The organism is Amycolatopsis sp. cmx-4-61, assembly GCF_046548775.1.
Lineage (GTDB): Bacteria > Actinomycetota > Actinomycetes > Mycobacteriales > Pseudonocardiaceae > Amycolatopsis.
Window position 1 is genome coordinate 222980 of record NZ_JAEBEI010000013.1, and the last position, 57671, is coordinate 280650.

The 57671-nt window shown below is 71.2% G+C and carries 45 protein-coding genes, 1 tRNA gene and 3 pseudogenes (1 of these 49 cut by a window edge); 33 read left to right on the forward strand and 16 right to left on the reverse strand.

Annotated elements, in window-relative coordinates; genetic code table 11:
- Nucleotides 1–25 precede the first annotated feature (25 nt).
- A complete protein-coding gene (locus tag ACLJOU_RS31335; RefSeq protein WP_410572379.1) occupies nt 26–814 on the forward strand; it encodes an SDR family oxidoreductase in 789 nt (262 codons plus the stop codon).
- Nucleotides 815–827: 13 nt separating this feature from the next.
- Nucleotides 828–1844, forward strand: a complete 1017-nt coding sequence (locus ACLJOU_RS31340) for an alpha/beta hydrolase (RefSeq protein WP_410572381.1) — start codon at nt 828–830, stop codon at nt 1842–1844.
- 31 nt (nt 1845–1875) lie between these two features.
- Here the strand turns inward: ACLJOU_RS31340 and ACLJOU_RS31345 are convergent, their stop codons facing one another.
- The 6 genes from ACLJOU_RS31345 to ACLJOU_RS31370 all read right to left on the reverse strand — a co-directional run bounded on the left by ACLJOU_RS31345 (nt 1876) and on the right by ACLJOU_RS31370 (nt 10093).
- Entirely contained in the window at nt 1876–2007 is a 132-nt protein-coding gene (locus ACLJOU_RS31345; protein ID WP_410572383.1) for a hypothetical protein, read from the reverse strand.
- The gene (locus ACLJOU_RS31350; RefSeq protein ID WP_410572385.1) at nt 2004–6134 is read right to left on the reverse strand and encodes a hypothetical protein; all 4131 of its coding nucleotides are present in this window, start codon (nt 6132–6134) and stop codon (nt 2004–2006) included. Before ACLJOU_RS31350 ends, ACLJOU_RS31345 begins: the two co-directional genes overlap by 4 nt.
- 135 nt (nt 6135–6269) lie before the next feature.
- Complete coding sequence (locus ACLJOU_RS31355) at nt 6270–7613, reverse strand: sensor histidine kinase (protein WP_410572387.1); 1344 nt, start codon at nt 7611–7613, stop codon at nt 6270–6272.
- Nucleotides 7610–8281: a response regulator transcription factor gene (locus tag ACLJOU_RS31360; RefSeq protein ID WP_410572389.1), complete on the reverse strand. Its 672-nt coding sequence runs from the start codon at nt 8279–8281 to the stop codon at nt 7610–7612. Before ACLJOU_RS31360 ends, ACLJOU_RS31355 begins: the two co-directional genes overlap by 4 nt.
- Nucleotides 8282–8352: 71 nt before the next feature.
- A complete protein-coding gene (locus ACLJOU_RS31365; RefSeq protein ID WP_410572391.1) occupies nt 8353–9024 on the reverse strand; it encodes a hypothetical protein in 672 nt (223 codons plus the stop codon).
- A 184-nt stretch (nt 9025–9208) separates the two neighbouring features.
- A complete protein-coding gene (locus tag ACLJOU_RS31370; RefSeq protein WP_410572393.1) occupies nt 9209–10093 on the reverse strand; it encodes an aldo/keto reductase in 885 nt (294 codons plus the stop codon).
- 87 nt (nt 10094–10180) lie between these two features.
- On the opposite strand from ACLJOU_RS31370, the gene ACLJOU_RS31375 reads away from it, so the two are divergent.
- Nucleotides 10181–10882 (forward strand): TetR/AcrR family transcriptional regulator, encoded by a 702-nt coding sequence (locus ACLJOU_RS31375; protein WP_410572395.1) that lies wholly within the window; start codon nt 10181–10183, stop codon nt 10880–10882.
- A 94-nt stretch (nt 10883–10976) separates the two neighbouring features.
- Here the strand turns inward: ACLJOU_RS31375 and ACLJOU_RS31380 are convergent, their stop codons facing one another.
- A complete protein-coding gene (locus ACLJOU_RS31380; RefSeq protein WP_410572397.1) occupies nt 10977–11411 on the reverse strand; it encodes a hypothetical protein in 435 nt (144 codons plus the stop codon).
- A 269-nt stretch (nt 11412–11680) separates the two neighbouring features.
- Between ACLJOU_RS31380 and ACLJOU_RS31385 the strand changes: the two genes are divergently transcribed.
- Both ACLJOU_RS31385 and ACLJOU_RS31390 read left to right on the forward strand, forming a co-directional pair.
- Nucleotides 11681–13231: a sensor histidine kinase gene (locus tag ACLJOU_RS31385; protein WP_410572399.1), complete on the forward strand. Its 1551-nt coding sequence runs from the start codon at nt 11681–11683 to the stop codon at nt 13229–13231.
- On the forward strand, nt 13228–13893 hold the full coding sequence (locus tag ACLJOU_RS31390) for a response regulator transcription factor (protein ID WP_410572401.1): 666 nt from the start codon (nt 13228–13230) through the stop codon (nt 13891–13893). The genes ACLJOU_RS31385 and ACLJOU_RS31390 overlap by 4 nt, the downstream gene beginning before the upstream one ends.
- 608 nt (nt 13894–14501) lie before the next feature.
- Here ACLJOU_RS31390 and ACLJOU_RS31395 read toward each other — a convergent pair.
- A tRNA-Ala gene (locus ACLJOU_RS31395) sits at nt 14502–14574 on the reverse strand.
- Nucleotides 14575–14844: 270 nt separating this feature from the next.
- Here ACLJOU_RS31395 and ACLJOU_RS31400 point away from each other — a divergent pair.
- The 6 genes from ACLJOU_RS31400 to ACLJOU_RS31425 all read left to right on the forward strand — a co-directional run bounded on the left by ACLJOU_RS31400 (nt 14845) and on the right by ACLJOU_RS31425 (nt 23269).
- Entirely contained in the window at nt 14845–17022 is a 2178-nt protein-coding gene (locus ACLJOU_RS31400) for an RICIN domain-containing protein (protein ID WP_410572402.1), read from the forward strand.
- A 133-nt stretch (nt 17023–17155) separates the two neighbouring features.
- Nucleotides 17156–17725, forward strand: a complete 570-nt coding sequence (locus tag ACLJOU_RS31405) for an HdeD family acid-resistance protein (protein WP_410572404.1) — start codon at nt 17156–17158, stop codon at nt 17723–17725.
- A gap of 13 nt (nt 17726–17738) precedes the next feature.
- A complete protein-coding gene (locus ACLJOU_RS31410) occupies nt 17739–18665 on the forward strand; it encodes a ribonuclease Z (RefSeq protein ID WP_410572406.1) in 927 nt (308 codons plus the stop codon).
- Between the two features lie 10 nt (nt 18666–18675).
- Complete coding sequence (locus ACLJOU_RS31415; protein ID WP_410572408.1) at nt 18676–20328, forward strand: FAD-dependent oxidoreductase; 1653 nt, start codon at nt 18676–18678, stop codon at nt 20326–20328.
- Nucleotides 20325–21743, forward strand: coding sequence for an ATP-binding protein (locus tag ACLJOU_RS31420; protein WP_410572410.1), 1419 nt, complete (start codon nt 20325–20327; stop codon nt 21741–21743). The genes ACLJOU_RS31415 and ACLJOU_RS31420 overlap by 4 nt, the downstream gene beginning before the upstream one ends.
- Nucleotides 21743–23269, forward strand: coding sequence for a carboxylesterase/lipase family protein (locus ACLJOU_RS31425; RefSeq protein ID WP_410572412.1), 1527 nt, complete (start codon nt 21743–21745; stop codon nt 23267–23269). The genes ACLJOU_RS31420 and ACLJOU_RS31425 overlap by 1 nt, the downstream gene beginning before the upstream one ends.
- 74 nt (nt 23270–23343) lie before the next feature.
- Here ACLJOU_RS31425 and ACLJOU_RS31430 read toward each other — a convergent pair whose 3' ends face one another.
- From ACLJOU_RS31430 to ACLJOU_RS31440, 3 genes and pseudogenes are all read right to left on the reverse strand, one after another.
- The gene (locus tag ACLJOU_RS31430; RefSeq protein ID WP_410572414.1) at nt 23344–24159 is read right to left on the reverse strand and encodes a hypothetical protein; all 816 of its coding nucleotides are present in this window, start codon (nt 24157–24159) and stop codon (nt 23344–23346) included.
- A 76-nt stretch (nt 24160–24235) separates the two neighbouring features.
- On the reverse strand, nt 24236–24490 hold the full coding sequence (locus ACLJOU_RS31435) for a hypothetical protein (RefSeq protein WP_410572416.1): 255 nt from the start codon (nt 24488–24490) through the stop codon (nt 24236–24238).
- Nucleotides 24491–25443: 953 nt separating this feature from the next.
- A pseudogene (locus tag ACLJOU_RS31440) lies at nt 25444–26348 on the reverse strand (ornithine cyclodeaminase family protein).
- Nucleotides 26349–26390: 42 nt separating this feature from the next.
- On the opposite strand from ACLJOU_RS31440, the gene ACLJOU_RS31445 reads away from it, so the two are divergent.
- The 4 genes from ACLJOU_RS31445 to ACLJOU_RS31460 all read left to right on the forward strand — a co-directional run bounded on the left by ACLJOU_RS31445 (nt 26391) and on the right by ACLJOU_RS31460 (nt 31080).
- Nucleotides 26391–26990 carry a pentapeptide repeat-containing protein gene (locus tag ACLJOU_RS31445; protein WP_410572418.1) on the forward strand — a complete coding sequence of 200 codons (600 nt, stop codon included), beginning with the start codon at nt 26391–26393 and terminating at the stop codon, nt 26988–26990.
- Nucleotides 26991–27019: 29 nt separating this feature from the next.
- Nucleotides 27020–27619 (forward strand): sulfite oxidase-like oxidoreductase, encoded by a 600-nt coding sequence (locus ACLJOU_RS31450; protein WP_410572420.1) that lies wholly within the window; start codon nt 27020–27022, stop codon nt 27617–27619.
- On the forward strand, nt 27589–28332 hold the full coding sequence (locus tag ACLJOU_RS31455) for a ferredoxin reductase (protein ID WP_410572422.1): 744 nt from the start codon (nt 27589–27591) through the stop codon (nt 28330–28332). Before ACLJOU_RS31450 ends, ACLJOU_RS31455 begins: the two co-directional genes overlap by 31 nt.
- 129 nt (nt 28333–28461) lie before the next feature.
- Entirely contained in the window at nt 28462–31080 is a 2619-nt protein-coding gene (locus ACLJOU_RS31460; protein ID WP_410572424.1) for a fibronectin type III domain-containing protein, read from the forward strand.
- Between the two features lie 730 nt (nt 31081–31810).
- On the opposite strand, the gene ACLJOU_RS31465 is transcribed toward ACLJOU_RS31460, so the two are convergent.
- Nucleotides 31811–34186: a LuxR C-terminal-related transcriptional regulator gene (locus ACLJOU_RS31465; protein WP_410572426.1), complete on the reverse strand. Its 2376-nt coding sequence runs from the start codon at nt 34184–34186 to the stop codon at nt 31811–31813.
- A complete protein-coding gene (locus ACLJOU_RS31470; protein WP_410572428.1) occupies nt 34183–35295 on the reverse strand; it encodes a molecular chaperone DnaK in 1113 nt (370 codons plus the stop codon). The genes ACLJOU_RS31465 and ACLJOU_RS31470 overlap by 4 nt, the downstream gene beginning before the upstream one ends.
- Nucleotides 35296–35598: 303 nt before the next feature.
- Here ACLJOU_RS31470 and ACLJOU_RS31475 point away from each other — a divergent pair, with 303 nt between their 5' ends.
- From ACLJOU_RS31475 to ACLJOU_RS31495, 5 genes are all read left to right on the forward strand, one after another.
- A complete protein-coding gene (locus ACLJOU_RS31475) occupies nt 35599–36585 on the forward strand; it encodes an IniB N-terminal domain-containing protein (protein WP_410572430.1) in 987 nt (328 codons plus the stop codon).
- Between the two features lie 101 nt (nt 36586–36686).
- Nucleotides 36687–38468: an isoniazid inducible protein IniA gene (locus ACLJOU_RS31480; RefSeq protein ID WP_410572432.1), complete on the forward strand. Its 1782-nt coding sequence runs from the start codon at nt 36687–36689 to the stop codon at nt 38466–38468.
- Nucleotides 38465–39667 (forward strand): GTPase, encoded by a 1203-nt coding sequence (locus ACLJOU_RS31485; protein WP_410572434.1) that lies wholly within the window; start codon nt 38465–38467, stop codon nt 39665–39667. The genes ACLJOU_RS31480 and ACLJOU_RS31485 overlap by 4 nt, the downstream gene beginning before the upstream one ends.
- Before the next feature lie 190 nt (nt 39668–39857).
- Nucleotides 39858–41414, forward strand: coding sequence for an acyl-CoA synthetase (locus ACLJOU_RS31490; RefSeq protein ID WP_410572436.1), 1557 nt, complete (start codon nt 39858–39860; stop codon nt 41412–41414).
- Nucleotides 41414–41956, forward strand: a complete 543-nt coding sequence (locus tag ACLJOU_RS31495; protein ID WP_410572438.1) for a TetR/AcrR family transcriptional regulator — start codon at nt 41414–41416, stop codon at nt 41954–41956. The genes ACLJOU_RS31490 and ACLJOU_RS31495 overlap by 1 nt, the downstream gene beginning before the upstream one ends.
- Here the strand turns inward: ACLJOU_RS31495 and ACLJOU_RS31500 are convergent.
- The gene (locus tag ACLJOU_RS31500; protein ID WP_410572440.1) at nt 41953–42345 is read right to left on the reverse strand and encodes a TIGR03618 family F420-dependent PPOX class oxidoreductase; all 393 of its coding nucleotides are present in this window, start codon (nt 42343–42345) and stop codon (nt 41953–41955) included. The genes ACLJOU_RS31495 and ACLJOU_RS31500 overlap by 4 nt on opposite strands.
- Before the next feature lie 155 nt (nt 42346–42500).
- Here ACLJOU_RS31500 and ACLJOU_RS31505 point away from each other — a divergent pair, with 155 nt between their 5' ends.
- Both ACLJOU_RS31505 and ACLJOU_RS31510 read left to right on the forward strand, forming a co-directional pair.
- Entirely contained in the window at nt 42501–43706 is a 1206-nt protein-coding gene (locus ACLJOU_RS31505; protein WP_410572442.1) for a glycosyl hydrolase family 8, read from the forward strand.
- A gap of 71 nt (nt 43707–43777) precedes the next feature.
- Nucleotides 43778–44470, forward strand: coding sequence for an NADAR family protein (locus ACLJOU_RS31510; protein WP_410572444.1), 693 nt, complete (start codon nt 43778–43780; stop codon nt 44468–44470).
- 85 nt (nt 44471–44555) lie between these two features.
- Here the strand turns inward: ACLJOU_RS31510 and ACLJOU_RS31515 are convergent, their stop codons facing one another.
- Nucleotides 44556–45539, reverse strand: a complete 984-nt coding sequence (locus ACLJOU_RS31515) for a Gfo/Idh/MocA family protein (RefSeq protein ID WP_410572446.1) — start codon at nt 45537–45539, stop codon at nt 44556–44558.
- A gap of 97 nt (nt 45540–45636) precedes the next feature.
- On the opposite strand from ACLJOU_RS31515, the gene ACLJOU_RS31520 reads away from it, so the two are divergent.
- The 6 genes and pseudogenes from ACLJOU_RS31520 to ACLJOU_RS31545 all read left to right on the forward strand — a co-directional run.
- A complete protein-coding gene (locus ACLJOU_RS31520) occupies nt 45637–46584 on the forward strand; it encodes an ABC transporter substrate-binding protein (protein WP_410572448.1) in 948 nt (315 codons plus the stop codon).
- Nucleotides 46571–47473: an amino acid ABC transporter permease gene (locus ACLJOU_RS31525; protein WP_410572450.1), complete on the forward strand. Its 903-nt coding sequence runs from the start codon at nt 46571–46573 to the stop codon at nt 47471–47473. The genes ACLJOU_RS31520 and ACLJOU_RS31525 overlap by 14 nt, the downstream gene beginning before the upstream one ends.
- Entirely contained in the window at nt 47466–48233 is a 768-nt protein-coding gene (locus ACLJOU_RS31530) for an amino acid ABC transporter ATP-binding protein (protein ID WP_410572452.1), read from the forward strand. The genes ACLJOU_RS31525 and ACLJOU_RS31530 overlap by 8 nt, the downstream gene beginning before the upstream one ends.
- Complete coding sequence (locus ACLJOU_RS31535; protein ID WP_410572454.1) at nt 48230–49948, forward strand: aminotransferase class V-fold PLP-dependent enzyme; 1719 nt, start codon at nt 48230–48232, stop codon at nt 49946–49948. The genes ACLJOU_RS31530 and ACLJOU_RS31535 overlap by 4 nt, the downstream gene beginning before the upstream one ends.
- Before the next feature lie 63 nt (nt 49949–50011).
- Nucleotides 50012–50392, forward strand: coding sequence for an effector-associated constant component EACC1 (locus ACLJOU_RS31540; RefSeq protein ID WP_410572456.1), 381 nt, complete (start codon nt 50012–50014; stop codon nt 50390–50392).
- A pseudogene (locus ACLJOU_RS31545) lies at nt 50385–51071 on the forward strand (caspase domain-containing protein); the annotation flags it as partial. The gene ACLJOU_RS31540 and the pseudogene ACLJOU_RS31545, both read left to right, overlap by 8 nt.
- Nucleotides 51072–51793: 722 nt before the next feature.
- Here the strand turns inward: ACLJOU_RS31545 and ACLJOU_RS31550 are convergent.
- A pseudogene (locus tag ACLJOU_RS31550) lies at nt 51794–52956 on the reverse strand (macrolide family glycosyltransferase).
- A 270-nt stretch (nt 52957–53226) separates the two neighbouring features.
- On the opposite strand from ACLJOU_RS31550, the gene ACLJOU_RS31555 reads away from it, so the two are divergent.
- From ACLJOU_RS31555 to ACLJOU_RS31575, 5 genes are all read left to right on the forward strand, one after another.
- Nucleotides 53227–54801: an alpha/beta hydrolase gene (locus ACLJOU_RS31555; protein ID WP_410572458.1), complete on the forward strand. Its 1575-nt coding sequence runs from the start codon at nt 53227–53229 to the stop codon at nt 54799–54801.
- A 200-nt stretch (nt 54802–55001) separates the two neighbouring features.
- Nucleotides 55002–55901, forward strand: a complete 900-nt coding sequence (locus ACLJOU_RS31560; RefSeq protein ID WP_410572460.1) for an ABC transporter ATP-binding protein — start codon at nt 55002–55004, stop codon at nt 55899–55901.
- Nucleotides 55898–56629, forward strand: coding sequence for an ABC transporter permease (locus ACLJOU_RS31565; protein WP_410572462.1), 732 nt, complete (start codon nt 55898–55900; stop codon nt 56627–56629). Before ACLJOU_RS31560 ends, ACLJOU_RS31565 begins: the two co-directional genes overlap by 4 nt.
- Nucleotides 56630–56788: 159 nt before the next feature.
- Entirely contained in the window at nt 56789–57412 is a 624-nt protein-coding gene (locus ACLJOU_RS31570; RefSeq protein ID WP_410572464.1) for a hypothetical protein, read from the forward strand.
- Nucleotides 57409–57671, forward strand: the 5' portion of a protein-coding gene (locus tag ACLJOU_RS31575) for a transcriptional regulator (RefSeq protein WP_410572466.1). The gene runs 49 nt beyond the window's last position; only the first 263 of its 312 coding nucleotides appear in the window; the start codon lies at nt 57409–57411; its stop codon lies beyond the right edge, outside the window. The genes ACLJOU_RS31570 and ACLJOU_RS31575 overlap by 4 nt, the downstream gene beginning before the upstream one ends.

Sequence of the window (57671 nt, forward strand, 5' to 3'; positions counted from 1 at the left end):
CTACGCCGATCTTCCATGGAGAGCAATGTCCAGTTCGAATCGTGATCGTCTCGACGGTCGCCGGGCGCTGGTCACCGGCGGTTCGAAGGGCTCCGGCAAGGCCGTCGCCGAGCGGCTGCGAGAGCTGGGTGCCGACGTGTACGTGACGGCACGAACGATGCCCGACGGGTACGAGCACCCCGGCCGGTTCATCGAAGCGGACATCACGACGGCCGAAGGCACCAACACGGTGGCCGCTCGAATCGCCGAGGCCGGCGGCGCACTCGACATCCTGGTGCACGTCGTCGGAGGTGCGTCGACGCCGGCCGGTGGATTCGCGGTCGTCACCGATGACCAGTGGCTCACCGAGCTGAACCTCAACTTCCTGGGCGCGGTGCGGCTCGATCGGGCTCTTCTCCCGGCGATGATCGAGTCCGGGGCGGGGGTGGTGCTGCACTTCACCTCGATCCAGCGTGAGCTGCCCCTGTACGACGCGTCGCTGGCGTACGCCGCAGCGAAGGCCGCTTTGCGCACGTACAGCAAGGGACTCGCCAACGAGCTCGCGCCGCGCGGCGTACGGGTCAACGCGATCAGTCCCGGTGGGATCGAGACCGAAGCCTACGAACGATTCGTGGACCGGATTGCCGAAGGCAGGGGAATCACGCGGGAGGCAGCCAAGCAGACGATCTACGACTCCCTCGGGGGAGTGCCCCTGGGACGATTCGCGAACACCGGGGAAATCGCCGACCTGGTCGGGTTCCTGGTCTCGGACCGCGCCTCGGCGATCGTGGGTGCCGAGTACGTGATCGACGGTGGAACCGTTCCGACGGTCTGAGCCAGGAGAACCCATGACTACGCAAGCCGTTGCCCGGTCCTCCGCACAGCCGGTCGGACCACCACCACCCTTCGATCCGGAGCTCGCTTCCGTCGTTGAAATGCTGACCAGCCTGCGGCCACCCGACGCGTACCGTTCGGACAACATCGTCGAGATGCGCCAGCCCGTCCCCGGAGTGGAGTCCCCGACCGACGAGACCCTCGCGCGCGGTGGTGCCTACAGCGTCCAGGAGCGGACGGTGCCAGGACCGGCCGGGGAACCGGATATCTCGCTGCTGATCTGTCTCCCGAAGCACGCGACGACCCCGGCCCCGGCGATCTACCACATCCACGGAGGCGGCATGATCGTCGGAGACAACCGGTTCGGCCTGGCCGAGATGATGAACCTGGCGGAACCGTTGGGCATGGCCGTGGTCTCGGTCGAGTACCGGCTCGCCCCCGAGACACCCCACCCGGGTCCCGTCGAGGATTGCTACGCGGGCCTGGTGTGGGTGTCGGAGCACGCCCACGAACTCGACATCGACCCCGAGCGCATCGTCATCGGCGGTGCGAGCGCCGGCGGCGGCCTCGCGGCAGGCGTCACCCTGATGGCACGCGACCGCACCGGCCCGGCCGTCCTGGCCCAGCTGCTCCTGTCGCCGATGCTCGATGACCGCAACGACTCGCCCTCCGCCCGGCAGATGCGCGGCGTCGGTGTCTGGGACAGCTCCTCGAACGAGACCGGATGGAACGCGCTCCTCGGCGACGGCGTTCGCGGAGGACCGGACGTGTCTCCGTACGCGGCACCTTCCCGCGCCGCAGACCTTTCCGGCCTGCCGCCCACGTTCGTCGACGTCGGGTCGGCCGAAACGTTCCGGGACGAGGACGTCGCCTACGCAGGCCGGATGTGGCAGGCGGGCGGCCACGTCGAGCTGCACGTCTGGCCCGGCGGGTTCCACGGGTTCGACGTCGTGGTTCCTCAGGCCGTGCTCTCGCAGGACGCCATCGCGGCTCGAGTGGCATGGCTACGCCGCCAGGTGACCACGGCATGAAAGACGACCGCTGACATCGCGGCCGCGGTAGTCAAACGGCCGAACGCCGGCGGTCGGCCGCCGCGGTGGAGACCAACGCGATGGCCACGATCCGAGCCGTCTCCTCGTCGTCGCCGGTGGTCTCGACGCTGATGGCGCGCCGCGGGCAGGCTTCCCCGGTCATCGGGACAACTCGTCCGTGGGGGTGGCCGGGGAGCCGTCGGTGTCGAGGCCGTAGCGGGCCACCTGCCGGGCCTCCTCGTGGCGACCCAGCCAGACCAGCAGTTCGGGGAGCCACCGAGCGGCGCGGTGATCTCCTCTCTGCGTCTGTGTGAGCAGGATTCGATGGGCCTCGGCGAGTTCACCCTGGGCCACCAACAGCCGTACCAGCCGTTCGGGAGCTTGGAAGTCGTCCGGGCGCTCGCGCACTCTGGCGCGGAGCTCGGTCATCGCGCGACGATCCGCCAGGACGTCGGCGAGCGTCGCTTCGGCAGCGGAGTCGCCGACGTCGGCGCGGGCTCGCAACTCCTCGAGCTCGCCGCGGTCGGCCAGCAGCGCAGCCAGCCGGTAAGCCGCCTGAGTGTCGTGGTTGCCGGCGCGGGCTCGCAACTCGTCGAGTTCGCCGCGGTCGACGAGGATGTCCACCAGCTTGCCCGCGGCTACGTAGTAGTTGCTGGTCCGGGCCCGCAGCCGGTCGGAGTAGGAGTCCACCAGGTCCCGCAGCACGTCGAGGTCGGCCCGGTCGGCAGTCATCTCGTTCCACCGGGTGACCGCACCGGGATCACCGGCGTTCGCGCGGCGGCGCAGCGCCTCCAGGTCACCCCGGTGGACGAGGAAGTCGAGCAGCCGCTCGGTGGCTCGCTCGTCGCCCCTGTCGGCCCGGATGGTCAGCTCGTCGATCCGACCGCGACAGACGAGCACCTCGGCGAGCTTCTCGGCCGCCCTGTGGTGCCCCGCGTCGGCGAGTATGCGCAACTCGTCGATCTCGTTGCGGTTGACGAAGGCCTCCGCGAGCTTGCTCGCGGCTGAGGCGTCGCCAAGGTTGGCCCGGGCCCACAACCGGTCGATGTCGCCGCGACGGATCAGCGCGCTGGCCAGCCGAGCGGCAGCGACTCCGTCGCCCTCGTCGGCCCGGGACCGGAGCTCGTCCAGATCGACGACCAACTCGTCGTGAAGGGAAGCCACCCGCCCATGGCGGTCCTGGCCCGCCTCACGCAGAACCCGCCAGGCACCGTCCGCGTCACCGCGGTCGCCGAGCACGTGCGCCAGTTGACGGGCGGCGTCCGGCACTCCTTGCCGTGCCCTGGCAGCCAGCTCGTCGAGGTCACCGCGGTGGACGAACAGCGTGTTCAACGCCTGGTTCACCAGCTGTGCGTCGAAGCCGGACAGCTTCGACTCGAACTCACGCAGCGCGCCCACATCTCCTTGGCAGGCCAGCACGTCCACGAGGTGGCCGGCACCCCACACGTGGTGGGTGGCGAGCTGGGTGAGCCGGGCCAGCTCGCCCTGGTCGGCGAGAGCGGCTGCGAGCCGGTCGGCGGCCGGCCAGTGGTACTCGGTGAGGGCCTCGAGCTCGTGGAGGGCGCCACGGTGCAGGAACACCATCGAGATCCGGTCGAGCAGCATTTCGCCAGCCCGCTCGGCCAGCGAGAGCAGCTCCTGAAGGTCGCCTCGGTGCGCGAGCACCTGGACCAGGTCCGTCTCGATGTCACCGCCCCGCAGGTCAGCGAGCCGTCGCATCCCGGCCACGTCGCCGCGATGCCGGAGCAGGGTGAACAGGCGCCGGGTGGCCGGAGCGTCCGTGCGGGCGGCCAGTGCCGGCACGTCGCCTCGGCGGGCCAGGTAGTCCGCGAGTCGCTCGCGGGCGGCCGTTTGCTCGCGATTCTCGTAGCGCGACCGGAACCGGTCGGTGTCCGAGGCAGGCAAGACGACGCTGGTCTCGAACTGGGCGCGCTCCCGCAGCTCGCCGGCGTCACCGCGCATGGCGAGGAAGTCGGCCAGCTGTTCGGCGGCGGCCAGGTCGCCACGGTCGGCAAGAGCGCGTAGCTCGTCGGCAGCCCCGCGGTCGGCGAGCACCTGAGCCAGTTCCTGATTGGTGCGCCGACTCGGACCCCATCGGTCCGCGGTAGGCCGGAACCGGGCGCGCAACTCGTCCAGCTCGCCGAGTCGGACGAGCGCTCGGCCGAGGCTTTTCGCCGCGTCCTCCGCGGCGTCGTCACCGATACGGGTGCTGGTGTCGTGGTCGGTGGCCCGGGCTTTCAGGTCGGCGAGACCGGCCGGATCACCGGTGAGGATCGTCCACTGGTCGGCCGCCGCGCGAACGCCGGCGTCGGCGGCGCGCCGGTAGAGCGGCACGGCGTACCGGTACAGCAACCGCGCGCTCGCGCTTTCCGCGACCTGAACCAGGTCGTCGGGATCGGTGAGGTGATCGAGGACCGCCTCCCACACGCTCGCCGGGATGGGCTCGGCGGCCCGGACCCGGCCAACGTGCTGCAGCAGGTAGTCGGCGATCTCGAAACCGAGTAGCTGTCCCATGCCCGGCCCGCCCACCGCGCCGAGAGCCGCGGTGGCGCCGTGCAGCTTTTGTGTCGCATAGGCGATACCGCGCTCGAACCAGTCGGCGGGCGCCTCCGCTCGCTGCCTGTCGGTGCAGTAACCCGGCGCCGCACTGCGCAGCAACGTCCCCGGCAGCGGATGTTCGGCCCCCAACATGGTGACGTCGGCCGCGGCCAGCAACACCGCCCAGGCATACGGATGCACGGTCTTGGCGATCTCCCACTGGCTGACCAACTGCGGAGCCGCGGCCAGCGTCTGGGTCAACCCGTAGCCAACGGAGTCCAACGCGGTGGCCAGCAGCCGGTCCGTCGCCGCGACGGCCTTGGCCCGGCTCTGCTCGGCAGCGCTGAACGTTTCCGGGACGATCAGCACGTCGGCCAGTTCCACGACCTCACGTTCACGACCGTGCAGGTCGGCGCCGTCGTAGGCGGGCGTCTCGGTGTAACGGAGATAGCGGTCCGGCCACAGCGTGCCGACGATCACCACGGGCGACGCGGCGGTCAGCAACCGGCGTACCACCCCGCCCGTCAATCCGCGCTCGCCGCCGAAGCAACGCTGCAGCTCATCCAGCCACAGCACTGTCCGTTGCGGAGGATTCGCGGCCAGCGCGGCGATGTCATCCGGACCCGATGGGTGGATCAGCCACCAGTCCGGCAACACCGCCTGGACGGCCTCGAAGGCGCAGCGGGTCTTCCCGACCGAGGAACCGCCGACGAGCAACACGAACCCACCGCGGTCAGCCGCCCTCGTCAGCAGTGCCCGGACTCCCCGCTTACCGCCGTCCACATCCCGTTGGACGTAAGACGGCAGGTCGCGCTCCACGCCCTCTACCCGGATCGACGCATGCACGCCGAGCCGGCGCGGATCCGCCTCGGAGACGCGAACCGCGGCCGTTGTCTGTCGAACGTTCCCGACGGTTATCGGTGGATCCAGGTTGAGATCGAAACGCGCACCCAGGTCGCGTCGCAGGAGGTCCCGGTCAACCGTCGCCGCAGCCTGCGCGTATCCGGCGGACAACTCCAGCAGGTGCCGCCACAGATCAGTGGCCTGCGCCACCCCACCGACCAACGACGTCAGCTCACCGACCGTGCGGGACCGATCGGCCGGATCGTCGCCTTCCAGGGCAAGGTGGATGAGCCGCAGCGCCCGGAGCAGATCCCAGGACAACTCTTCCCGATCGCCGTCGACACCGACCTGCCCGGCAGCCGCGTCGACGGCCGCATCGAAGGTACGCAAGCGCGCCCGAAGCCGTGCCCGCGTCGCCTGGGGAGCGTTCAGCGCGGCCCGGAACCGGCCGTGAGAACGGTGCTTCCGCGCGTGCCAAGCAAGCGTGGCCACCTCCGCCGAGGCGGTGTGCGGCGCCGCGACGGCCAGGGCCAGCCGCCAGCGGCCGGCATCGAACTCCGCTCGATGATCGACCACCATGCGCACGTAGTCGGCCAGCAGACCAACGAACGACGCGCTGCTCGGCCCGATCGTGGGATTCCGCCGGACCCCCACGAACATCCGCCGCTCCCCGGTGGGGCATGAGCCGACCACCACCAAGTCATCCACCGGGTGGGACGCGCCCTGCTGGAACCGCACCTCGACCGGCATGACCTCGGCGCCAAGCCCGTTGACCGGGGTCTGCCGCAACAAGGCCGCCAACAGGACCGCACCGTACGCGTGCTCGAGAACCACCCCGCCGCCACCCGTGGCGTACGCACTCGCAGCCCGCTTGGCAGCTCCGTCCTTGCGATCGTTGCGGCGAGGCACGCGCCCTATCATGCTCTACCACCCCGAGGCCGATGTTCTGCCACGCTGCACACGGAACGCACGACTCAGTCAACTGTTTGCCGACACCGCGCGTGAGTGGGGGCGTCCGGGTGTTGTGCCGTGGGACCTGGCCGTTCAGTCGGGCACGACCGGTAGGTGGAACCGCATGCGCAGGCCGTGGTCCAGCGGTTCGGCGGCGACCTGCCCGCCGTGGGTCTCCACCACCTGGCGCACGATCGCCAGACCCAGCCCGGAACCGGGCATCGACCGGGCCCGGGTGGAGCGGTAGAACCGGTCGAACACGAACGGCAGGTCGGCCGCGGGGATACCGGGGCCTTCATCGGTGACCGAGAACTCGCCATCGGCCACGGTGATCGTGATCTCGCCGCCGGGTGGGCTCCACTTCACCGCGTTGTCCACGAGATTTCCGATGGCCCGTTCGATCGCGTCCGGGTCGACGTGCACGAGGCACGGGGTCAGGGTGGACGTGAACCGAGGGGCCGAGGTTCGCGCGGCGGCCTTGGCGATCACGGTCTTCGCCACCAGGTCGAGCCGGGTGTCCTCGGTGTGGGCGGTGTTCTTGCCGTACCGGGCGAGGTCGACCAGGTTGTTGATCAACGACCGCAGTTCCCGTGCCTGGCCGATCGCGTCCTGCACGAGCACCGGGGCCTCGGGCGCGCGCAGGCCGGCGCCGTCGGCGAGCAGTTCGAGGTTGGTGGTGAGGCTGGTCAACGGGGTGCGCAGCTCGTGTGAGGCGTCGGCGACCAGTTGCCGCTGTGCCCGCATGGACGCGTCCAAAGCAGTTGTCATGGCGGCGAAAGCCTGACCGAGGTGGCCGATCTCGTCACGTCCGGTCAGGTGGTCGAGGGGCGCGGTCAGGTCGTGGGTCGCGGTGATGTGCTCGACGGTCCGGGTGAGCTGCCGGACCGGCCGCAGCACGCGGCGCGCCGCCAGCCGCGCGGTCACCGCGGCCACCAGACCGCCGCCGATTGTCAGCGCGACCAGCAACGCGGCCAGCGAGGCGAGGATGGCGGCCTGGTCGTCCTGCCGTTGGGCGACCCGCATCAGTCCACCCGGCGGTTTGCCCATCCCGGAGGTGAGGAGGCGGTACTCGACGCCGTTGTAGGTCGTGTCCTGGAAGTACGCCGGCTGCGTGCCGTTGGCGACGTCCGCGTCCCGTTGGGTGATCTCGACGAAGGCCTGCTTCGAGCCGGGGTACACCGGGCCGCCGACGAACTGGACCAGCATGCTGCCCAGTTCGACCGGCTCGTCGATGGGGATCTTGTCGCCGGACTCGGCGACCTTCTGCTTGAGCTGGCGGGCGAGGGAATCACCCTCGCCGATGCTCTGCTTCAGCGACGCGTCGACCTGTTGACGCATGATCGACCGCACGGCCGGGTAGACCACCAACGACGCCACGGCGAGCGCCAGCAGCACGACGACTCCACCCGCGAGGCCAACCCTGGTGCGCAAGGTCATGGTTCTTCCCGTAACACGTATCCCAGGCCGCGCACGGTCTGGATCAGCCGCGGCTCACCGGCGGATTCCAGTTTCCCGCGCAGGTAGGAGATGTAGACCCACAACTGGTTGGATGCGGGCCCGAAGTCGTAGCCCCACACCGATTCGAAGATCAGCTCGCGGCTCAGCACGCGCTGTGGGTTGCGCAGGAACAACTCCAGCAGCGAGTACTCGGTGCGAGTCAGCTCGATCGCCCGACCGCTGCGCTGCACCCGGCAGGTGGTGGTGTCCATCTCGATGCCGGCGAAGCCCAGCACCTCCTGGACCGCGCCGCTGCGCCGCAGCAGGGCTCGCAGCCGGGCCCGCAGCTCGTCCAGCGCGAACGGCTTGACCAGGTAGTCGTCGGCGCCCGCGTCCAGCCCGGCGACGCGGTCCTCGACCAGGTCGCGCGCGGTGAGCATGAGAATCGGCGTCTGGTCGCCACGGCGGCGCAGCCGTCGGCAGATCTCCAGGCCGTTCGGTTCGGGAACCAGCACGTCCAGCACGATCACCTCGGGGCGCGCCCGGCCGAGCTCGTCCAGCGCCTGCACGCCGTCGGCCGCGAGGGACACCTGATAGCCGTCCCGGCGCAGCGCATGCGCCAGCGAGCGGCGGACGGCCTCGTCGTCATCGACCACCAATACCCGCACGCGCCCAGTATGGAGCACCCCACGGTGTCCGGACCGGCCGTCGGCCGGCCCGGACACACCAGCGGAAACGATCACTTCCCGCTCGGCGCCCCGTCCTTGGGCTTGTCCCCCTCCTTCTTGGCGAACTCCTCCTTCACCTTGCGCAGCCCGTCCAGCAGCCGCTGCGGGGTGGTCCCCAGGCCCTTGGCGATGGCGATGAACACCGGATCCTTGGTGACGTCGTCGCCCTTGCCGCCGACCCTGTCGAGGTCCTTGAACACCTGCCGGGCCCGGTCCTCGCCGATCTTCAGCTCGGCGGCCAGCAGCTTGACCACCTCGGCCGGAACGCCCGCCTCCTTACCGGGAACGGGTTTGCCGGGTCCGGGTTTACCGGACAGTGCCGCCAGCACCTTCTCCGCACGGGCAACCGTGATCCCCAGTTCCTTGGCGAACGCGGCGATGGCCGTGGCCTTGTCGCTTCCGTTGACCAGAGCGCGTTTCAGGTTGTCCAAGGCGGTGGTCAGCTGCTTGACCGTCACGTGCAGGCTCGCGGCGACTTCGGCGAGCTGCTCGTCGTTCTTCCTGCCTTCGTCCTTCTTTCCACCGTCCTTCTTTCCACTGTCCTTCTTGCCGTCGTCCTTCTTGCCGTCGGACTGCGCCGACGACGGAGCCGCCGGAGCCGCTGCCGACGCGGCGGCCGCGCCGGTCACTGCCGTCAGGCCGGCCACGATGGCAGCGGCGGCAAGTCTGGTCCGAATTCCCATGTGTCCTCACTCGATGCAGGGCACCGGCCCATCCGGTGCCGCCCCCACCACACCAACTGCACTTCAGCGGGACTTTCACCCGACTTTGGAATCACCTAAGGAACATCGCCGCAGGTTCCGACCGCCACGAGCTTTGCGGCAGAAGAGTGGGTTTCGATCATGGCCGGCCGCCGGGGCTCGACAGTCAACGGCCGAGCGCGTCGAGCGTGGACTGGTGCGGCTGGTCGAGGACGGCTTTCGTCTCGTCGACGAGGTCGGTCAGCCGGGCCACCTCGGCGTCGGTCAGGTCGGCCGCGATGTCGGAGGCGGCGACGTTGGCGCGCAGATGGTCAGGGTTCTTCGTGCCGGGGATGACCACGATGGCGGGGGACCGGCGCAGCAGCCAGGCCAGCGCGACCTGGGCAGGTGTGGCGCCGAGGCGCCGGGCCGGGCCGGTCAGCTCGGCGTAGCCGGCGAGCCGTCCGGAAGCCAGCGGGAAGTACGGGACGAACATGATCTCCTGCTCCTCACAGTCGGCGAGGACCTGCACGCCGCTGCGGTCGAGCACGTTGAACCGGTTCTGCACAGCCGCGATCGGCGTCATCCGCTGTGCACGGGCCAGCATCTGTGGTGACGCGCCGGACAGACCGATCCGGCGGATGAGGCCTTGCTCGCGCAGCTCCACGAGCACACCGAGCGAATCCTCCAGCGGCACATCGCTCGGCGGCGCCGGACCGTCGCCACCGAGCCGCAGGTACGTCAGCTCGCTGACATCCGCCCCGAAGTCCTCCAGCGCCTCGTGGACCTGCCGACGGACGGTGTCGGGATGGTCTGTGATCAGCCACGATCCGTCCGGACCCCGCCCCGCGCCGACCTTGTTGCCGACGATCACCCCATCCGGGAGGGACCGGAGTGCTTCCCCGATCAGCTGGTTGACCGTGCGCGGACCGTAAGCGTTCGCGGTGTCGAAGAACGTCACTCCCAGCTCGACGGCCAGGCGTAGCACCTGCCGCGCAGCCTCCGGGTCCTCGGGTGGCCCCCACACGTTGGGTCCGGCCAGCTGCATGGCGCCGTATCCGACTCGATTCACTGACTGCTCCTGCTCGTATCGACGATACGCCCAGACGCGTATCAGTGTACGTCTCAGTGATACGCGTGATGCCGTAGCATTGCAACCGTGCAGGATGCGAAGACCCGAGCCCGACAGCGGATCATCGAGGTAGCGGCGGAAATTCTCGAGCGCGAGGGCGCCCAGGCGGTGTCGACCCGGTCGGTCGCCTCGGCCGCCGGTATCCGCGCCGCCTCCCTCTACCCGCACTTCGGCGACAAGGACGGCCTGCTCGCAGCCCTGGCCATCCACGGCTTCGACCTCTACCTGACCGACAAGCAAGCGCTGGCCCACACCGACGATCCGGTCGCCGACATGCGCCGCGGCTGGGACGCCCACGTCGAGTTCGGATTGCGCCACCCCGCCCTCTACCTGCTGATGTACGGCACCAACCGCCCCGAGCGCCGGGCACCCGCCGCCGAGAAGGCCAACGCCCTTCTGATGAGGTTCCTCGACCGCACCGCTGCCGCCGGACGCCTCCGCGTCCCGCCCGCCCTCGCAGCTCAGCTCTGCCTGGCCGCGGTCACCGGAGTCACCCTCTCACTGATCGGAACCCCGGCGCCGGAACGCGATCTGGGGACTTCCTCGAGGATGCGGGACACCCTCATCGACTCTCTGATCACCGACCCGGCCCCCGCCCAGGACGGCGACCTCGCTTCACGTGCCCTGGCCCTCGACGCCGCCCTCACCGCCGCGACAGAGAAGGCCATCCCCCTTCGTCCGGCCGAAACGACTCTCCTGCGCGACTGGCTCGACCAACTCGCCCGCTGATCCGCACCGCCACAGCCAGACCGGCCTTGCCCGTGCGCCCCGACGAACGGGGTGGCGTCGTCCGTCACGACGACGCCACCCGTCAGCCCGCCTGTCAGTTGTCCCGGCAGACCGTCACCGGCGGAGTCCACGAGCTCGACCCACCGGTCGGGTAGATCAGGGCTGCGACCGTGACGCACGCGAAGCTCGGCAGGTCCGCCCAGCTGTCGCCGGGGCCGTTTTCGCCGGTGCTCAAGTGGTAGGACCGGTCGGGTGCCGGGAACCAGCCCGACTGACCGCGGGTGGACGTCCACCGCAGCTGGACGTCCACCCACCCGCCCGACCAGTCGTTGCGGTGGTACCGGCTGCTGAAGCCGGTCCACCAGCCGAGGACCTGGTTGAGGTGCAGGCAGAGCTGGTCTCCGTCGCCGGTGACCGTCAGGCAGTGCTCCTGGTCCGGTGGGATCGGCGCCGCGTCCGCGGTGGGACTCAGGCCCACCAGCGTTCCGAGGGCCACCAGCGCGGCTGTCACGATACGTGTTTTCCCCATGGTCTCCCGCTCCTGTCCGGGGTTGGTTTGCCCCATCACGGTGCACGCCGCTGTTACTGTTCGACATCACGGGAAACCGCGCGCGGAAGGTCGGAAACCTGGGTGGTGCCGGAACGGCAGCCAAGGATGATCATGGCTATGGCAGGACGCGTCGGGTGGACAGCGGCCGCGCTCGCGTGGGCGGCCGCGGTGACCGTGGCCGCCTGGCCGGCCACCGAGTCCCCGGTCTGGTTGTACGTTCCCTTGCGGCTGTTGGGTTCGTCGCCATCGTGATCGGTTACCTCGCCTGGAACCGCCCCGCCTGGTCCCGTTCCGGGCACCTCATCGTCCTGCTGGGGGCGACCTACTACCTGGAAGACCTGCAGTTCGCGGCGGCTTATCCGATCGGCTTCTGCCTCGCGTACCTGTGGACGGCTGTCCTGGCGCACCTCGTCCTCACCTGGCCGGGAGGGCGGGCGGAGTCCGCATCCGTCCGCGTCCTCGTGGTGATCTGCTACGCCGCCGCGGTCGGTTCACAGGTGGCCCGCTACCTCGTCGACGCCCCCGCGCCGCGGCGATTCCTGGGCAGCCCGTACGACCACACACCCACGGCCAAGGTGGGCAGTGCCCTGGTCACCGTGCTCGCCGTGGTGGTGGTCCTGGTCGTCGCCCACCGGTGGCTGCACGCCAGCGCGGTGCGCCGGGGGGCGGCCGGACCCGTGTGGACGGCCGTGGTGATCGTCGGCGTGCTGGCCACGCTGCCCGGGATCGCCGGCATCCTGGGGCTGAGCGTGGTGCTCGAACACGGTCTCCGGCTGGGCGCGCTCGCCGGGGCCGTGCTGCTCGTGCCCGTCATCGTGTTCGCGCGAACCGCGTACCTCACCCGGCTGCGCTGGCGCCTGACCGCGCTCGTGCTCGACCCGGAACGCGAACTCGACCCGCCCACCGATCCCGGCGCGGTGCAACGGGAACTGGCGGCGATCCTGCGCGACGAGCAGCTGCGCCTCGCGTACCCGCTGCCCGACGGGTCCCCTGTGGACGTCGACGGCCGGCCGTTCCGGCCGCGCCCCGGCCGGGCGCTGACCACCATCCGGCGCAAGGGCGAGACCATCGCGCTGCTGGAACACGACGAGGCACTCCGAGACGTCGACACGGTCATCGCCACGACCGAGGCGGTCGCGGGCCTGGCGATCGAAAGCGCCCGCCGTTACGCGCTCCTGCTCGCGCAGGTCGAACAGATCCGCACCTCCCGGCTCCGCCTGGCCACCGTCGCGTTCGAGGAACGCCACCGCATCCAACGCGACCTGCACGACGGGGCCCAGCAACAACTCCTCGCCGTCCTCGTCCTGCTCGACCTCGCGCAGCGATCCCGGGGCGACGTCACGGGAACCGTCCGGCAGGCCCATCACCAGCTTAAGGACGCGATCGCCTCGCTTCGCCACCTGACCCAGGGCATCTACCCGGCGACACTGGTCGAACACGGGCTCGCCGCGGCCGTGGAGGGACTCGCCGACGTCGCGCCCATCCCGGTCTCGTTCACGATTCCCCGTACCCGCTGGCCACGGCACCTGGAGGCGACCGCGTACTTCACCGTCTCCGAGGCGCTGGCCAACATCTACAAGCACGCGGACGCCGGTCACGTCCGGATCGAGGTCCGCCAGAACGAGCGCACCGCGTACATCGGGATCACCGACGACGGACGCGGCGGGGCCGACCCGGCGGGCAGCGGGCTGAGCGGCCTGAAGGACCGCATCAACACCGTCAATGGGGTGCTGCGCGTCGAATCCACCGCCGAGCACGGAACCCGCATCACGGCCACGTTTCCCCTGGAGGCACCGTGAGAGTCGCCATCGTCGAGGACGAGCCGCTCTTCCTCGACGCCCTCGCCACGTCACTGGCCAGCCAACAGGTCGATGTCGTGGCCAGGGCACGTCACGCGGACGAAGCGCTCGCCCTCATCGACCACACGGCACCCGACGTCGCCCTGCTGGACATCCGGTTGCCCCCGGGTTTCACCGACGAAGGGCTCCGGCTGGCGGAGCGGGTACGGGCGACATACCCGAGCGTCGGTCTGCTCGTGCTGTCCTCGTACGCCGAGGCCGCCTACGCTGAGCGGCTCATCAGCATGGAGCAGGACACTGCCGCGGTCGGCTACCTGCTCAAGGAGCGCGTCGGCGATGTGGCGGAACTTCTCGACGCGCTGCATCGGGTGGCGGCGGGCGACGTCGTCGTCGACCCGTACGTCATCACCCGGCTGATGTCGCGTCGACGGCGTCACGACCCCCTTGCCGCGCTCACCGCGCACGAACGGCGCGTGCTCGGGCTCGTGGCCCAAGGCCGCTCGAACCTGGGCATCGCCCAGGAAACCGGCTGCCGGATCACCACCGTCGAGAAACACCTCACCGCCATCACCGGCAAACTCGGCCTCACGCAGGTGACGGACCGGCGCAGCGTCAACGTCCGTGTGCTGGCCACCCTGGAATACCTGCGCAACACCGAGTGACCGGCGAACCCGCCTTCATCGGACCGGCACCGTCTGCTCCGCGAACATGGTGCGGCTGGACGACGTCCGACTCGAACTCGAGGTTCCCGGGTTCGCCGAACCACCCCGGGTATCTCCGGCTGGACCAAAGCGACGAGGTCGGACTGCGGCCGGAGAACCAGTCGGTCGTGGGGCGGTGGCTGTTCCACCAGCACGGTGGCGGTGCTGGCGGGACGTGCACGACCCGTGCGAACTCACGCTCGTCGTGCGCGTGCAAAGCGTGCTCGATCCGATGCCGTACCGGTTGGCATCGCACACCCAGATCGCCACCCGGAGAAACCGGCCGATCCGGCGGACCGCTCCGGCCGGGATGCCGCGCTCGATCGCCGTACTCCGAAGCTGTCCGAGATGGTTCACGGCCAAGCACTTTCGCACGTCCGCCGGTGATCATCCGACCGGTAAGTCCGTGAAGACGCGCCGACGGTCGGTCAGGGCTGGGCGGTGCTCCAGTTCTGCTCCACCAGGAGCACCAGATCACGCCGCAAGCCGATCACCGAAGATCGAACCTGGAACGCAGAAAACCCCTCCGACCAGCCACAATGGCTGAAACGAAGGGGTTCCTTACGATGTGGAGCTAAGGGGACTCGAACCCCTGACCCCCTCACTGCCAGTGAGGTGCGCTACCAGCTGCGCCATAGCCCCGAGGCGAAGGTGAACTCCGCATCTCGTATGCCCATACAGTACACGCCGCCCAGAACCCCTTCGCGCGGGGGTCCCCTCAGTCCCGCTCAGCCGCGAGCAACCCGCTGACCAGCACATTCACACCTTATTTTTAGTCCTGTATTGACGACCCGCTGTGGCCGCCGTTACATTTTGCGCGGTTGTGACGCCGAGGTCCCCGCCCGTTACGCCGCGTCTCCAACACCGGGCACACCTCTCGATGACGCCGCGCGTGCGGCAGAGGAGGCTTCGATGACGAGACGGCGGGTGATGACGCTGCTGGCAGCAGCGTCGGTCCTGGTCGGATGCATCACCACGACGACAGCGGCGGCCGCCGTTACCCCGGACGGGTGGTACACCGTGACCGCCGCCAACAGCGGCAAATGCGTCGACGCCCGGGCCGCCGGCACCGCCGACGGGACCGTCGTCCAGCAGTACGCCTGCAACCAGACCGCCTCGCAGCAGTGGCAGTTCCAGGCCACCGGCGACGGCTACTTCCGCATCAACGCCCGGACCAACCCGGCCGCCGCCTGGGACGTCACCGACGTCTCGACCGCCGATGGCGGGCTCGTCCAGCTCTGGACCTACGGAGGCGGCGCCAACCAGCAGTGGCAGGTCGTCGACGAGGGGAACGGCCGCTCCCACTTCGTCAGCCGCAACAGCGGGAGGTGCCTCGACGTCCCCGGTGCTTCCACCGGCGATGTGCAGCTCCAGCAGTACGCCTGCAACGGCACCGCCGCCCAGTCCTTCATGCTGACCCCCGTGAACACGAGCCAGCCCGGCCAGCCCGACTTCGGCCCGAACGTGGTGATCTTCGACCCGTCCATGCCGAGCTCGACCATCCAGAGCCGGCTCGACAGCATCTTCTCCCAGCAGGAACGCAACCAGTTCGGCAGCCAGCGCTACGCCGTGATGTTCAAGCCCGGCACCTACGCCAACGACGTCAACGTCGGCTTCTACACGCAGGTGCTGGGTCTCGGGCTGAGCCCCGACGCCGTCACGGTCAACGGCGCCGTGCACGTCGAGGCCGACTGGTTCCCGCCGCAGAACGCCACCCAGAACTTCTGGCGGGGCGCGGAGAACCTGTCCGTGAACCCGAACGGTGGCGCCGACCGGTGGGCCGTCAGCCAGGCCGCGCCCTACCGGCGCATGCACGTCCGCGGCGACCTGCAGCTCGACGACGGCGGCTGGGCCAGCGGCGGCTGGATCTCCGACAGCAAGATCGACGGCCAGGTCCGCTCCGGTTCGCAGCAGCAGTGGATCTCGCGCAACTCGCAGTTCGGCAGCTGGAACGGCTCGAACTGGAACATGGTCTTCGCCGGCGTCCAGGGCGCGCCCGCCAACACCTTCCCGACGCCGCCGTACACGACCGTCGCCCAGACGCCGGTCGTGCGCGAAAAGCCGTTCCTCTACCTCGACGGCGCCGGCAACTACCAGGTCTTCGTGCCCGGCGTGCAGACCAACGCGTCCGGCACGTCCTGGGCGAACGGCACCGCGCCCGGCACGTCGATCCCGATCGGCCAGTTCTACATCGCCAAGCCCGGCGCCACCGCCGCGGACATGAACGCCGCGCTCGCCGCCGGGAAGAACCTGCTGGTCACGCCGGGTGTCTACCACCTGAACCAGCCGCTGCGCGTCACCCGTCCGGACACCGTCGTGCTCGGTCTCGGCATCGCCACGCTCGTCCCGGACAACGGCGTCACCGCGATGACCGTGGACGACGTCGACGGCGTCAAGGTGGCCGGCCTGCTGATCGACGCCGGCACGACCAACTCGAACACGCTCATGCAGGTCGGCCCGACCGGGTCGGCCGCGGACCACGCGGCGAACCCCACGTCGCTGCACGACGTCTTCTTCCGGATCGGCGGCGCCGCCGTCGGGAAGGCGACGAACAGCCTGGTGGTCAACAGCAACAACGTCATCGGCGACCACATGTGGATCTGGCGCGCCGACCACGCCGACAACAACGCCTACGTCGGCTGGACCACCAACACGGCCGACAACGGGCTCACCGTCAACGGCAACAACGTGACGATGTACGGCCTCTTCGTCGAGCACTACCAGAAGACGCAGGTGGTCTGGAACGGCAACGGCGGCCGCACCTACTTCTTCCAGAACGAGATGCCCTACGACGTGCCGAACCAGGCGAGCTGGATGAACGGCTCGACGCCGGGCTTCTCCGCCTACAAGGTGGGCCCGAACGTCACCAGCCACGAGGCGTGGGGCCTGGGCAGCTACTGCTACTTCAGCACCAACCCGTCGGTCGCCAGCGCGCACGCGTACGAGGCGCCGAACACGCCGGGTGTCCGCTTCCACGACATGGTGACGGTGTCGCTCAACTACCAGGGCACCATCACGCACGTGATCAACAACACGGGCCCGGCGACGCCGTCCGGCACGAAGGCCGTCAACCTGGTGAGTTACCCCTGAATCACCGGCGTGCGCCGTGGTGGCGGCCGCGGCGCACGCCGGTCCTTTGTGGAATACCCCGAACGGGGTGTTCCGGAAGCCGGACGGGGGTAATCGTCGCAGACTGAGGTCCCAATCGATCCGGGAGCGGCAGATGACCTCGTTCGCAGCGTTCACCGTCGTCGAACCCCGCAGGGCCTGGCCGCTGGTGGCCGTCCGCGGTGTGTTCGCCGTGCTCTTCGGGCTCTTCGCGCTGATCTGGCCCGGCGCCACGGTCCTCGTCCTGGCCATCCTGTACGGCGTGTACGCGATCATCGACGGCATCGGCGGCCTGATGCAGGCGTTCCGCCCGGGTGACACCGGTCACCGGGTGGCTTACGGCGTCCTCGGCGCGCTCGGCATCGTCGCCGGGATCCTCGTCCTGGTCTGGCCCGGCCTCACCGTCCTGCTGCTGGCCCTGCTGGTCGGCTTCTGGGCGATCATCACCGGCATCGCCGAGATCGCCGCGGCCGTCCGCCTGCGCAAGCAGATCCGCGGCGAGGCGTTCCTCATCGCGGCCGGCGCGATCTCCGTGCTCGCCGGCGTCCTCATCGTGATCCACCCCGTCGCGGGTGCGTACGGCATCGCGCTGCTCGTCGGCATCTACGCCCTCCTCTACGGGATCGTGCTGCTGGTGCTGGCCTTCCGGCTCCGGAAACTGGGGGACACCACCCCGGCCGCCTGAGTACCGTGCGGGGGTGTCGACCCGCGAACTGGTGGTGCTGGGCACCGCGAGTCAGGTGCCCACGCGCCACCGCAACCAGAACGGCTACCTCCTGCGCTGGGACGGCGAGGGCATCCTCTTCGACCCCGGCGAAGGCACCCAGCGCCAGATGCTGCGGGCGGGTGTGGCCGCCACGGACGTCACGCGGATCTGCGTCACGCACTTCCACGGCGACCACAGCCTCGGCCTGCCCGGGGTGATCCAGCGGCTGTCGCTGGACAAGGTGCCGCACCCGGTCCACGCGCACTTCCCGGCGTCCGGCGCGCACTACTTCGCGCGGATGCGGCACGCGACGGCGTTCTACGAGCAGGCCGACCTGCGGGAACACCCGATCGCCGAGGACGGCCCGATCGCCTCCGGCAAGTTCACCCTCGAGGCCCGGCGGCTGAGCCACCCGGTCGAGGCGTTCGGCTACCGCCTGATCGAACCGGACGGCCGCACGATGCTCCCTGGCAAGCTGGCGGAGCACGGCATCGCCGGACCGGACGTCGGGCGCCTCCAGCGAGAGGGACGACTCGGGAAGACACGCCTCGAAGACGTCAGCACGCCGAGGCCCGGCCAGCGCTTCGCCTTCGTCATGGACACCCGCCTCTGCGACGCGGTGTACGCGCTCAGCGAAAACGCCGACGTGCTCGTCATCGAGTCGACGTTCCTCGCCGAAGACACCCCCCTGGCGCAGGACTTCGGGCACCTGACCGCCCAGCAGGCCGCCCGCGTGGCCGCCGAATGCGGGGTCCGGCAGCTGGTCCTGACGCACTTCTCGCAGCGCTACCCCGACCCGGCGCGCTTCCTGGAAGAGGCGAAGGCGGAGTTCGACGGCGAGATCGTCGTGGCCCAGGACCTGGAGCGGGTCCAGGTGCCGAAAAGACGTTCTTCGCCGATCGGCCGCCACGAGCCGTAGGCTGCATCTCGTGAGCCAGCCGATCCTGATGACCGTCGACGACGATCCCGCCGTGTCCCGCTCGGTCGCCCGTGACCTGCGCCGGCGCTACGGCAAGGACTACCGCGTCATCCGCGCCGACTCCGGCCAGGACGCCCTCGACGCGCTGCGCGAGATCAAGCTGCGCGGCGACGCCGTCGCGGCGATCCTCGCCGACTACCGGATGCCGCAGATGGACGGGATCGCCTTCCTCGAGAAGGCGATGGACCTGTTCCCGCACGCCCGCCGCGCCCTGCTGACCGCCTACGCCGACACCGACGCCGCGATCCAGGCGATCAACGTCGTCGACGTCGACCACTACCTGCTCAAGCCGTGGGACCCGCCGGAGGAGAAGCTCTACCCGGTGATCGACGCCTTGGTCGAGACCTGGAAAGCGGTCGGGGACCGGCCGGTCGAAGAGGTCAAGCTCATCGGCCACCGGTACAACTCGCCGTCGTTCCACCTGCGCGACTTCCTCGCGCGCAACGCGGTCCCGTACCGCTGGTACTCGGTCGACGACGACGAGGGCTGCCGGATCCTGCAGGCCGCGGAGGCGACCGACAAGGACATCCCGGTGGTCGTCACGCCGGACGGGACCGTCCTCAAGAACCCCTCCGGCAGCGAGATCGCCGACGCGGTCGGCTTGTCGACCCGGCCGGCGCAGGAGTTCTACGACCTCGTCGTCATCGGCGGCGGTCCGGCCGGCCTCGGCGCCGCGGTGTACGGCGCCTCCGAGGGCCTGCGCACGGTGCTGGTCGAGAAGAAGGCCACCGGCGGCCAGGCCGGCACGAGCTCGCGCATCGAAAACTACCTCGGCTTCCCGGACGGCGTTTCGGGCGCGCAGCTGACCGACCGGGCCCGGCGCCAGGCGCAGAAGTTCGGCGCCGAGGTGCTGACCGCGCGGGACGTCGTCGGCCTGGAGGCCCGCGGTTCGCAGCGGGTGATCACCTTCGGCGACGGCAGCGAGATCGCCGCGCACTCGGTGATCCTCGCCAGCGGCGTCACCTACCGCGCGCTCGAGGCCGACGGCGTCGAGGAACTGACCGGCCGCGGCGTCTACTACGGCTCGGCGGCGACCGAGGCGCCCGAGTGCAAGGGCGAGCACGTCTACATCGTCGGCGGCGCCAACTCCGCCGGGCAGGCCGCGGTGTTCTTCTCCCGGCACGCCAGCGACGTCACGATCCTGGTGCGCGGCGAGTCACTGGAAGCGTCGATGTCGCATTACCTGATCGAGCAGATCGCCGGTATCGAAAACATCCACATCCGCACGCGCACCACGGTCAAGCAGGTCCACGGCGACGGGCACCTCGAGCGGATCACGCTCTGCGAGAACGGCGTCACCGAGACGGTGGAGTCCGGGCACCTGTTCATCTTCATCGGCGCCGCCCCGCGCACCGACTGGCTCGGCGACGCCATCCACCGCGACGACCACGGCTTCGTCTGCACCGGCCCCGACCTGCTGTCCGCCGGGCAGCGGCCGGCGGGCTGGCCACTCGACCGCGACCCGCACTACCTCGAGTCGTCGATCCCGGGCGTGTTCGTGGCCGGTGACGTGCGGTCGCAGTCGGTCAAGCGGGTGGCCTCCGCGGTCGGCGAAGGCGCGATGGCCGTGACGCTGGTACACCGGTACCTGGAGGAACAATGAGCGCACTGCCGCGGGAAGAGCTTCGCGGGCTCTTCCTGTTCGAACACCTTTCCGAGGACCAGCTCGACTGGGTCGCCGACCACGCCGTGCTCGAGCAGTACGAGGGCGACTCGACGATCATCAACGAGGGCGGCGAGGCGACCTGCTTCTACGTCCTGCTCGGCGGCGCCATCCGGATGACGCGCATGGTCAGCGGCACCGAGGTGGAGACCAACCGGTCCGACCAGCGCGGCGCCTACTTCGGGGCGACGCAGTTCTTCGTCCACCAAGAGGCGGAGCACACCTTCGGCACCACGGTGCGGGCGCTTTCCGACGTCACGTTGCTCGCGCTGCCGTCGAAGGAGTTCTCCGTCGAGTTCCGCAAGTGGTTCCCGATGGCGACGCACCTGCTGGAGGGCATGTACCTCGGCTGGCGCAACAGCGACACGGTGATCGGCTCGCGCCGCCGTCTGCTGGCGCTGGGCGAGCTGTCGGCCGGCCTGACGCACGAGCTGAACAACCCGGCCGCGGCCGCCGTCCGGGCGACGTCCGCCCTGCGCGAACGCGTCGCCGGAATGCGGCACAAGCTCGCCTTCCTGGCCAAGAAGGACATCGAACCCGAGCTGCTCTACCAGCTCATCGACGTCCAGGAACGCCTGGTCAAGCAGGTCGCGCAGGCCGAGAAGCTGACGGCGATGCAGCAGGCCGACCGCGAGGACGAGATCACGGACTGGTTCGACGACCGCGGCATCGACGGCGGCTGGGACCTCGCCGACATCTACGTCCGCGCCGGCCTGACCACGGCCGACCTGGACCACGTGCTGGAGCAGGTCGGCGACACGTTCATCGACGGTGCCGTCCGCTGGCTCGCCTACGCGCTCGAAACCGAGATGCTGATGGGCGAGATCGAGGACTCCACCACGCGGATCTCCGCGCTGGTCGGCAAGGCCAAGCAGTACTCGCAGATGGACCGGGCGCCGCACCAGTGGGTCGACGTCCACGACGGCCTCGACTCCACGCTGGTGATGCTCTCCGGCAAGCTCGGCGGGATCCGCGTCGTCAAGGAGTACGACCGCAACCTGCCGAAGATCCCGGCCTACCCGGCCGAGCTGAACCAGGTGTGGACGAACATCATCGACAACGCCCTCGGCGCGATGGCGGGCGAGGGCACCCTGACGTTGCGGACGTGGGGGGAAAACGAGCAGGTCCGCGTGGAAGTCGGCGACACCGGCCCGGGCATCCCCGCGGACATCAAGCCGCGGATCTTCGAGCCGTTCTTCACGACCAAGCCGGTCGGCGAGGGCACCGGGCTGGGCCTGGACATCTCGTGGAAGATCGTCGTCGAACGGCACCAGGGCGACCTGCGTGTCGAATCCGAGCCCGGGAACACCCGGTTCGAGGTCTGCCTGCCGACGGTCGAGCAGGCCTCGCTCTGATGGCTGCCGTCCCGACGGTCACGACCGAACTCGGGGCGCTGGTCGGGCTGGCGGGCGACGGTGTCCGCGTCTGGCGCGGGATCCCGTACGCCCGCCCGCCGGTCGGCGAGCTGCGGTGGAAGGCGCCGCAGCCGCCGTCGCTCTCCGGTGGTGTGCACGTCACGACGGAGTACGGGCCGCACGCGATGCAGCCGCCCGACCCGCTGAACCCGGCCGCGGTGTGCGACGAGGACTGCCTGTACCTCAACGTCTGCACGCCCGAGGGGCCCGCGCCGGAGGGCGGGTGGCCGGTGCTGTTCTGGCTGCACGGCGGCGGGTACCGCGTCGGCCACGGCGAGCAGCTGGGGGACGGCGAGGAGTTCGCGCGCGCCGGGATCGTCGTGGTCACCATCAACTACCGGCTCGGCTCGCTCGGCTTCCTGCACCTCGGCGGGGTATTCGGCGCGTCCGAACCGGACGCCGGCGTGTGCGGCTTCCTGGACCAGATCGAGGCCTTGAAGTGGGTGCGCCGCAACATCTCCGCGTTCGGCGGGGACCCGGCGCGGGTCACCGTCTACGGCGTTTCGGCGGGTGCGAAGAGCGTCGGCAACCTGATGGGCAGCCCGCTCGGTGCGGGGTTGTTCGCCCAGGCCATCAGCAGTTCCGGCGGCGCGGACCACGTGGCGACGCCGGAGGCGGGGACGGCGCTGGCCCGCCGGCTGCTGGACGAGGTCGGCTGCCACGACCTCGCCGCATTGCGGGCGTTGCCGGCCAAGGAGTTCGTCGAGGCGCAGGAACGGATCCTGAGCGGGTTCCAGGCGCTGTGGCTGTGGCGCCCGACGCTGCACCCGCGCGTGCTGCCCGAGGTGCCGATCGGGCCGATCCGGCGGGGGAGCGCCGCCGGGATCCCGCTGCTGATCGGCTGCAACAGCAACGAAGGCAGCACGTACGCGATGATGCTCGGCGACGACGTCGCCACCGCTCCGGCTTCCGGGGTGCTCGCGGGGATCCTCGGCGATCCGGGTGCAGCGCGGCTGCTCGAGACCTACCTTCGCCGGGTTCCGGACATGAAAGCCGCGCGGATCGCCGCGATGGGCGACGAGCGGTACGGCATCCCGACGCAGCGGCTCGCCGACGCCCAGGCCGCGCACGCTCCCGTCTACCGGTACCGGATCGACATCGCCGCGCCCGGGGTGCCCGAGCAGCTCGACGGCGGCCACGGCACCGAAACCACCATGGCGTGGAAGGTTCCGCTTCCCTTGGCAGCACAGGGAACCGCGGTCAATCCGGCGCGCGAGCGGGCGGCGCTGCTCATCCACCGTTGCTGGGCGGGGTTCGTGCGCGACGGCGTCGCGTCCGCCGACGGGCCCGAATGGCCGTTGTACGGGCCGGAACTGCGGTCGGTCATGGTGTTCCGGGAAGACACCGACCTGGTGCTCGATCCTCGAGCCGAAGAGCGTGCGGCCTGGGGTGACGTCGAGTGGGCCTCGGGCACCTGGTTCCCGGTTTCCTTGCCGGGCAACGGTTTTCCGGATGTACCCGTGTGAGTGATGAGTTCGAACGCGCGTTCGAGTAGCTTGGCGGATGTGAGCCATTCCGGCTCACATCGGCGAAGGGGGAGCTATGGACGCGCACCGAGTTTCGGCAGGGTCAGGGTCATGGCTGCGGTGGTCAGCCAGCTCAGCAGGTCCGGCAGGGGAATGCGGGAAAGGCGGTCCGGCCATTCCTCCGCCACTGTGTGCAGCACGAGTTCGTCGTGCCGCGGCTCCACCTTCGTCAGCTTCAGCCCGGGTGGGAGTTCCGGCAGGGGAAGCACGATGGGGCGGAAGCCCCGGGGCGGCCGCAGCTGCCGCTGTCCGATGTGGAGGGTCTGCGGCACGAGCAGCACGCCGTCCGCCGCCACCTGCGGGCGCAGCGTCAGGTGGCCCCAGCGCGGTCGCTTGGCCCAGTGGATCCGCAGCAGGCCATCGTCGGCCGGGCTCGCGACGATCCCGGGGCGGGCTTTCGCCACCCGGTCCCGCAGCACATCGGCGGAGACGGCGATCGCCAGCTGCACCCGCGCGGGGTTGGCGGCCGGCGTGGGCAGCGAGCGGAGGCGGACGTCTTCGGCGAGCACGGTGACGCGGCGCAGCAGAATGCGGCCGCCGTCTTCGGGCTCCGGCCAGTCGACGTCCTCGGCGACGATCCGGACGTCGCCGAGGCGACCGGTGGCCAGCCGGAGGCTGTCGGCCGGGTAGTCGAGTTCGGCGAGGGTGAGGCCGACTTCGCGGTCACCCACCTTCGCGGTCAGCCGGCGGCCGACGAGCTGTTCGGTGACGGTGCGCGCCAAGGCGGCCGGCGTGACCGGGACGTTCGGCAGCAGCGAACGCCCGGCCGCGGCCAACCCGGCCAGCTCGGGCCACGGTGACCAGCCGTCGAACCACCTGCCGTCGCTCATCCGTCCAGTGTCGCCCACGGACACCGGCGGCGGCGACGGCGGGTGGTTCCCGGCCGGGCCAGCGGATCGCCTCCGGTCACCGGCCCGCGAAGCGGGCGATGATGCCGGTGATGACCAGCCAGAACACCGCGGCCAGACCGTAGTCGAGGATGACGGCCAGGCTGGGGCTGTCCACCGGGAAGAGGCCAGGCCAGAACAGGGCGAGAGGAACCGCCAGTGACTTGATGAACTGGAAGAAGGCGTTGCCGGCATTCGCGCCGGCCAGCACCATGATCATGTAGAGAACTTCGATCCCCGCGAAGATCGCGCCGATCGCCGTGATGACCCGCACGGCCGTGTTCCGTCTGGTGGTGGTTCGCCAAGGAGACATGCCGCGAAAATTCCCGGATCGGGTGACTGATCAAACGCTCTGAAGCCCAGATTGCGCCGTTCGGCCGCTTCCGTTGCTCTCCGCGGCTCGCTTGCCACAGGTGGTGACCAGATCAACCCTCGGACTCCTCAGACCCGCAGCAGGAGGCTCACCCGTCACGCGGTTAACCACCCGGCTGGGTAATACACTCGACGGCACACTCCAGTTCCGCCGAGCAACCGGGCGCGACCCAGTCCCGCACAGCGAGCCCGACCGACGTGAACACCGTCCGCCCCGGACGATCGTCGCCGGCCGGCCTCGATGCACGCGGACCTACCGCCGAGCGCGCCGTGCGCCTGCCGCAGTAGCTCCTGCCGGGTTGGCTCGGCGGCGGTTCGGGGCGCATGCGGCGCCTGGCCACGCGGCCGGTGCGGTCGACTCGCTTCAGGGGGCGCGCTCCAGTTTCGCCGAGCAGCCGGGGGCACGACCCAGTCCTGCACAGCAAGCCCGACCGACGTGAACAGCGCCAGCCTCCGGCGATCGGCACCGACCGGCCTTGCGATGAACGCGGACCTACCACCTGGTGGACCGCCCGGCCGCCGGAGCCGCCGCAGTAGCTCCTTGCCGGGGTGGCTCGGCGGCGGCTCGGTGCGCACCCGGCCCCAGCCCGCGCGGCGGCGGTCGACTCGCTTAGGGGCGCGCTCGAGTTTCACCGAGCAACCGGGTCACGGCTCAGCCCTGCACAACAGCCGACCGACGCGAAACCCGCCGACCCGGGCGATCGGCAACGGTCGGCCTGCCGATGAGTGCTACCACCTGGTGGAGCCGCGCGGCCGCCGGAGCCGCCGCAGTAGCCCCGGCTGGGTCGGTGCGGTCCCGGCGCAGACAGCAGTCAGTGGCGGCCCCAGCCCACCCGGCGGCGCGGTCGACTCGCCTCAGCGGCGCACTCCAGCTTCGCCGAGCAACCGGGCCACCGCCCAGTCCTGCACAGCAAGCCCGACCGACTTGAACACCGTCCGTCCCCGAACCACCGGAGGCGTCCGCAAAGCCGACCCCAGCTCGATCAGCCCACCAACGTCCAGCACTCCGGTGTCCACCGCGTGGATCACCTCGCCCGCCTCCTCGAGCGCGGCACCGACCTGATCCACCACCACGCACCCCGCGGTGGCGAGCAGTTCGGCGGGCAGTTCCCGCATGGACGGCAGGTAAGACCCGATCGCGTTGACGTGCACCCGTGGCGGCAGGTCATCGGCAGCGAAGAGAGGAGTACTCGACGAAGTAGCACAACAGACGATCTCGCATCGGACACCGCGTCCGGGGCGCTCGAAGCCACCCGCACCGCCACCTCCGGGGACTCGGCCCGCAACCGCTCCGCGAACGCCGAAGCGCGCGAGGCGTCCCGGCCGAACACCGCCACGTGGCGCACCGGGCGCACCGCCGCCACGGCACGGACCTGGTCGGCGGCTTGCGCCCCGGTGCCGAGCAGGGCCAAGCGGCTCGCCGAAGGCGCGGCAAGCAGGTCAGTGGCGACCCCGGACACCGCGCCGGTGCGCAGGGCGGTGATCTCGACGGCGTCGGCGACCACCTGACCCTCGGCCGTGTTCCACACCAGCGTGCCCAGGATCATCGGCGTCCGGCCGGGGACCAGGTTGAGCGTCTTCACCACGGTCGTCGAGGACGGGGTGTGGCAGGCGGTCATCACGAGCGTCGTGGCGCCGGCGAAGGACATCCGTTGCGGCACCACGAAACGGCCGGCGGCGAGGTCGAGGAACGCCTCGCGCACCGCTTCGACGGCGGCCGGCATCGGCACGGCCCGGCGGACGTCGTCGGCGTCGAGCATGCGCGGCCCCTCCGGCATCGGAACTGCCGCTAGCCTGTCGGCATGCCCGAGGCCACGCAAGAGGACCAGCGGTTCTTCCGCGACGACTGGTACGGGGAGGAGATCACCGGGCGGCACTACGTGCGGTGCGAGTTCCACGAGACCGACCTCTCCGAGGCCAGCACCCGGAACGCGGTCTTCACCGACTGCGTGTTCGGCAACGTGCGCTTCAACGCGTCGCGGCACACGGACTCGGCCTTCACCGGCTGCGCCTTCAAGCGGTGCAGCTTCTTCGACGCCGAATTCACCGGGTGCAAGTTCGTCGGCGCCACGTTCACCGAGTGCGAGCTGCGGCCGCTGCGGGTCACCGGCGGGGACTGGTCGTTCGCCGGGCTCGCGGGCGCCGACCTGCGGACGGTCACCTTCCAGGGCGTCCGGATGCGGGAGGCCGACCTCACCGGGGCGAACTGCGGCGGCGCGACGTTCGCCGACGTCGACCTGTCCGGGGCGATGCTGCACGCCGTCAAGCTGCCGAAGGCCGAGCTGCGCGGCAGTGACCTTTCGGCGCTCGACCCGCTGAACGCCGAGCTGGCCGGGGCGATCGTGTCACCCGAACAGGCTGCGGTGCTCGTCACGTCGCTCGGGCTGCAGGTCCGGGCGTAGGCTCGTCGCGATCGGGAAGGGAGCGCCGCATGGGCGTCGTGACACCGGGTTTCCAGGGCCGGGCCCGCAGTGGCAACCCGCGGCTGCCGCCGGGGCAGTACCTGGCCGAAGACTTCCCGGTGCTGTCGGCGGGCCCGACGCCGCGCGTGCGCACCGAGACGTGGGAGTTCACCGTCACCACCGAGACGGGGGACAAGCACACCTGGAGCTGGGCCGAGCTGATGGCCCTGCCCAGCGAGAAGCCCACAGTGGACATCCACTGCGTCACCCAGTGGTCCAAATTGGACACCCGCTGGCGCGGCGTCTCGATCGACACCCTCGTCGGCGGGCTCGCCACCGAGGCCGACTACGTCATGGTGCACGCCTACGGCGGGTACACGACGAACCTGCCGCTGGCCGACCTGCTCGACGGCCAGGCCTGGATCGCCTACGAGTACGGCGGCAAGCCGCTGACGCCCGAACACGGCGGTCCGGCGCGGCTGCTCGTGCCGCACCTGTACTTCTGGAAGTCCGCGAAGTGGGTGCGCGGGCTGGAGCTGAAGACCCGGGACGAGCCGGGCTTCTGGGAAAACGCCGGCTACCACGACTACGGGGATCCATGGCGCGAACAGCGGTATCAGGGCGACTAGCCTGGCGGGTCGCCCGCCTGGCCGAATTCCGCGACGAGACGCCGACGGCGCGCACGCTCGTCTTCGACCTGCCCGGCTGGCCGGGGCACCTGGCGGGCCAGCACGTCGACGTCCGGCTCACCGCCGCGGACGGCTACCGCGCGCAGCGCAGCTACTCCCTCGCCGCGCCGGCCGACGGCGACCGGGTGGAGCTGACGGTCCAGCGCGTGGCCGACGGCGAGGTGTCCGAGCACCTCACCGGCCCGTACGCCATCGGTGACCCGGTCGAGATCCGCGGCCCGATCGGCGGCTGGTTCGCCTGGCGCCCGACGGACCCGGCCCCGGTCCTCCTGATCGCGGGCGGCTCGGGCATCGTCCCCCTGATGGCGATGATCCGCGCCCGCCGCGCGGCCGGCGTCCGCACGCCGTTCAAGCTGATCTACTCGCTGCGCACCCCGGCGGAGCTGTACTACGCGGACGAGCTGCGCACGCCGGTGGCGGGCGTGGACGTGACGTACGTGTACACGCGCGAGCTGCCCGAAGGGCGCGCGGGAATTCCCCGCCGCATCGACGTGGCCACGATCAACACGGCGGGCTGGCCGGCCGAGTTCGGCGCCTCCTGCTTCGTGTGCGGCCCGACGGGCTTCGTGGAGACGGTGGCGGACATCCTGGTCGCCCTGGGTCACGACCCGCACCGCATCCGCACGGAACGCTTCGGCCCCAGCCGCGACTGACCGGCCCAGGCTCACCCAACCCTGTTTGACCGGCCGAATCGTGGCGAGGCATCCGACGAATAGTGGACGTCGTGCCCCGGTGAGCGGGAAATTGTCGACATCGCGCGTCAGAGATCCTATCTTTCCCTCATGCTGACCAAGTGGGGCTCGACGCGGCGCCGCACCGTGGTGACCGTTCTCCTCGGCGTGGGCGCGCTGCTCGCCACCGCTCCGGTGGCCGCGGCCGGGCCCGAGGCCGCCAACCGGGACGTCTACGTCTCGCCCGACGGGGCCGATCGGGCGCCCGGTACCGCGGCTCACCCCGTCCGGACGCTCGACCGGGCCCGCGACCTCGTGCGGCAACGCGCCCCGCACCTCACCCGGGATCTCACCGTGCACCTCGCGCCCGGGGTCTTCCGGCTGACCGCCCCGCTGCTGCTCGACGCGAGGGACTCCGGCGGCAACGGCCACCGCGTCATCTGGCAGGGCAGCGGCGACACCGAGCTGAACGGCGGCGTCCGGGTCACCGGCTGGCGCCCGGTGCCGGGCCGTCCCGGGCTGTTCGCCGCGCCCGCGCCCGCCGGGCTCGACAACACGCGGCAGCTCTACGTCGACGGGGTCCGCGAGCAACGGGCCCGCGGCCCCCTGCCGGTGACCGTCAAGGCCACCGCCGCCGGCTACACCGCCAGTGCCGACACACTCGCCCACTGGCGCAACCCCAAGGACGTCGAGTTCGTGTACGTCGCGGGTGAGGCGCTGTGGAACGTCCAGCGCGACGGCCTCGGCCAGTGGACCGAACCGCGCTGCCCGCTCGCCGCCGCCGAGGGCACGACGATCACCATGGCCGGCCCGTGCTGGGACAACTCGACGAAACGCGTGCTGTTCCCGGACATCCCCGGCCGCAGCGTCAACATGGTCGGGCCCGCGGACCTCACCAACGGGCGGCACCCCACCTACGCCGAGAACGCCTTCGAGCTGCTCGACGCGCCGGGCGAGTGGTACCTCGACCGGTCCGCGCACGTCGTCTACTACCTGCCGAAGCCGGGCCAGGACCTGCGCCGCGCGGACGTCGAAATGCCGGTGCTGGAGAAGCTGCTCGACGCCCGGGGCATCCACGACGTCGCCTTCCGCGGCCTGCGCTACTCCTACGCGACCTGGCTGACCCCGTCGTCGCCCGAGGGCTTCTCGGAAATCCAGGCGGGGTACACCATCACCGGCGCCGACGGCTGGGCCGTCCAGGGCCTGTGCCAGTTCGTGCCCGGCGGCACGTGCCCGTACGCGTCCTGGACGCGGGAACCCGCCAACGTCTCCGTTTCGCACGGCCGGCGCGTCGAATTCGGCGACAGCGTGTTCGCCCACCTCGGCGGCGCCGGGCTCGATCTGGTGGACGGCACCAAGGAATCCCAGGTGCGTGGCGACATCTTCACCGACATCTCGGGCAACGGCGTGCAGATCGGCGGCGTCGACAAGCCGGTCACGGACACCGACGCCGACGTCGTGCGGGACATTCAGGTCACGAACAACCACCTCTACGGCCTGCCGCGCGAATTCCACGGCGGCGTCCCGATCGTCGACGGCTACACCGTGCGGAACACTGTTTCCCACAACCAGATCGACCACGTCGCCTACTCGGCGATCTCACTGGGCTGGGGCGGCTGGCCGGACAAGATCAAGCGTCCCGCGACGCCGAACCTGTCGCACGACAACGTGGTTTCGGACAACCTGATCTTCGACTACATGCAGATGCTCGACGACGGCGGCGGCGTGTACACGCAGGGCATCACCGGCAGCTCGCTGGACGACGGCGAGAAAGTGACGGGCAACGTCATCCACGACCAGTGGGGCCTCGGCAAGGGCGTCTACACCGACAACGGCAACACGTACGAGACGATCCGCGGCAACGTCCTCTACGACATGGCGTACGCCAATGTCGGCACAGTGCACGTCGACTACCGCGACGACCTGGGCAACAACGACCCGACCCTGATCGAGGGCAACTATTGGGAGCAGGGCGACCGCGACAAGACGGACAAGGGCGCGATCACCCGCGGCAACCAGCTCCTCGCCCGCCCGGCGGACGCGCCGCCCGCGATCGTGGCGAACGCGGGCCTGGAACCGCCTTACCGCAAGCTCCTCACCCAACAGGTCGGTGGTCGCGCACCGGCCGAAGCACCAACGCGGATCGGCACGTTCGCGGTCCCGGGAAAGCTCTACGCGACTTGGAACCCGACGTTCGCGTTCAACAACGCACCAGTGACGGAATACGTGCTGACGGCATCGGGCGGCGGCCGCACGTATACGGCAACTGTCACCGCAGCCGACTTCGCAAAGCGCGCGTACGCGGAAGTGCCCGGCCTGACGGACGGAACACCGTACACGGTGACAGTCGCAGCGCGTAACGCATTCGGCGCGAGCGAGCCATCCCTGCCCGCGGCCCCGGTGACACCGGCCCCGAAACCCGGTGCCCTGCCGGGCATCCCCACAAGCGCCCGCGCATTGCCGAGCACGAACGCGGCCTCGATCCGCTGGAATCCCCCGTCCGTGGCAGGCGACACCCCGGTACTGGGCTACGTGATCACGGTATCGGACGGCCGCACAATCCCGGTGGAGGGCCGCGACGCACTGGTGACGCAGCCAACGACCAAGGGAATGACCAGAGTGGTGAACGGCCTGAACCCGGCAACAACGTACACATTCACGGTGGCAGCGCAGACGGCAACCGGAACCGGCCCGGCGGCCAGTTTCACCACCACAACGGCGCCTGCCTGACCGCCCGAGCCTCGTTGTCCACAGCCGCCCTCCGATGTGGACAACGAGGCCCGTGGACCGTCATTCCCAGCCTTTTGTCGCCCACCCCCGATAGACTGGACCTGGGGACGCCCCCCGGAGAGGGCGGGGGTCGGCGAAATCTTTCGGCGTGCTGTAGGGCGGCCACGACTCTCGCCGATCATGTGATTGCCGAATTTCCATGGTCGTGTGAGAGTCGTGCCCGCTGCGCCTTCGGGGCTGATTCCTGCCGTGCTCGGTCGCGGGGCCCGGGCGGATAGTCGCCACAGACGCCTTGCAGACCACAGCCGACTATGCGCGCTACCTACTTGAACGCGGCGCCGACTAGATGCTCGCCTTCAAAGAGACAAAGGAAAGGAGCGCGCCTTCACCGGCTAAGCGGCTATCGACTTTCCCATGCCGCGCACGCATCCTCACCGCGCAACGCCGCCCACCCGTCTGCCGGAAAACTTCGCCGGAACCCCCACTGAAGAGGGCGGGGCCAGTGGAGGCACTTCCGTGGGACGTGCGTCGTCCTGGTCGCCACCGGTGACCAGGACCCAAGCGCACCGAGCGCCAGCCCGCGTTACGGACGAGCTCGGGTCAGCCACCTGTCCAGCTACAGGACTACCACTTCGACAAGCCCGTCAACCTGCAGCAAGCGCAGGCGGTGGCCCCCCAGCAGCATCGCGGACATCCCACAGCCCGACCCCAAGCACCAAAAGCCGGCCGCCTAAGGAGCATCCGGGCGCGCCAGCAACTCGCGCAGGGTCGCCAGCAGCTCCCGTCGATCAGCCGCCCCCAGCTTCCCCCGGATGCGGGCCATGTGGTGCTCCACCGTCTTCCCGGAAATGAACAGCTTGCTGCCCGCCTGCTTGTACGTCAGCCCCTCCACCACCAGCCGGGCCACTTCCAACTCGCGCTCGCTCAGCGCCGCCAAGCCCGTGCCCGCCGCCGGCTCCGAAGACGTGCCCGGTTCGCGGCGGGCCGCCGTTCCCTGGAACTGGCGGGCCGCCTCCAGGAGCTGGACCATCGCCTTGCGGTCGGAGGTGCGGATCGCCGCCTGGCCGGCCAAGCGGGCCGCGTCCCAGCGCAGGCCCAGGTCGTGCAGCTCGGCCGCCGCCGCGGAGATCGTGTCGGGGGCGGCCGTTCCGCCGAGTACCGCCAGCCAGCCCTGGGCCGCCGTCGCCAAAGCTCGGGGGTAGCGGCCGCAGTGGGCGTGCGTTGTCAACGTTGCCAAATGGGCCTCGACCGCGTCCGCGTCCTCCACCGTGATCGCCGCGTGGAGCTCGTGCCAGACCAGCGAGACCGTCCACAATGGGGGTTCGCCGAGGCGGGCGAGCAAGCTGTGGGCGCGCTCGAACTGGCCCGACAGCTTGGCGAACGCTCCCGTGCGGGCCGCGGCGATCGCCAGCTCGCCCAGGGGCAGCAACGTGAACAGGTCCGTCTGCTGCCGCATCGAGGCCTGGTACGCCCGGTTCCACGATCGCTGCAGCCCGACCAGGTCACTCGCCCGCCGCGCCAAGCCGAGCTCCAGCGTCGCGAAGAACAGCTCGTCGCGCGCTTCCAACGCCCGGCCCGCGACGGCGTCACGGTGTTCCGCGGCCGTCGCCAGGTCGCCCGCCGTCATCGCGACCCAGCCCAGCAGCAACCGGTGGCGGACGGCCAGCAGGTCGCCGCCGGTTCCGCCGGCCAGCGCGCGGGTGAGCACCGACTCCGCCAGCGCCAGCTCGCCCGTGTGCAGCGCGACGAGCGCGGCCAGCGCCGCCGGGCTGTCCGGCAGCAGCATGCCGCCCAGCGCCGGCTCCAGCATCGTGGCCGCGCCCAGCAGCGTCGACAACGTCTCCGTCGCGCAGCCGGACACCGAATCCACGATGCCGCGGGCCATCCGGGTGGCCGCGCCGGCGAACAGCGTCGGTGCGACGCCCGGGGTGGGGGAGTCGAGCAGACGCCGGGCGCCCTCGAGGTCGCCCGTCCCGAGCAGCGCCGTCGCCGAGAACGCGTCGGCGCGGCCCGCCCAGTGGTACAGCTCGGCGCTGCGGGCCAGTTCGCCGCGGTGGGCCAGCACGGTCGCCGCGATTTCCGCGCCCGCCGCGCGGGTTTCCGCGTCGGCCGCGCCGAGCATCCCGTCGCCGAGCCGCAGCGCGGTGTCGAGGTCGCCGGACAGCGCGGCCGCGCGTGCCCAGCCCGCCGTGACGGCCGCGGAGCGGTCGCCCGCTTCGGCGGCGGCTTCGAACAGCTGCGCTGCCAGGCGCGCGTCGGACGGCAGCGCTTCCGCCGCCGCGGCGGCGAACGCGGCGGCCGCGGACGCGCCGGAGGTGCCCGTGCCCAGCAGGGAGCGGGCCAGGTCGAGCACCGGCAGGCCGTTGGCCAGCTGCAGCTCGACCAGCCGCTGCACCGTCGTCAGCCGGCGCGCGGGCGGGCCGAAGTCGCGGATCGCGGCGGCCGCCAGCGGCAGCAGCGTGTCGTCGGGAGCGAGCAGACCGGTCGCGCGGGCCGCCTCGACGATGGCCGGCAGCCGGTCGGGGCCGCGGTCGAGCAGCGCGCACAGCAGGTCGAGGTTGCGCCCGGCGCCGGCCTCGGCCGCGATCAGGTAGCGGAGGACGTCGTCGTCGAGCTCGTCGAGCTCGGGCCGGAACTCCTCCAGCCGCCCGAGCAGCGCGCGCTCCGCCAGCCGCGGCACCCCGCCGCTGCGGGCGTGCAGTTCGGCCGCGGCGGCCGGGTCGGCGGGCGCACCCGTCACCGCGGACATCAGCCGTGCCACGTCTTCGACGCCGAGCGGGCCGAGCTGCAGCAGCGTCCAGCCGGGCGCCACCGCGGCCGGCCGGTGCGCGACGACGATCGGCCCGTCCGCGTCGGCGAGCAGCTCCTCGAGCTGGTCGGGGCCGAGCCGGTCGGCGTCGTCGACCAGCACGGCGTCCACACCGGCTTCGCGGTACCGGCGGTCGAGCGCGGCGAGCAGCACGCTCTTGCCGTAGCCGCCGGGGGCGACGACGGCGAGCCGCAGCGGGGCGGCCGGCTCGGCCGCGACACGGTCGAGCAGCTGCCGCGCCGCCGGGTGCACGGGGACCGTGTGCGGCGGGGGAACCTGCGTGAGCAGTGTGTTCAACAGTGACCTTCACCGGAGGGGACGCAGTGGGTGGGGGCGGGAGCGGGGCCTGCGGTGGCTTCGCGGGCGGTGACGGTGATCACGGCGGCCGAGGCGGCCGCGGCGAGCACCAGGATCGCGGCGGCGAGGGGACGCCGCCGCCGGAACAGGGTCAGCGGGCCCGTGCGCTCGGGCAGTTCGAACGGCGTGATCTCGACCGGCGGCCGGGGCGGCCGCTCGCCGAGCTCACCGAACGTGTCCACCTGGGGGAGCAAGGTGGTCTCGACGGCCGGGGGTTCCTGGGGGGTCCCCCGGTGGTCGGCGCGCAGCGTCGCGAGGGCGGCCGCGCCGAGCGCGGCGGTGGCCGGCGGAACCGGTCCCGCGAACATCGGGCACGGCGGCCGGGCGGGCAGCGCGTGCGGCGGGACGTCGCCGCAGAACACCACTCCGGCGAGGCCCCTGGGGGACGTCGAGGCGGCTCCGGCGAGCGCGAACAGCGTGCTGAGGGCGGCCGCGGGGGCGACGCCCTCGGCGCTCGGGCCGAGCTGCCAGCCACTCGCGCCGCTCGCCGTCGCCAGCGTCACGTGCACGCCGTCACCGCCGAACTCGCACACGCCGGCGACCTGCGCGCCGGGGCCGGGCACCGGCAGGTGCGCGCCGAGGGCGGCGAGCGAGCCCGGGACCAGCGTGACGGCGGTGAACCCGGCGTCGGCCAGTGCCCGGCGCAGCACCTCACGGCGGTAGCCGCCCCAGTCGCCGGGGTGGGTCAGCACCAGGTGGTGCGGGGGTTCGCCGAACAGGTTCGCGGCGTGCTCGGCGATCCCTTCGACGAGCACGGTGGTGAGCGTCTCGGGCGGGAACGGCTCGCCCTCGACGAGCATCGGCACGTCGTCGCCGATCCGCCGGTGGAAGCCGGTGAGCAGCCGGGACGGGACCCGGGCGCCCGCCTGGGCGGCGGCATCCCCGGTGAGCAGGTACCCCTCGTCGTCGAGGAACAGCGCGGACGCCGCGGCCGGGGACCGCTCGCCCAGCCAGAGGGGGTCGGGCTCGCCCCAGCCGGGGCCCTGGCGGTGGCAGGTCGCGGCGTGGGTCCGGCCCTGGGCCACATCGATCCCGAGGACGTAGGGCAACGGCGCTTTCCTCCTCACCTCGTGGCGGCCGATCGGGGGCAGGCAATTCCCCCTAGGGTTCGGGGCATCCTCACCCAAACGGGTTAGTCAGGCAAGCCTCTGGAGGGATTTAACCCAACTGAGCGCGTCTCGGATGAGCCCCTAACTCCCTAACGATGACATATCGATCCCCTATCGGCTGACCGGACTTCGACTCGGAGTGATCCCCGATGTGCGCGGGGGGACGGTCTCCCTACCTTGATCACGGAGCAGCGGTCCCTGCGGTCGCTGCCGTCCCCCGAACCACCGGACCAGGAGAACTCCATGGAATCCGTGCAGACGTTGCACGACTTCGCGCTCAACCTGCTCAACGACCCCACCGCGCTGGCGGCCTTCGGGACGGACCCGCAGGGCGTCCTCGCCGCCGCCGGTCTCGGTGACGTGAGCGCCGCCGACGTGCACGAGGTCATCCCGCTGGTCCTCGACTACGTGCCGGTCGACAGCCTCCCGGCCGTGGGCGGCCTCCCCGTCGTCGGCGACCTGGGCGGCGTCGGCACCGACGCCCCCGGCATCCAGGGCGCGATCGACCAGCTCACCGCCCTCACCGCGGGCCTCGGCCTGCCGGCCGTCTCCGACCTGCCGGGCGTGGGCGACCTGGGTGTCGGCGAGCTGCCGGGCGTGGGCGGCCTCGGCCTGCCGGGCCTCGGCGGTCTCGGCCACTCCGTGAGCACCGTCACCGACGTCACCAACAACGTCGCGACCGTGACCGCGCTCGCCGGCGACGCCACCAGCTCCCTCGGCCTGGGCGGCGACCTGGCCCAGAGCATCGACGCGGGTGCGCTCGGCAACCTGGGCAGCGCCGTCACCGGCGCCGTCGAGAGCGGCAACGTGGTCGGCCAGGCCGACCAGGTCGTCACCGGCGTCACGGGCCACGTCGTTTCGCCGGTGCACACCGGCGACCTGACCGGGGCCGTCACCGGCGCCGTGACCGGCGCGACCGACGTCACCAGCCACATCGGCGACTTCACCGGCACGCTGAAGAACGTGGGCGACCTCGACGTCAAGCACGTCGGCGGCGACGTGACCAGCGCGGTCCAGCACAGCATCGGCGACATCACCCACAACACCGTCACCACGGTGACCGGGGCGGCCGGCATCGACCACAACGTGGTCGGCGAAATCGGCAGCAGCAACGGTGTCGACGCGGTGCACGACGTGGTGTCGGGCGTCACCGACAACCTCAGCCACAACGCGCTGGGCAACCTCCACGTCGGCGACCTCGGCCACAACGACATCCACATCGGGCACTGACTCCCGAACCGGTCACCGGTGCCCGTCCCGCGGTCTGGGTGCAGCTGCGGGACGGGCACCCGGTGTGCGTACGGGGAGTGAACCGGGGACACTCGACCATCGTGACCGCACCGGCTTGGCTCGAAGTGCTCAACGAGACGCTGGACGCGTGCCGCACGCACGGCCGCGCCGATCTCGCCGAGCGCCTGCGCAGACGCCGGGACGCCCCGGCGGGGCAGACCCGGCTCGGCGTGCTCGGCTTCCCCAAACAGGGCAAGGGTTACCTCCTCAACGCCGTGCTGAACGCGCCGGTGTGCGCGGTCGGCGACGCCGCGACCCCCGCCGTGCCCACCGAAATCGCCTACGCCCCCGAACCCGCCGCGACGCTGGTCGGCCGGTCCCGCGAACGGATCCCCGTTCCGGTCGAACGGCTCACCGGCGAACTCGGCGCCCGGCCCGCCGGCACGCTCAGCCGCGTCGAGGTCGGCGTACCGCGCGAACTCCTTTCGGCCGGCCTCGTCCTGGTCGACACCCCGCCGGTCGGTGACCCGCGGTCACCGCGCACCGCCGCCGCGCTGGACCTGCTCGCCGAAGCCGACGCGGTGATCCTCGTCTCCGACGCGACCGCCCCGCTGAGCCCTGCCGAACTGGCGCTCGCGCGGCACGTGCGCACGTGGTGTCCCCACGTCGTGCTGGCGCTGACGAAGATCGACGCCAGCCCGGGGTGGCGGGCGATCGCCGAACGCGACCGGGCCATGCTGGGCGAAGCCGGGGTCGACGCACCCGTCCTGCCGGTCTCGGCCGTCGTGCGCCAGGCCGCCGCGAAGACCGGCGACGCGGAACTCAACGCCCGCTCGGGTTTCCCGGAGCTGCTGGGCTGGATCGCCGAGCAGGCCGCGCGCCCGCCGGAGCAGTCGCGCGCGCTGCTCGCCGCCGTCGGCGTCCGCGCCGCGGCCGCCGAACTGGTGGAGTCGCTGCGTGACCGCGTCGATGCCGTCGCCCAGGACGCCGGGCTCGGCCAGGCCGCGCTGCTGCAGCGGGCCCAGCGCCGCGCCGACGACCTGCGCCGGCAGAACACCCGGTGGCAGAACCTGCTGTCCGACGAGATCACCGACCTGCTCTCCGACGCCGAGTACGACCTGCGCGAGCGCACCCGCAAGATCGTCAACACCATCGACCGGACCTTCGACGAGGGCGACCCGGCGAAGGTGTGGGACGAATTCGCGCCCTGGCTGGACAACGCGCTGGCCGAGGCGGTCGACACCAACTACTCGTGGCTGGCCGACCGGGCGGAGTGGATCGCGCAGGCGGTCGCGGCCTGCTTCGGCGCCCAGTACGACCGCGCGCTGCCCGACCTGCGGCTCGACGGCTCGGGCCTGGAGCACCTCGACGACGTCGGGCGGCCGAAGATCGAGAAGTTCAAGATCGGCCAGCAGGCCTTCACCGGCCTGCGCGGGTCCTACGGCGGTGTGCTGATGTTCGGCCTGGTCACCAGCCTCGCCGGGCTGCCGCTGATCAACCCGGTCTCGCTCGGCGCCGGTGCGGCGTTCGCCGCGAAGACGATCAAGGACGAGGGCGGGATGCGGCTGCAGCGCCGCCAGGCCGTCGCCAAGCAGGCGGCGCAGCGGCACGTCGACGACGTGTTCCTGCGGTTCAGCAAGGAATGCCGGGACGCCGTCCGCGTCGTCCAGCGGCGCCTGCGCGACCACTTCACCGGGCTGGCCGAAGAACTCGCCGACGAGCTGACGCGCGAACGCGAGACGATCCTGGCCGGCACCGCCGAGCGGGAGCGGCGGACCGGTCACTTCCGCCGCGAGATCGACCGGCTCGCCGCCCTGCACCAGCGCGCGGGCGAGCTGGGCACGATCGCCGGACGGCAGCAGCGGCGGGAGCTTTCGGCGTGACGCAGGACGTCCGCGACCTGCTGCACGCCGCGGCCGGGCTCTACCGGGACGACCCGCGGGCTTCGGCCTTGCTGCACGACTGCCTCAACCGGCTGGCGCAGCCGCTGCGCGTCGCGTTCACGGGGGCGCCTTCGTCGGGGAAGACGACGCTGGCCGCCGCACTGGGTGAATGGCCGACGCGGGCCCTGCGCGACCTCGTGCTGCTGGACGACCCCGGCCCGGCCGACGAGGTCCCGGACGCGACGGTCCGGCTGGTCCGCCACCTCGAGCCGGACGAGCTCGCGGCGGCGCGCGTGCCGGGCGGCTCGGCGTTCGCGCGGCAGAGCGCGGTGAACTCGGTGCTGGTGCTGTCCCGGGCCGACGAGGTCGGCGCGGGCCGGATCGACGCGCTGCTGACGGCGAAGCAGCTGGCGCGGCGCGCGTGGCGGGAAGACCCGCTGTGCACGGGTTTCCTCGGCGTGATCGCCGTCGCCGGGCAACTGGCGTACGGCGGCCGCTCCTTGCGTGACGACGAATTCGACCTGCTGGCCGCGTTCGCCGCGGTGCCGCGGCAGGAACTGGAACGGCACGTGCTGTCGGTGGATTCGTTCACCGACCCGGCGTTCCCGGGCCCGATCCCGGTCGAGACGCGGCGGTCGCTGGTGGTGCGGTTCGGGATGTTCGGCGTCCGGCTGGCCCTGACCCTGATCCGCACCGGCTGCGACGACCGCGTGAAACTGTCCGCGGAACTGGTGCGCCGCAGCGGGCTGGGCGAGTTGCGGGACACCCTCGCCGGGTGTTTCGTCGCCCGGGCCGAGGCGTTGAAGGCGCGCACGGCGATCATCCGGCTGGAGGCGCTCCTTACGGCGCACCCGCGTCCGGGTGGGGACCGCCTGGTGTCCCGCGTGGAGCGGTTCGCCGCGGCGGCGCACGACTTCCGGGAACTGCGCCTGATCGCCGACATCCGTGGCGGCCGCACGGCGCTGTCCGGCGAGCCCGCGGAGGAAGCGGTCCGGTTGCTCGGCGCGCAGGGCACGGCCCCGGCCGACCGCCTCGGCCTGGAACCGGACGCCGACCCGAACGAGATCTACGAGGCCGGCCTCGACGCGTTGCGGCGCTGGCGGCACGAGGCCGAGCGTCCCGACCGCCCGCACGCGGAGCGCGCGGCGGCGCACGTGGTGGTGCGGTCGGCCGAGGGCCTGCTCGCGCTGTTCGCCTAGGGGACGGCCATGACGTCTTCGACGAGGTGCCCCCGGCCGTGTCGCCCGGCGTCGCTCCGACGGCCGACGGGGTAAGGAAAACACCGATCGGCGACCCAGTGTGCGACCGGTTGTCCGGTGTTGACGCACCTCGGGCCGCCGCGCACCATAGAGCGGTCTATGGTCCAGTGCCGGTCCGAAGGGAACGCCCATGCCCGAAGACGTCCGCCCGCGGGTCCGGTTGTTCGGCGAGCTCCTGGCCCACTGGGCGCGGGAGCGCCCGGAGGACACCGCGCTGATCTTCGGCGACCGGAAGTGGACCTGGGCGGAGTTCGACGCGCGGGTCCGGCGGTTGTCCGGGGCCCTCGCGGCCGCCGGGATCGCCCGGGGCGACCGGGTCGCCTTCGTCGACAAGAACCACCCCGCCTGCCTGGAGACGACCTTCGCCGCGGCCGGGCTCGGCGCGGCGAACGCGGTGGTCAACTGGCGGCTGTCCGGTGACGAACTCGCGTACGTCCTCGCGGACGCGGGCGCGAAAGCCGTCTTCGTCGGCGCCGAACTCGTGCCCGCGCTCGAGGCGATCCGCGACCGGCTGCCCGCCGTGGAGCGGGTGGTCGTCGTCGGCGGGGACGCCGACGAGTACGAAGCCTTCCTGGCCTCCGGAGAGCCGCACGCCGGAACCGAGGTGGACACCGACGACGGCGTGCTGGTCATGTACACCAGCGGCACCACCGGCTTCCCGAAGGGCGCGGTGCTGACCCACCGCAGCGTCCTCGCGCACGGCCTGGCCGCCGGCACCGCGTTCCCGATCGGCCCGGGTGACCTCAACCTCGTCGCGATGCCGCTGTTCCACGTCGGCGGCAGCTGCTACGCGGTTTCCGGGTTCCTCTACGGCGAACCGTCCTACCTGACCCGCGAGCCGGACGCGGCTTCGCTGTTCGCCGCGCTGCAGGCCGGCATCACGCACGCCTTCCTGGTGCCCGCCGTCGTGGCCGGGATCGCCCAGGCCGGCGAGGCCGCGCTTCAGGCGTTCTCCCGGCTGAAGTACCTCTGCTACGGCGCTTCGCCGATGCCGCTCCCGCTGCTGCGCACGGTGCTCGCCGCCTGGCCGGAGGTCAAGTTCGCGCAGGTCTACGGCATGACCGAGCTCTCCGGCGCGGTCACCGCGCTCGACCCCGAGGCGCACCGGGACACCACCCGCCCGGAACGGCTGGCCTCGGCGGGCACCGCACTGTCCGGAGTGGACATCCGGATCGTGGATCCGGTCACCTCGGCGGACGCCGAAGCCGGCGAGGTGTGGGTGCGCACCGAGCAGCGGATGGCCGGCTACCTCGGCAAGCCGGAAGCGACCGCGGAGACCATTGTGGACGGCTGGGTCCGCACCGGGGACGTCGGCCGCCTCGACGACGGCGGGTTCCTGTTCCTCGAGGACCGCGTCAAGGACATGATCATCACCGGCGGTGAGAACGTCTACTCGCCGGAGGTCGAACGCGTGGTGGCGGAGTTCCCCGGCGTCGCCGAGGTGGCCGTGATCGGTGTGCCGGACGAGCGCTGGGGCGAGCAGGTCAAGGCCGTCGTCGCCGGTGACCGGCTCGACGCGGAAAAGGACGCGGAAAAGATCGTGGAGTTCTGCCGCGAACGGCTGGCCCACTACAAGTGCCCGCGCAGTGTCGACGTCGTCGAGGCGTTGCCGCGCAACGCGACCGGCAAGATCCTCAAGCGTTCACTGCGCGAACCCTACTGGCGGGACCGGGACCGGAACGTCTGATGCCGCCGGTCACCCGGCAGGGGTACTTCGAGGCCGCGCTGGACGTGCTGGCGCGGCACGGGTTCACCGAGCTGAACGTCGGCACGCTGTGCCGCGGCCTCGGCGTCACGAGCGGTTCGTTCTACCACCACTTCGGCGGCTGGCCGGGGTTCGTGGCCCAGCTGCTGGCCCACTGGGAGAACCGCCAGGTGCTGATCCTGCGCGAGCGCGGGTTCGGCAGCGGCGGCCCGGCGGCCGACTTCGCCGCGCTGATGGACCTCACCCTGGGGCTGCCCCACGAGGCCGAGGCGGCCATCCGGGCCTGGGCCCGCAACGACGGAACCGTGCGTGCGGTGCAGAAGCGCGTCGACGACGCCCGGCTGCGGACGGTCGGCAAGGCGGTCCGGGGCATCGTCGGCGACCGGGCACTGGCCCGGACGCTGACGTCGCTCGGGATGGCCCTGCTGGTCGGCCACCAGCAGCTCGCGTCGGCGGGGGAGCACGGCGAGCTGGCGGAGCTGCTCGCGGAGTACGCGCGGCTGGTGCACTCCCGCGCGGCTTAGGCGTTGCCGAGCACGCGGCTCACCGCGATCTCCAGGACCACCCGGTGCGGGTTCGGCTGAGGGGTGCGGTAGCGCGCGGCGTAGCGGTTTTCGGCGTCGCGGACGGACTCCGGGTCGTCGCGCAGCACCACCCGTCCCTCCAAAGTAGACCAGGTGCGGCCGTCGACCTGGCACACCGCGGCCGCCAGGCCTTCGGCGCCCGCCTGCCGGGCGAGCCGGGCCTTCACCGAGCCGTCCCGGGTGATCACCCGGGCGATGCCGGTCTCGAAGTCCACGGTCACGCCGACCGCGACGACGTGCGGCGTGCCGTCGGGCCGGACGGTGGTCAGGGTGGCCAGCCGGCGCTCGGTCCAGAACGCGCGGAAGTCCGCGCCGCGATCGATCTCCATGCCCGTCACGCTAGTCCGTCCGGGGCGCGGGCGTGCCCGGGACCCACAGACGGTAATAGTTAGGAAAGTTTCCTAACCCTCTTGACCTGCTCTTGAACCGTCTGTCAGGCTTCGACCACCTTCGCCGCAGCCAACGATGTCTTTACGGAGGAGCCATGAAGAAAGTCGTCCGGGCGGTGGTGGTTTCGGCCGCGCTCGCCGCGGGGCTGGTGAGCGTGCCGGCGGCCGCGTCCGCGGCGGGCACGCCGTACGTGCCGGGAACGCTGCGGCCGTCCGTCTCGCAGGCCACGCAGGACGCCGCGCTCCAGAAGTACTACGACTTCTGGAAGAAGAACTTCCTCACGACCAAGTGCGGCAGCGGCACGTACGCGGTGCTGTCCAAGGACGCCGACCACGCCTTCGTCGCCGAGGGCGAGGGCTACGGCATGACGATCTCGGCGATGATGGCGGAGAAGGACCCGCAGGCGCGCTCGATCGTCGACGGGATACTGAAGTTCGTCAAGGCGCACCCGTCGGTCAACAACAAGGACCTGCACGCGGCCGAGCAGGACGCGAACTGCAAGAGCGTCGACGGCGGCGACTCCGCCACCGACGGCGACCTGGAGATCGCCTACGGCCTGCTGATCGCGGACAAGAAGTGGGGCAGCGGCGGTCCGGTCGACTACAAGGCCGAGGCCGTCCGGATCATCAACGCGATCAAGAAGAGCGAGGTCAACGGCACCACGAAGTTCACGCTGCTGGGCGACTGGGGCAACGACGCGGACTACCGGAACAGCTCGCGCTCGTCGGACTGGATGCCGGGCCACCTGCGCGCGTTCGCCGCGGCGACCGGGGACAGCTTCTGGACGTCGGTCCGCACGCGCTCGGAGACGGCGGTGAGCCAGCTGCAGTCGTCGTACGCGCCGAACACGGGTCTGCTGCCGGACTTCGTGGTCAACACGAACACGACCCCCAAGCCGGCGCCGTCGGGCTTCCTCGAGGGCCCGTACGACGGCAAGTACAGCTGGAACGCCTGCCGTGACCCGTGGCGCCTGGGCGCGGACGCGATTTCGTTCCCCGGCAGCGCGGCGGCGGCGCAGGTCCGCAAGATGAACACGTGGATCAAGTCGGCCACGGGCGGCGACCCGGCGAAGATCCAGAGCGGGTACTCGCTGTCGGGCTCGAAGACGGGTAGCGGCCAGCACCCGTGCTTCACCGCGCCGTTCGCGGTGGCGGCGATGACGGACCCGGGCAGCCAGGTGTGGCTGGACAAGCTGTGGACGGCGGTGTCGTCGTGGTCCCCGGACGCGACGGACTACTACGGAACCGGGATCACGATCCAGGTGTTGCTGATCCTGAGCGGTAACTACGTGGCGGCGTAGCTCCCTCGACCGTCCCGCGCCCGGCGCGAATTCGGGTGCGGGACGGCCGGTTCGTGGGTGAGACTGGCGGCATGACCGGTCACCCGCGCAGTGTCGAGGAGCTGACCCGCGCCCTCGACGCGGGGCAGCGGTTCAAGTACGTGTACTTCTGGGGCCACCGGCCACCCCGCGGCGGCGGGATGGGTGCCGGCTGCTTCAGCCAGTGGTGGCCGTCGCCGTTCGCGGTCGACGAGGTCCGCTTCGCCACGGCCGAGCACTACATGATGTGGCGCAAGGCCAAGCTCTTCGGCGACGAAGAGGTGGCCGCGCAGGTGCTCGCGGCGGTCCATCCGAAGCAGGCCAAGGACTTCGGCCGCCGGGTGCGTGGCTTCGACGAGGCGACCTGGGTGGCCCACCGCTACGGCATCGTGGTCGACGGCAATGCGGCGAAGTTCGGCCGGAACCCAGAGCTGGGACGGTATCTGGCCGGAACCGGAAACCGGGTGCTCGTCGAGGCGAGCCCGGTCGACCGGGTCTGGGGAATCGGCCTGGCCGCCGACGACCCGCGTGCGGAGAAGCCGCGGGCGTGGCGGGGGTCGAACCTCCTCGGCTTCGCGCTCGCCGACGTGCGGGCTCAGCTCTGCCGTGGCTCAGCTCTGCCGCGGCAGGCGGGTCCGACCTCCCCCGCCCCTCCGGGGGGATTTTCAGCCGCCGGTCGGGTTTGTCAAGGCGGGAAAGCGTGCCTTGACAAACCCGCCCGTCGGCTGAAGGGAAGGCTGGGATGAGGGGCGGGGGAGGTCTGGTGACGTCGTTGGTCGGCTTGCGCTGCCGGCCGCCGGTTTGTGTCGACGTGTCCCTTGAGGTTGGCGTTCAGCTCGGCTCGCGCAGCGGCAGCCCCGCGGCCCGGTAGATCTCGTCGATCACCGTCATCGTCTCCACCGCGTCCGCTGCCGAGGTCTTCACCGGGGTGCCCTGCAGCACCGCCGCCGCGAACGCGTCCAGCTGGTAGGCGTACGTCGATCGGCGGGGGAACTTTTCCGTTCGGCGGCTGTCGCCCGTGCGGACCGACAGCCGGTGGTACACCTGGGGCATCAGCGGGTTGACCATTGACACCGAACCGCGGGCGCCGATCACCTTCGCGCTGATCTTCAGCACCGACGATGACCACATCGAGCACTCCACCCGGCCCGTGTGGCCCGACGGGTAGCGCAGCTCCGCGCTCATCGCCCGGTCCACCGAAGGTGACCGCAGCTTTGCCGAAGCCGACACCACCGACGGTGTCTCGCCGCCGAAGATGCGGGCCATGTGGACCGCGTAGCAGCCCGCGTCCATTGTCGCGCCGCCCGCCAGGCCGTAGTCGTAGCGGATGTCGGAGAACTTCGGCAGCGGGAAGCACACCGCCGTCTCCACGCGCTGCACCGCACCCACCTCGCCCGACGCCACGATCTCCTCCACCCGCAGGGCGAGCGGGTGGTAGCGGTAGTGGAACGCCTCCATCACGACCCGGCCCGACTCGGCCGCCGCCCGGGTGACCTCGCGCGCCTCCGCGGCGTTCGCCGTGAACGGCTTTTCGCACAACACGTGCTTCCCGGCCGCCAGCGCGGCGAGCGTCCAACGGCCGTGCAGGCCGTTCGGCAGCGGGTTGTACACCGCGTCGATGTCCGGGTCCGCCAACAGCGCCTCGTACGACGCATACGCCGAGGGGATGTCGTGCCTGGTCGCAAACGCTTGCGCCCGGTCCTGCGACCGGGCCGCCACCGCGGTCACCGACACCGATGGGACGGACGCAGCGGGCTTGACCAGGGCCGCGGGCGCGATGCGAGCCGCCCCCAGGATGCCGATCCGCAGGCTCATGTCCGCGAAGCTAGCACCGGACAGGAATTCAACACTGAGTTGACCTCTTCAACAACGAGTTGTAGCGTTCCGGCCAGCCGAACAGTGGAGGTCCGTTATGTCCCGTTCTCGTGCCGTGCAGGCGGTGTTGCTCGCGAGCGTTGCCGTGCTGGTGACGGCTTGTGGTGGCGGTCCGGACGGCGCGGGCGGGACGTCGCAGGCCGCCGGGGCGCCCGCGGCCGGCATCCCGGACACCGCGGCGATCGTCCAGGGCGTGCAGAAGGACGCCCAGCTCAACGCCGCTCTGCCGGACACCGTCAAGCAGGCCGGCCTGCACCTGGCGTCCAACCTGCAGTCCGCGCCCAACAACTTCTACGCCGCCGACGGGAAGACCCCGATCGGCTACGAGGTCGACCTGGCCAAGGCCATCGCCGCCAAGCTCGGCGTGCCCGTCACCCACCAGGACATGGCCTTCGGCTCGCTCATCACCAGCCTCCAGTCCGGCCGCATCGACCTGACCATGGCCGGCATGAACGACACGAAGGCCCGCCAGGCCCAGATCGACTTCGTCGACTACTTCACCTCGGGCATCACGATCATGATCCGCAAGGGCAACCCCGACGGCATCACCGGCCCGGACACCCTCTGCGGCAAGAACGTCGCCGTCGTGCAGGGCACCAGCCACCAGAAGTTCGCCGCCGAGCAGAGCACCAAGTGCACGCAGGCCGGCCAGCCCGCGATCACCGTCACCGCGACCGACAGCGACAACCAGAACCAGAACCAGCTGCGCACCGGCCGCGTGCAGGCGATCCTGAACGACCTGCCCAGCGCCGTCTACATCTCGCGCACCGCGGGCGAGGGCAAGTTCTTCGAGGTCGTCCCGGGTGAGCCGATCGACGGCGGCCCGTACGGCATCGGCGTCAACAAGACCAACACCGCGCTGCGCGACTCCGTGCAGAAGGCGCTGCAGGCCCTGATCACCGACGGCACCTACGGCAAGATCCTGCAGGCCTGGGGCGTGGAGCAGGGCGCGATCAAGGAGGCCGCGGTCAATGGTGGATCGTGAGGCGGCGGCGGAACCGCTGCCGATCGTCCGGCTGAGGCACTGGGGCCGCTGGGTCGCCGCCGCGATCATCCTCGCGCTGCTCGTCCTGCTGGGCATCGCGCTCGGCAACGCGCAGATCGCGTGGAGCCAGGTCCCGGACTTCGTCTTCTACAAGGTGATGGCGACCGGCCTGCTCAACACCGTCGTGCTGGCCGTGCTGTCCCAGGGCGTCGCGATCGTGCTCGGCATCGTCATCGCCCTGCTGCGCCGCAGCGCCAACCCGGTCGCCCGCTGGTTCGCCGCCGGCTACATCTGGATCTTCCGCGGGCTTCCGGTGCTGCTGCAGATCCTGCTCTGGTACAACCTGGCGCTCGTCTTCCCGGTCATCGACATCCCGTTCCTCGTCCACGAGCAGACGAACGTGCTGATCAGCGCGTTCACCGCCGCGTTCCTCGGCCTCGCGCTCAACGAGAGCGCGTACATGGCCGAGATCGTCCGGGCGGGGCTGAACAGCGTGGACAGCGGGCAGACGGAGGCCGCGAAGTCGATCGGCATGACGCCGGCCGCCACGCTGCGCCGGGTCGTGCTGCCGCAGGCCATGCGCGTGATCATCCCGCCCACCGGCAACGACTTCATCAACATGCTCAAGGGCACGTCGATGGCGTCGGTGATCGGCGTGACCGAGCTGATCCACGCGGCCAACAACATTTCGTCGAACAACCTGCTCGTCATGGAGACGCTGCTGGCCGCGGCCGTCTGGTACATGGTCGTGGTGACCGTCGCCGGCGTCGGCCAGCACTACCTGGAACGCGCGTTCGGCGGTGTCGATCAGCTGGCCTCCCGCGGGCCGCTCGCCCGCGCGGGCAAGGCGTTGCGCGGCGTGCCGCTGGTGAGGAGTGCCCGTGTCTGAGCCGTTGCTGCGTGCCGTCGGTGTCCGGAAGTCCTACGGCCACACCGAAGTCCTCGGCGGCATCGACCTCGAAGTCCACAAGGGACAGGTCGTTTGTCTCCTCGGCCCGTCCGGCGCCGGGAAGAGCACGTTCCTGCGCTGCATCAACCACCTCGAGACGATCGACGCCGGCCAGATCTGGGTCGACGGCGAGCCCATCGGCTTCCGGCAGCGCGGCGGCAAGCTGTACGAGCTGCGCGAACGCGATGTCGCGCGCCAGCGCCGGGACATCGGGATGGTCTTCCAGCGGTTCAACCTGTTCGCGCACCGGACGGCGCTGGAGAACGTCGTCGAGGGACCGATCCGGGTACTGGGGCTCAAACCGGACGACGCCCGCCGGCAGGGCCGGGAGCTGCTGGACCGCGTCGGGCTCGCGCACCGCGCCGACGCCTACCCGGCGCAGCTGTCCGGCGGGCAGCAGCAACGCGTGGCGATCGCCCGCTCGCTGGCGATGAAGCCGAAGCTGATGCTGTTCGACGAGCCGACGTCCGCGCTCGACCCGGAGCTGGTCGGCGAGGTCCTCGAAGTGATGAGTACGTTGGCGGGGGAGGGGATGACCATGGTCGTCGTGACGCACGAGATGAGCTTCGCCGCGGAGGCCGCCGACGAGGTGGTGTTCCTGGCCGACGGCGCCGTCGTCGAGACCGGGCCGCCCTCGGAGGTGCTGAGCGCGCCGAAGCACGACCGCACCCGGCAGTTCCTGGCGAGGATCCTCGCGTGACGCGGACTTCGCCCCGGTACCTGCTCCAGTTCGACGAGCCCGCCGGCTACCTCGACTTCGCCCGCTTCGGGCCGCCGTCGCACGCGGTGCTCGACACGACGGCCGCCCTGCTCGACCAGGCCACCACGGCTGGGCCGTCCACAGTGGACGAACTGATGCGGCAGGAGATCCGGGCCAAGGCCGCGGCGGCGCGGCTGTCCGGCTCGGACACCGACCACACCGTGCTGCTCCCGCACACCAGCCTCGGACTGTTCCAGGCCGCGTTCAACAGCACCGGTGACGTGCTCGTGTCCGCGTCGGAGTTCCCGGCCAACACCTACCCGTGGGCCCGCGCCGAACAGGCCGGCCGCCTGCGCGTCCGGCGCCTGACCGGCGGGTACGTGACGCCGGAGCGCGTGGCGGAGGCCTTGACGCCGGAGATCACGACGGTCAGCGTCAGCGCCGTCGACTTCCGCACCGGTTACCGCGCCGACCTGGCCGCCCTGCGGGAGGCCGTCGGCGACCGGCTGCTCGTCGTCGACGGCATCCAGGGCTTCGGCGTCGTCGACGAGCCGTGGGAGGCCGCCGACGTCCTGGTCGTCGGCGGCCAGAAGTGGCTGCGCGCGGGCTGGGGGACCGGCTTCGCGGTGCTGTCCGACCGCGCCCTCGACCGGATGGACCCGGTGCTGTCCGGCTGGACCGGCGCGCGCGACCCGGGCCTGTTCGACGACGAAATCCACCCGCCGGACGCGACCGCGCAGGCGTGGTCGATCTCCAACCTCAGCCCGATCACCTCCGGGGCGTTCGCCGAGGCCCTCGAACTCGTCGAGGACGCCGGGGTCGGCGCCATCGCGGCGCGGATCGCCGAGCGGCTGGCCTCCTTCGAGGAGGTACTGGCCTCCTGCGGCGCCGAAGTCGTCTCGGCCGTCGACCGTCGCGCGGGAATTCTGGCGTTCACCCTGCCCGGCCACCCCGCCGAGCAGGTCGGGGCGGCCCTGGCGAACGCCGGGATCGCGGCGACCGTGCGGCCCGAGCACGTCCGGCTTTCGCCGCACGCCTCGACCCCCGCGGCCTCCGCCGACCTGCTCCGGGAAGCGCTGGAGACCCTGACGCGGCCGCGCGAACCGCTGGTCGTCCCGGCCGCCGGTGCGACGACGCACGAGGTGCTCACCGCCTTGGTCCCGGCCATCCCGGGGCTCGCGGCGATGCTCGGGCCCGGCAACGAGGTGCTGCTGCACGACCTGAGCCGGCTGCCGGACTCGATCGTCGCCATCGCCGGCGACCTCACCGGCCGCAGCGTCGGCGGCCCGATGACCGACCTGCTGCTCGGCCTGGTCCGCCGCGGCACCACCCAGGACCTGACGAACTACCGCACGCACGGCCCGGACGGCCGCCCCATCCGCTCCTCGACGCTGTTCCTGCGGGACGCCGACGGCGTCGCGGTCGGCTGCCTGTGCGTCAACAGCGTCGAGGAGGCCGCGTCCCCCGGCGGGAACGGCGAGCCGGAGACTTTCCCACCGGACGTCGACAGCCTGCAGCGGTTCCTGGTGGACCGCGCCGTCACCAAGGCCGGCATCCCGGTGGACCTGATGAAGAAGCGGCACAAGGCGGCCGTGGTGCGGGAACTCGACGAAGCCGGTTATTTCCTCATCAAGGACGCGGTCGACCACCTGGCCGGGCGCCTCGACGTCACGCGGTACACGATCTACAACTACCTCAACGAGATCCGCGCCTGACCGTGGCGGACAGTGCCCGATCGGGTCTTGTCACCTGCGCTTTCCGGGCGGACCATGGCGCCCATGACCGAATCGGACACCCGGAGCGCGCTGCTGCGGCTCGAGCCGGAGGACGAGGCCGACGCCGAAGAGCTCGACCTGCTCGCCCGCCGGCTGCGGGCCGAACTGGGCGAGCTGGACGTCGACCTGGTGGCGGTCCCGGGTGAGCTCCCGCCGGGCGCGAAGGCCGCCGATCCGGTGACGATCGGCTCGCTCGTGGTGGCGTTCAGCGCGGCCGGCGGCGTGTTCCCGGGCCTGGTGGAGACGCTGCGGGATTGGCTCGGCCGCCAGGCGGGCAAGCACAAGATCAAGGTGACGGTCGACGGCGACACGGTCGAACTCGAGCGGGCGACGCCGGCCGAGCGGCAGCAGCTGATCGACGCGTTCGTCCGGCGCCATGGCTAGCCGGCACGCGCTGCTGATCGCGACCGAGACGTACGCCGACCCGGCGCTGCGGCGGCTGACCGCGCCCGGCGGCGACGCGCGGGAGCTGGCCGCGGTCCTGAGCGACCCGGCGATCGCGGGGTTCGAGGTGACGACGCTGGTCGACCAGCCCCACCACGTCGTGGGCGAGGCGATCGGCGAGTTCTACCGGGGGAGGCGCCGCGACGAGCTGACGCTGCTGTACTTCACCGGTCACGGCGTCAAGGACGACGACGGCAGCCTGTACCTGGCCATGGCCAACACCCGCCGCGACAGCCTGATGTTCACCGCACTGGCGGCGGAGCTGGTCGACCGGGCGATGGCGGGCTGCCCCTCGCGGCAGAAGGTGCTGGTGCTGGACTGCTGCTACAGCGGCGCGTTCCCGGCGGGCAAGCTGGCGAAGGCGGGCACGGACGTGCACACGCTGGAGCGGTTCCAGGGCCGCGGCCGCGCGGTGCTCACGGCGTCGGACGCGACGCAGTATTCGTTCGAAGGCGACGCGGTGGTGGGCTCGGCGGCCCGTTCGGTGTTCACCCGGCACCTCGTGGCCGGCCTGCGCGACGGCAGCGCGGACCTCGACGGCGACGGCGACGTCACGGTGGACGAGCTGTACAGCTACGTCCACGAGCGCGTGGTGGCCGAGATGCCGCGGCAGCGGCCGAAGCACCAGTCCGATGTGGAGGGCCGGATCGTGCTGGCGCGGAACCCGCGCTGGCAGCTGCCGGAGTACCTGCGGCACGGCCTGGCGAGCCCGATCGCGTCGGACCGGCTGAACGCCCTGGAGGGGCTGAAGCGGCTGAACCAGGTGGGCAACGGCCTGGTGCGGGAGCGGACGGCGGAGGAGATCCGGCGGCTGGTGGACGACGACAGCCGGACGGTCTCGGCCGCGGCGGCCGCCTGGGTGGCCGAGGCCGACGGGCCGGTCGAGGTGGTGCCGCCGGAGCCACCGGTCGAGGTGGTGGCGAAGCCGCCGGTCGAGGTGGCGCCGGAGCCGCCGGTCCAGGTGGTGGCGCCCGAACCTCCAGCCGCCGCCGAGCCCGGGCCGCGGACCGCGCCGGTGCCGGTGGCGGCTGAGCCGCCGGTGGCCCCGGAACCGGTCGTGGCCGAGCCCGAGACGGCCGCCGCCGAGCCGGAGACGGCCGCCGCCGAGCCGGAGACGGCCGCCGCCGAGCCGGAGACGGCCGCCACCGAACCGGTGCCGGCCGCCGAAAGCGACGAAGCTCCCGAGAAGAAGAAGCTGTCCCGCCGCGCGAAGATCTGGCTCGCGGTGGCGATCGCGGTCGTCGTCGCCGGCACCGTGCTGCTGATCCTCCTGCTCACGCTGAACGGTTCCGGCAACAGCGGCGGCAGCAGCAACTCCTACGCCCGCGCTACCGGACCTGATCACTCCACAAAGGACTCCACGGCGTCCGCGGCCACGGAAATCCCGCCGTGCGCCCGGATCTCCGCCTCCAGCTCAGCCAGCCGCGCAGCAACGGAAGCTGAAGAGGCCACCTCGTCGACCGCCGCTCGCAGTGCTGAAGCCGTCACCGACTCCGCGGGCAGGTGCATGCCCACCCCGAGCGCCTCGAGCCGGTCAGCGTTGCCGAACTGGTCCGCCGCCTGCGGAATCGCCACCGTCGGCACCCCGAACCACAACGCTTCCGTGGCCCCGCCCATCCCCGCGTGCGTGATGAACGCCGAGGCCGCCTCCAGCACAGCCAGCTGCGGCACGCTCTCGAACACCTCCACGGAGCCGGGCAGCGGCCCCAGATCCGACGGCGAAACGTGCTTCCCGATCGACAGCACGACGTGCCAGTCCGCGGCGAACGCCGCAATGCAGTCCCGATACACCGGGAGCTGGTCGTTGTACGCCGTCCCGAACGACACCAGGAGCACCGGGCGGCCCGCCGAAGGTGGCGTCCACGACCGGTCCGCCTGCCGCGCCGGGTCGAGGCACGGCCCGACGAACCGCACGTGCGGCCCGACGCGGTCCGCGTGGGGCTGCATGGCCCGCGGGATCAGCGAAAGGACCTGCGGCGGATGCCCGATCCACTGCCAGGGATCGGCCGAAACGCCGTGGGCGGCCAGCCACCGCGCGTAGGTCGCGGCGTAGTCCACACCGGACGGTGAGGTCCTGATCGGTTCCAGCACGGGGGCCATTTCCTCGTCGTAGCCCTCCCACGCCACCAGCGTCGGGGACAGCTGGACGGCCGGGACGCCGTACCGCAACCCCAGCAGCGGCGCACCGAGCCCGCCGATGTCGTACAGCACGAGGTCCGGCCGGTCGGCGTCGAACCGCGCGGTCAGCTGCGGGTGGATCGCGATGGCTTCGTCGAGGAAGACGCGCATGGCCTCGGCCGGCTCCTCCGGCCACTCGGCGGCCTCGCCGAGCGGGAACGACGTCGGGTGCTCGACGACCTCGGCGCCACCAGCGAGGCCAGCGGTGCCCCGACGACGTAGGACACCCGGTGCCCGCGGCGGACCAGCTCGGCGAGCACGCCCAGCGACGGGTAGACGTGGCTCGGCGCGGTGCAGCCGACCATGAGGATGTGTTTGCGCAGCATGGTGCTCCTTCACGGGAGAAGAAACAGACGGCGCGCAGGGGAAGGGGCCCATCCGATCCGCGGGGGCCCGGCGGTCACGCCGTCTCAGCCGAGGCGGAGCCGGATGAAGAAGATCACGAAACCGACCGTACGGGATCCCGGAACGCCCGCGCCACCCGATTTCCACCTTTCGTAGGGCATTCGAGGGCGCGCACCCGGTTGACCGTCCCGCCGGGCCCGCGCCGGGTCTAGGGTTCTCCCGCCCGAAGTCGCAGGGAAAGGAAGAAAACAGTGAGACGAGCCGTAATCGCCGCGGTAGCCGCCGCCGCGACGGCGTCCGCGCTCGTGGCCGCTCCGGCCGCGACCGCCGCACCCGCCGGACCGGCCTCGATCGCCTGGGGCCCGTGCACCAACCCCACGCTGGTCGCCGCCGGCGCCGAATGCGGGTACCTCTCGGTGCCGCTCGACTACCGCAAGCCGGCCGGGGAGCAGATCCAGCTCGCCGTCAGCCGCGTCAAGCACAAGGTGCCGGACGCGCAGTACCAGGGTGTCATGCTGACCAACCCCGGCGGCCCCGGCGGCTCCGGCCTCCTGCTGGCCACCCGCGGCCCGCGCGTGCCCAACCACGCCGGGGACGCCTACGACTGGATCGGCTTCGACCCGCGCGGTGTCGGCGCCAGCAAGCCCGCGCTGTCGTGCGACCCGAACTACATGGACTACAACCGGCCGCAGTACGTGCCGTTCACCCCGCAGCTGGAGCGGACCTGGCTCGACCGCTCGAAGGGGTACGCCGAAGCCTGCGCGAAGAACAACTCGCGTGCGCTGCTGGAAAACATGAAGACGACCGACACGGTCGCGGACATGGACTCCATCCGCCGGGCGCTCGGCCAGAAGCAGCTGAACTTCTACGGCTACTCCTACGGCACCTACCTCGGCCAGGTGTACGGCTCGTTGTACCCGCAGAACGTCCGCCGGATGGTGCTCGACTCGACGGTCGACCCCCGGGGCGTCTGGTACGGCGACAACCTGAACCAGGACATCGCCTTCGACCGCAACATCCGCATCTGGTTCGGGTGGGTCGCCCAGCACGACGACGTCTACCACCTCGGCAGGACCGAGGCCGCGGTGCAGCAGGTGGTGAACGAGCAGCTGCTCAAGACGTCCTTCCACCCGGCCGGCGGCGTGATCGGGCCGGACGAGATCCTCGACGTCATCCAGCAGGCGAGCTACTACCAGCTGCGGTGGACGCTGCTCGGCGACGCGCTGTCCCGGTTCGTCAACCAGGGTGACTGGCAGAACTGGAAGACGCTCTTCGAGGCCTTCGGCGGCCGCGGCGACGACAACAGCTTCGCGGTGTACCTGGCCGTGCAGTGCACCGACGTCCAGTGGCCGCAGAGCTGGAACCAGTGGAAGCGCGACAACTGGCGGACCTTCGCCAAGGCCCCGTACTTCACCTGGCTGAACGCCTGGTTCAACGCGCCCTGCCTGTACTGGCCGGCGAAGGCGGGCAAGCCGGCCAAGATCGACGGCCGGGGCGTGCAGAGCGTCCTCATGATCGACGAGACGCTCGACGCGGCGACGCCGTTCGAAGGCAGCCTCGAGGTCCGCAGCCGGTTCCCGGGCGCTTCGCTGATCGCGGAGCCGGGCGGCACGAGCCACGCGATCACCCCGCGCGGCAACGCGTGCGTCGACAACAAGATCGCCGACTACCTCGCGACGGGTGCCCTCCCGGCCCGCAAGCCGGGCCGCACGGCGGACGTCGAGTGCGCCCCGCTGCCGCAGCCGACACCGCCGGCGCCGACGGCTGCCAAGGCCGACTCCCTCGCGGCGGCGCAGGGCGTGGCCGCCGGGCGGTTCCTCGGCTGACCTGCGGGGTCGCCCCAAGCGCCCCAATGTGGCCTTCGGTGCGTCAGACGCACCGAAGGCCACATTGGGTGCGTCAGACGCAACCAAGGCCGCCTTGGGGCGCTCGGGTTTCCGACGCCGGGAGCTTTGAGTTCTCGTGGACTTTGTGTTACAAAGTGCGCAGCAACTTTGCGCTACAAAGTCCAGGAAAGGAGGACGCCATGACTGGGGGACCGGCGTTCGCGCTCCACGGCCTCACCAAACGGTTCGGGCAGGTCACGGCGGTCGACGGGGTGTCCGTCGAGGTCGCGCGCGGCGAGGTCGTCGCGTTGCTCGGGCCGAACGGCGCGGGCAAGTCGACCACCGTCGACCTGCTGCTCGGCCTGACCAAGCCCGACGCGGGGGAGGTCACCGTCGCCGGCGGCAGCCCGCGCGAAGCCGTCGACCGCGGGTTGGTCGGCGCGATGATGCAGAACGGCGCCCTGCTGCCGGACGCCACCGTCGGCGAGCTCGTCGGCCTGATCGTTTCCACGCACGAGAAGCCGCTGCCCGCGAGCGAGGTGATCGCCCGGGCCGGCCTGGAGAAGCTCGTGAAACGCCGCTGCGGCAAGCTGTCCGGCGGGGAACGGCAGCGCGTCCGGTTCGCCCTCGCCCTGGCCGGGAACCCGCAGCTGCTCGTGCTCGACGAGCCCACCGCGGCGATGGATGTCGACGGCCGCCGGGCGTTCTGGGCGGCCATCCGCGAGTTCGCCGCCGGCGGGCGGACCGTGCTGTTCGCGACGCACTACCTCGCCGAAGCCGAGGACTACGCCGACCGCGTCGTGCTGATGCGCCACGGCACCGTCGTCGCCGACGGCCCGGTCGCCGAGGTCCGGGCCGCGGTGTCCGGGCGGGTGCTCAAGGCCGTCGTCCCGCGCGCCACCGAGACCGACCTCGCGCACCTGCCGGGAGTCACGAGCGTGCAGCTGCGGGCCGGTCGCGCCGAGCTGGCCTGCGCCGACTCCGACGCCGCCGTCCGCGCCCTGCTCGTGGCGCACCCGGAGGCGTCCGACATCGAAATCACCGCGCTCGGGCTCGAAGAAGCCTTCCTGGCGCTGACCGCCGAGGAGGCCGCCGCGTGAACACGACGTACCTGAGCCTGGAGATCAAGCGGATCGTCCGCAGCCCGCAGTTCACCATCTTCACCATCGGCATGCCGGTCGCGATGTACCTGCTCTTCGGCGCCATCTTCGGCAAGCTGGAGCTGGCGAACGGCCTTCCCGCCGATGTCCAGACGATGATCAAGCTCGCCGCCTACGGCGCGAGCGGCGGTGCCCTCTTCACCGGGACGCGGGTGGCGCAGGAACGCACCGACGGCTGGCAGCGGCAGCTCCGGCTCACGCCGATGCGCGGTCCCGGCTACCTGGTCGTCAAGGTGCTCTCCGCGATGGCGGTGGCGCTGCCGGTGCTCGCGGTGCTGTTCCTCGCGGGACTGGCGACGGGGGTCGAGATGACCGCCGCGCAGTGGGTCCTGGTGCTGGTGTCGCTGTGGCTCGCCGTCCTGCCCTTCGCCGTGCTGGGGCTCGCGATCGGGCTCTTCGGCAAGGGCGACACGGTCGGCGCCGTCACCGGCGCGCTGATGATGCCGCTCGGCATGCTCGGCGGGCTGTGGATCCCGCTGGAGGTCCTCCCGGCCTGGATGTCGACGGTGGCGCACTTCTTCCCGACGTACTGGCTCGGCCGTGTCGGCCTCGAACCCCTGGCCCACCAGGGCGGGCTCGGTGTCGCGGTGCTGGTGCTCGCGGGGTGGCTCGTCGTCCCCGCCCTGATCGTCGTGCGCCGGTTCCGGCTGGACACGGCCCGGCTCTGAGTGCGTGTTGCCGATCCGGGCCAAAAGCAGGCCGCCCGCCGAGCGGGACGCGACCGTAGATGCGGGCCGATGGGGCCGTGGCTGTGGCCGGGTCGGCAACGAATGGCACAGTAGCTTCCGTGCAGGGTGCGGGGTCTGCACGGGAGGAGGGCGAACCAGGTGGAAGACGAGCCGATGTCGGCCGAGGAGTCGCTGAACCTGATCGCCCGGCAGAACCGGCGGACCCGCCGGGAACTGGGCGGGGGCCCGGCGCGGATGCTCGCCGCCTGGGCCCTCGCCTGGCTGCTCGGCTGGGGGTTCACCTACCTCACCACCCGGTTCTGGGTGGCGGTGCCCGGCTGGGTGGCCGGCGGCATCGTCGTCCCGCTGCTGTTCCTCGGCGCGATGGCGTACACGACCTACACCAGCATCCGCAGCGGCCGCGGGATCCGCGGGCCGTCCCGCACGATCGGCGCGATGTACGGCTACGGCTGGGCGCTGTCGTCGATCGGGCTGATGGTCGTCGACCTCCGGATCACGCAGTTCCAGGCGCTGTCGAACGACGAGGTGTCGCTGCTGTGGTCGGGTACCTGGCTGCTGCTCACCGGCGTCATGTACCTGGCGGGCGGCATGGTGTGGCAGGACAAGCTGATGTACGGCCTCGGCGCGTGGATCATCGTGTCGGCCGCCCTGAGCGTGCTCGTGGGCTACCCCGACAACTTCCTCGTGCTCACCGTGTGCGGCGGCGGCGGGTTCCTGCTCGGTTCGATCGTCTACTTCGTCCGCGAGAAGACCGGCCGATGAGCGAACTGCCGCAGCTCGACCCGGTGATCCACGCCCAGGCGCGGCTGCGGGTCACCGTGGCGCTCGCCGGGTTGCGCCCCGGCGACCAGATCACGTTCCCGCGGCTGCAGCAGCTGCTCGACATGACGGCGGGCAACCTCTCGACGCACCTGCGCAAGCTCGAGGACGCCGAGTACGTCGAGATCACCAAGGCCTACGAACACCGGACCCCGGTCACCCTCGTCCGGCTCACCGCGGTGGGCCGGGCGGCGTTCGAGAA

Coding starts and splice junctions, on each gene's coding strand:
- ACLJOU_RS31335 (WP_410572379.1), top strand. CDS start 26: ATGTCCAGTTCGAATCGTGATCGTCTCGACGGTCGCCGGGCGCTGGTC.
- ACLJOU_RS31340 (WP_410572381.1), top strand. CDS start 828: ATGACTACGCAAGCCGTTGCCCGGTCCTCCGCACAGCCGGTCGGACCA.
- ACLJOU_RS31345 (WP_410572383.1), bottom strand. CDS start 2,007: ATGACCGGGGAAGCCTGCCCGCGGCGCGCCATCAGCGTCGAGACCACC.
- ACLJOU_RS31355 (WP_410572387.1), bottom strand. CDS start 7,613: ATGACCTTGCGCACCAGGGTTGGCCTCGCGGGTGGAGTCGTCGTGCTG.
- ACLJOU_RS31365 (WP_410572391.1), bottom strand. CDS start 9,024: ATGGGAATTCGGACCAGACTTGCCGCCGCTGCCATCGTGGCCGGCCTG.
- ACLJOU_RS31380 (WP_410572397.1), bottom strand. CDS start 11,411: ATGGGGAAAACACGTATCGTGACAGCCGCGCTGGTGGCCCTCGGAACG.
- ACLJOU_RS31400 (WP_410572402.1), top strand. CDS start 14,845: ATGACGAGACGGCGGGTGATGACGCTGCTGGCAGCAGCGTCGGTCCTG.
- ACLJOU_RS31405 (WP_410572404.1), top strand. CDS start 17,156: ATGACCTCGTTCGCAGCGTTCACCGTCGTCGAACCCCGCAGGGCCTGG.
- ACLJOU_RS31420 (WP_410572410.1), top strand. CDS start 20,325: ATGAGCGCACTGCCGCGGGAAGAGCTTCGCGGGCTCTTCCTGTTCGAA.
- ACLJOU_RS31425 (WP_410572412.1), top strand. CDS start 21,743: ATGGCTGCCGTCCCGACGGTCACGACCGAACTCGGGGCGCTGGTCGGG.
- ACLJOU_RS31430 (WP_410572414.1), bottom strand. CDS start 24,159: ATGAGCGACGGCAGGTGGTTCGACGGCTGGTCACCGTGGCCCGAGCTG.
- ACLJOU_RS31445 (WP_410572418.1), top strand. CDS start 26,391: ATGCCCGAGGCCACGCAAGAGGACCAGCGGTTCTTCCGCGACGACTGG.
- ACLJOU_RS31450 (WP_410572420.1), top strand. CDS start 27,020: ATGGGCGTCGTGACACCGGGTTTCCAGGGCCGGGCCCGCAGTGGCAAC.
- ACLJOU_RS31455 (WP_410572422.1), top strand. CDS start 27,589: ATGGCGCGAACAGCGGTATCAGGGCGACTAGCCTGGCGGGTCGCCCGC.
- ACLJOU_RS31460 (WP_410572424.1), top strand. CDS start 28,462: ATGCTGACCAAGTGGGGCTCGACGCGGCGCCGCACCGTGGTGACCGTT.
- ACLJOU_RS31475 (WP_410572430.1), top strand. CDS start 35,599: ATGGAATCCGTGCAGACGTTGCACGACTTCGCGCTCAACCTGCTCAAC.
- ACLJOU_RS31490 (WP_410572436.1), top strand. CDS start 39,858: ATGCCCGAAGACGTCCGCCCGCGGGTCCGGTTGTTCGGCGAGCTCCTG.
- ACLJOU_RS31495 (WP_410572438.1), top strand. CDS start 41,414: ATGCCGCCGGTCACCCGGCAGGGGTACTTCGAGGCCGCGCTGGACGTG.
- ACLJOU_RS31500 (WP_410572440.1), bottom strand. CDS start 42,345: ATGGAGATCGATCGCGGCGCGGACTTCCGCGCGTTCTGGACCGAGCGC.
- ACLJOU_RS31505 (WP_410572442.1), top strand. CDS start 42,501: ATGAAGAAAGTCGTCCGGGCGGTGGTGGTTTCGGCCGCGCTCGCCGCG.
- ACLJOU_RS31510 (WP_410572444.1), top strand. CDS start 43,778: ATGACCGGTCACCCGCGCAGTGTCGAGGAGCTGACCCGCGCCCTCGAC.
- ACLJOU_RS31515 (WP_410572446.1), bottom strand. CDS start 45,539: ATGAGCCTGCGGATCGGCATCCTGGGGGCGGCTCGCATCGCGCCCGCG.
- ACLJOU_RS31520 (WP_410572448.1), top strand. CDS start 45,637: ATGTCCCGTTCTCGTGCCGTGCAGGCGGTGTTGCTCGCGAGCGTTGCC.
- ACLJOU_RS31525 (WP_410572450.1), top strand. CDS start 46,571: ATGGTGGATCGTGAGGCGGCGGCGGAACCGCTGCCGATCGTCCGGCTG.
- ACLJOU_RS31540 (WP_410572456.1), top strand. CDS start 50,012: ATGACCGAATCGGACACCCGGAGCGCGCTGCTGCGGCTCGAGCCGGAG.
- ACLJOU_RS31560 (WP_410572460.1), top strand. CDS start 55,002: ATGACTGGGGGACCGGCGTTCGCGCTCCACGGCCTCACCAAACGGTTC.